Origin of the sequence: Xanthomonas axonopodis (assembly GCF_001304695.1) — a bacterium.
Classification (GTDB): domain Bacteria; phylum Pseudomonadota; class Gammaproteobacteria; order Xanthomonadales; family Xanthomonadaceae; genus Xanthomonas; species Xanthomonas axonopodis.
The window spans coordinates 1-42,880 of record NZ_JFAQ01000032.1 but is presented as its reverse complement, the minus strand read 5'-3'; the positions used below and the strand labels follow the sequence as shown (position 1 = coordinate 42,880).

Sequence of the window (42,880 nt, the reverse complement as noted above, 5' to 3'; positions counted from 1 at the left end):
CGCACGGCACTGGTCGTACACCTGCTCACCGCATCGAAAGCGCGAGCGTGCGCGGCCGTCGCACTGCGGGCAGCGAAATCCCTTCGGCCAGCGCCACCGATACAACGCCCGGTAACACTTAGAGCGACTAACAAAACTACTGCACAGCCGCCAGACGGGCGCGGCCGGTGCTCGGAATCCTCATGTACCCCTCGTACACTCCGGTTCCTGTGCGCCGTCCACGCCCACCTGACGACCGCTCGCTACGTTTCGTTAGCCACTCTTAGACAGCGCTCGTCACCCGGAGCACGCATTGCGCAAGCAATCGACACGGCCGCGCACGGCGGCGTGTCGGTCGTCCGTCACTGGCCGATATGCTGCTTCAGCCAGCTGTTGACGGTGTCATGCCACAAGATGCTGTTATCCGGCTTGAGCACCCAGTGGTTCTCGTCCGGGAAATACAGGAACTTGGAATCGATGCCCTTGCGCTGCAGCGCGGTGAACGCTGCCAGGCCTTGTTCGACCGGAATGCGGAAATCCTGCTGACCGTGGATGACCAGCATCGGCACCTTCCACTTGTCCACGTGCAGCACCGGGTTGAACTTCTCGTAGCCGGCCGGGTTCTGCCACGGCGTGCCGCCATTTTCCCACTCGCTGAACCAGAGTTCCTCGGTGGCATAGCCCATGGTGCGGTTGTCGAAGACGCCGTCGTGGTCGACCAGGCACTTCCACGGCTGGTTCCAGTTGCCGGCCATCCAATAGACCATGTAGCCGCCGTAGCTGGCGCCCAACGCGCAGGCCCTGTCGCCGTTGAGGAAGCCGTATTGCTTCTGCGCGGCGGCCCAGCCTTTTTGCAGATCTTCCAGCGGGCGGTCGCCCCAATGCTGGCTGATGGCGTCGGTGAACTCCTGGCCGTAGCCGGTGGAGCCATGGAAGTCGATCATCACCACCGCGTAGCCCTGCCCGGCGTAGGTCTGCGGATTCCAACGGTTGCTCCAGCCATTGCCAAAGCTGCCCTGCGGACCGCCGTGGATCAGGAACGCCACCGGATAGGTCTTGCCCTGCTGATAGTTGTACGGCTTGACCACGTAGCCATGCACGGTGTCGTTGTTCCAGCCCTTGAACTGGAACTGCTCGTAATCGCCGAACTGCACGTCGGGCAGCTGCTCGCCCGCGCTCTGGGTGATGGCACGCAGATTCTGGCCCTGCACGTCGCTGACGAAGATCTGATCATCGCTCTTGAGCGAGTTGCGGGTAAACGCCAGCGTGCTGCCAGCCAGCGTCGGTGCATGCACGCTGCCCTCGCCCACCAGCTTGGTCGCCTCGCCGCTGGCGATATCGATCTTGAACAGCGGATGCTCGCCGAGATCATCGGCACTGGTGTACAGGCTGCTGCCGTCGTCGCTCAGCACGATTTCGCCGGCCGAACGGTCCCACTTCGGCGCGATCTCGCGGGTCTTGCCACTGGCTACATCCATCGCCATCAGGCCGAAGCGGTCGGCCTCGAAGCCCGGGCGCTTCATGGCGCGGTAGTACAGCGTCTTGCCGTCGGTACTGAACACCGGGCCGGCATCCCAGGCCGGGTTGGCCGCGGTCAGGTTGACCGGCGCGGACTTGCCGGTCGCATCCAGGCGGTACAGATCGAAGTTGGTCTGCCACGGCTCGTCGTTGCCGACCGGCTTGCCACCGGCCTTGGCGTTCTTCCCTGTTTCCGGGCCATGCGACTGCGGAATGCGCACGCTGGCCACCACGGTGCTGCCATCCGGCGACCAGGTGTAATCGTCGTTGCCGCCGAACGGCTTGGACGGCACGTCGCCGGCCAGCGTGGCGCTGATCGCCGACGCCCCGACCACTGCCTTGGCACCGGCCGCGGGCAACTTGGCCACGAACAAGGTATTGCGGCGGCCATCGTTCCAGGTGTCCCAGTGGCGCACGAACAGCTGGTCGTACACCACGCCGCTGGCCTTGTTGTTCTTGAGCTCGCCCAGCTTCTTCTTGGTGCAGGCCAGGTCCGAACCGCAGTCCTGGAACACGCCCGCGCTGAAGGCGATGCGCTTGCCGTCCGGCGAGAGCTTGTAGCTGTCCACGTCTACCGCAAACGCGGTGAGTTGGTGCGGGGTACCGCCGGCCATCGGCTGCGCATAGAGCTGCTGGCTGCCGGATTTGCTGCTGAGGAAGTACACCGTCTTGCCGTCCGGCGACAACGCCGGGCTGTTGACGTTCCATCCTTCCGGGGTGAGCCGCTTGGGCGGCGCCAAATCGCCGGTGCGCAGATTACGCACCCACAGGCTGGTGGCGGGCTTGCCATTGCCGGTCTTGGCTTGCCGCTTGGTAAACAGCACCACGCTGCCATCCGGGCTGAGCGTGGGCGAGGACACCCGGTCCAGCGCCACCATGTCGCGCACATCGAAACCGCGCGCGGCAGCAAGGCTTAGCATGGCGGCCAGCAAACACAGGGGCAATACGGCGTGATGCAGCTTCATCGAGATCTCCGGCAACGGCAAAACCTCGATGGTAGGCGGTGCTGCGGCGCACGCGCAAAGGCAGGAGGTCATGCAACACGCCGTCACGCGCCTTTGCCCATGCCGCTTGCCTGCGGCATGAGCGGCTGAGCGCGTTAGAAGCGGTGCGACAGGCCGACGTAGACCTGCGTGTCGGGCGTGCGGTCGTTGAGGCCGAAATTGGCACCCACATCCAGCTGCAACAGCGGGTTGAGCAGATACGACGCCGCGATATCGGCCGAGTATTGCTCGACGGTCTGCGCAGGGGCACGGTTGATCGAGGACCACAGTTCCACCGCCATCGACAACTTCGGCGTGATCGGACGCGCCAGATTGATCACATTGACGATGGCGACATGCTTGCCGCTGCCATCGCTGTCGGCCAACCAATCCAGTTCCGGACCAAACGTCAGCGAGAAGCTGCTGGGCAGCACGAAGTTGACCGGCAGCGCCAGGCCGCCTTCCCAGGTGTCGTTGCCCAGGCCGGTACGCGCGGTGGGCGCCTTGACGAACGGCAGCAGCGCCACGCTGGCGGTGTCGCTCTCGTACACACGCGCCTTCATGCGCAGATAGAGATCGCCGCCGCCGCTCAGGCTGCTGCGCGCGCCGGTGGCGCGGTCGGTGGTTTTGACCTGCAGCTGCGGCGCCCAGTTGAGTTGCAGATCGATACGGTCGCTGACGCCATACTTGAGCGTGGGATTGGTGAAGTACGCCGTCTCTGTGCGTGTGCCGGGCTGGCTGTCGCGCGTGTCGTTGCCGATGTCGGTTTCCAGCTGCCAATCGCCGGCCGGCACGGTGCAGGTGGCATTGGCCTTGGTCGGCCGATCGGTGCAAAGCGCCGCGTCGGTGGCGTCTTGCGCCTGCGCCTGAACGGCGAGGCTGCTCAGCGCTGCCGTAACGATGAGGGCGAGCAGTGTCTTGCGGGAAGACGAGCGCGAGGTAATGGTGGGCATTGCGGTGATTCCAGGGCAAAGCGCGGCACGGATCGCATGACCGTGTAGCGTTGAAGAGTGGGATGAGTAAGGCGTTACGACGCGAGCAGGGCCGCACTGCGCTTGGTCGGCAGTGCCGCAACTACGTCTTTCCAGGGTGGCATCAGCGCGGTCGCGATGCGATGCGCACGCCCGCTGCAGAGAGTGCGCGTGCTTGCACTGCCAGGCACTTGCCTGGCAGCGCGGTGTCATGCACAGCGTGAGCGCGCCACGGTCTACAGCGTGGTGGGGATCAGATGAGTCCAGGCATGCACCACTCATGGCGCACCGTTGTGCGGGAGACGGCACGATAAGGAGCAGCGGCATAAAGTCGCTATGCACGGCAACTGCGCAGGGCGTAAAGCCGGCGCAAAGACAGCGAACGTCGATGGCGGGTAGCGGGTGGTATGCAGGCAGCGATGCCCCGCATGCGGCAATGCTGCACGGTTCGCATGGGGTGTGCCGGACGCAGTGGCAGCGATGCAATCGAAACGGCGAATCGACAGCCGTCGTGCGGAGGACCTGGCACCATTGCAGCACTGGTGTGTAAACCATCTGTCTTAGCCGGAGAGAGGCAGTTGGCCCAGCCAGCTGTTTCCCGATCCATCACATCAGCGCTGGATCAAGCTGCGCATACCACCAAGCGCGGCTTGCAGATGGCGCATGCCGAGCGCATGCGCCATCGGGTATCACACTCAGGCGGCCTGTTCGCCGCGCTTGCCGACGCGATACAGCAGCCAGCCGACCAGGGCCAGAATCGCCAGGCCGAACCACTGGTTGAACTGTAGCGCGGCCGGCAATGCCAGCACATCGGCGCGGCTGGACAGCACGATCGGCACCGCAATGGCGATGCCCATCAGTGCCTCGCCGGTGATCAGGCCAGCGGCAAACAGCACGCCCGGACGATGCACGCGGTCACGGCCGTCTTCGTCATCGGCGCGGATGTTGTGGAAACGTTCTACAAGATGCGCGATCAGCCCGCCGAGGAAGATCGGCACCATCAGTTCCAGCGGCAGATAGATACCGATGGCCGCGGCCAGCACCGGTACACGGAAACGCTTGCCGGTGGCCTTCAGCCATTCGTCCAGCGCGATGATGGCCGCGCCCACGCCGGCACCGATCGCGATCATGCTCCACGGCAGCTGGCCGCCGAACAGGCCCTTGGCCACCGAGGCCATCAGCGTCGCCTGCGGCGCACCCAGCGAGTTGGGATGCTGCGGCGTGGCCGGGCCGATGCCGTAGGCCTGGGCCAGCAAATTCAGCACCGGTGCCATGATCAATGCGCACGAGAACGCACCGATGCCCAGCATCAGCTGCTGTTTCCACGGTGTGGCACCGACCAGATAACCGGCCTTGAGATCCTGCAGGTTGTCCCCGCCCACCGCCGCCGCGCAGCACACTACCGCACCGATCATGATGGCCGCCACTGCGCCCAGCGGCGCGGCGCCGATGCCCACCAGCACCAGGCCGCTCTTGCCGAGCAGCAACACCAGCACCGCCGAGGCGAACAGGATGGTGGAGATGGTGATGCCCGAGACCGGGTTGTTGGACGAGCCGATCAAACCCGCCAGATAGCCGGAAACGGAGACGAACAGGAAGCCGGCCACGATCATGATGATGGTCATCGGGACCGACACATGCCACTGCTGCACGATGGCCTGGTACAGGCCCAGCAGCGGCAGCGTGCACAGCACCAGCGCCACCAGCATCCACTTCATCGGCAGATCGCGCTCGGTTTCTGCAACCACTCCGCCGCCACTCTTGCGCGCAGCCGCAAAGCCGCTCTTGATACCGGAAAACAGCGATTTCCGCAGCGAGAACAGGGTCCACACACCACCGATCAACATCGCGCCGACACCGAGGTAGCGGATCTTCGCGCCCCAGATGCCGAACGCCGCATCGGCCGCCGACGCACCGACCAGGCTCTGCGCCATTGCCGGGTCCGAGCCCATGAAGAACTGCTGATACAACGGGATGGCGATGTGCCAGGACAGGATCGAACCGGACAGCACCACGATGCCCACGTTCAAGCCGACCATGTAGCCCACACCCAGCAACGCCGGCGACAGGTTGGTGCCGATATAGCCGACCAGACGGCTGCTGCCCAGGTAGGTAGCCTGCGCCCAAGTGTCGGGGATCACCCGCAGGCCGCTGGCCGCACCGAGCTTGACCAGCGCACCGATAGCGCCGGAGATGGCCAGAATCTTCAGGCCCGGGCCGGGATTTTCGCCGGCCTTGAGCACTTCGGCCGCCGCCTTGCCTTCGGGGAACGGCAGCGGGTCTTCGACGATCATCGAGCGCCGCAGCGGCACCGAGAACAGCACGCCCAGCAGGCCGCCCATGCCGGCAATGCCCAGCACCCACCAGTACTTGAAGTCCGGCCAGTAGCCCATGATCACCAGCGCGGGGATGGTGAAGATCACCCCGGCCGCGATCGACGAGCCGGCCGACGCGCCGGTCTGGACGATGTTGTTTTCCAGGATGGTGCCGCCGCCGAGCAGGCGCAGCACACCCATCGACACGACGGCTGCCGGGATGGCGGTGGCGATGGTCAGGCCGGCGAACAGGCCCAAGTAGGCATTGGCGGCCGACAGCACGACCGCCAGCACGATGGCCAGCGCGACGGCACGGAAGGTGAGCTGGCGCGGCTGCGCGTCGTGGCTCATTGGGCATTCCCCTGTAGGCAAAAAATCCGCACCACGCTAGCCCCTGCGTCCACGCGAGTCCAGCTGCGGCGCGGCGTGACAGTGTGCGTGCTGTGGCGGGTGGGCTGCACAGGGGCAACCCGACGCACGCGCTGGTGCCTGGGTTGCAATCTGTTCAATCGCAGACGCATCCGGCGCGTTTGCTGTTGAGGACGCGGGCACGTTTCCAAACACGTTCACGCCAGCGTCGATACAAGTGCGCTGCGCCTGCCAGCTGGCGCCAGCTGCTGCGAAGCGGGGCGTTATCGCGCTGACGCCTGCCGGAATCTCTGCGCCCGGCGCGGCGACCACTGCATGGCAGCAGCCCGACACCGCGCGTGCGACGCAAGGCGTAACGGACTGCGCATGCGCGCCGCTGCGCCGGCAATGACGCCGCAGCGCGTCCTGCCCAGGGTTTAGTGCAGCAACTCGGCAAAGGCGCGATCGGCCTCGATGACCTCCGGCAGCGCGGCGAACAACGCGTCCAGATCCACGCCGTCCATCAGCGGGCTGCGTACTGCTTCCAATGCCACCGGCGTGGCGCCGCCATGCGCATGCAGCGCATCGCAGACCAGTACCGCCCGGGCCACCAGCAATGGCATGCGTGCACCGTCCGGGGCCGCGGCGGGCCGGACCTGATACGCAATGGCTTCCTGGATCACCACGGGCAGCTGCCAGCGACGTGCCAGCTCGGCACCCACTTCCGGGTAGCCGAAACCCAGTTGCAGGGTTTCTTCGGCCGCGTGACCGGCAGAGGAGGTTTCGTGATTGATGCGGCTGGCGTATTCCGGCGCACCGGACTGGATCAGAAGCTCGCCGATGTTGTGCATCATCCCGCAGGTGAAGGCCGTCTCCGGGTCCAGCCCATGCTGGCGCGCCAGCAGGCGGCAGATGCCGGCCACTTCGAAACTGTGCCGCCAGAAGGCCTTGAGGTCGAAGCCCTTGCCGGCCCGGAACGCGCCCGTCATCGCCGACGCCAGCACCAGCGTGCGCAAGGTGTTGAAACCCAGTCGCATGGCCGCGTCTTCCACGCTGGTGGAATCGCGCAAGCCATGGAAGCGCGCCGAATTGGCCAGCCGCAACACTTTGGCGGCAATCACCGGATCGCGCTCGATACTGTGCGCCAGCGTATCGATATCGGTCTGCGGATCGTCGAATTGACGGATCAGGTCTTGCGCCACCTTGGGCACGGTGGGCAAAGTGTGCAACTGGTCGAACAACGCCTCCAACTTCATGATCGCCTCGTGGGTGAAAGACAAGCCAGCGCGGCCGCGCGGACCTGCATGGTGTAACACGGACCGGTTCACTGCCAATGACCGACGGCAGGACGATTCACTCAAGCTTCTGGCTGGGTCTGTACAAGGCACTGCCTCACCGCGTGGCCCGGCTGACCGAAGAGGCAAGCGAACTCGACAGTTCGATAAGGCCGCCGTCGCGATGACCCTCAATCGGCCTTGGCGCCACCCAGCGATCTGGATAAAAACGCCAACAGCTGGGTGTAGGACGCGCGTCGATGGGGCTCGGTGTAAAAGCCGTGGCCTTCCGTGTCGAAGTACAGCGTTTCCACTGGCGTGCCGGCCTGGCGCAACGCCGCTTCCATTCGCTTGCTGTGCTGGATGGGCGCGCGCTCGTCTTCGCCCCCTGCAGCCAGAAACACCGGCACCTTGATCTGCTTGGCCAGATTGACCGGCGACCGTGCGGCCAGGATGGCCGGATCGCCCAACCATTGCTTGAGGTAGTTCTCGCCGGAACCGCGCTTCTGGATATCGCCGCTGGTGAACATCATCGGCAAGTCATAGACGCCCACATAACCGGCCGCGCACGCATACAGGCCCGATTCCCTGGCCGCTCCCATCAAGGCTGCGTACGCACCATAACTGGCGCCAAAGATGCAGATCTTGCGTGCGTTGGCATACCCCTGGGCAATCGCCCAGCGCGTTGCATCGGTGACATCGTCCTGCATGGTGCCGCCCCACTGACGCGCGCCGGCGTGCTGGAAATCGCGCCCATAGTTGCCCGAGCCACGGAAATTGATCTGCAGCACCGCATAACCAGCCTGCGCCAGCAGCTGCGCATCGTCGTCGAACTGCCAGCTGTCGAAGATCTCGAAGGGACCGCCATGGGGCATGACCACCATTGGCAGAGGTTTGTCGCCCCCGCTGCGCGGCAACGTGAGATACCCATGCAGTGGCACCCCGTCACGTGCCTGCAGTGCAATCGGCTGCACGGTGGCCGTGCGCTCGGGGTCGAACCAGTCGCGCCGACTGATCACATGCTGGGCTTTTTTCTCTTGCGTATCGAACACGTAGAAATCGCCAGGGTTGCTGCCCGAATAGGCTTCCAGCATCACGTAGCGGCCGTCTTTGGTGCTGGAGGTCACGCACACCGCATTGCCGGCAAAGGCCGCCTCCAGACTGTGATACATCCGCGCTTCGGCACCATGCTCGTCGAAAAAGCGGCTGGGTGGGCGGTCGGCCATGAAAATGGCGCCGACCGGAATGCTGGTGTCGTTGCGGTAGATGATCTCCAGTGGGTCGGCCACCACGCCACGCAGCACCTGCTCACGGCGATCGGCCTGGATGTCCCAGCCGACGAGCGCATCGGGGCCATTGGCACTTTGCACGCGCAAATACGCAATGCGCTCGTCTTGCGAAAAACCCAGCGGTGTTTCGACATGGCCACTGACCTGCTCGTCATTGATCAGCGTCCATTCGTCGCCGGTGCCCTTGCGGTAATACAGCTTGCTCACGTTGTCTGAGCCGGCCCCCTGCGCAAAGCGCACCTGCCCCTGATGGTCGGTGGTGAAGCTGGCGCGCTGAATCGGCGCACGCGCCAGCGGGAGGCGGCGGCCGGTGGTGACGTCAAGCTTTTCTGCGCGGGTATAGGGATCCTGCCCCGACATCGGCCAGATCGCCACGATCACGCTGCGGTCGTCGTCGAGCAAGGAATCGGTCAGGAATGCGGCCACCGCTTCGGTCTTCTTGACCTTGATGTTGGTGCCAAGGCCGGTGCCGCGTGCGCGGTAACTCACCAGCAACTCGACTCCGGTGCCATCGGCATTGATGGCATACAGCTCGCCGGTCGGCAGCGGCTTGTCGAGCAGGCCGTACTTCTGTGCAACGGAAATCAACACGCGGGTGTCGCTGACCCAGGCGAAATCGCTCACGTACGTGTTTTTTTCCAGCACGAAAGTGGCACCGATGCTGTTGTCCGAACGCCGCATGATCGGAAGGGCGGTCTTGTCTTCCATCGGCACGGTCGCAGCGAAATACGCACCGCTGAGCGATAGCTTGATGTCGGCGAACTTGTCTTTTTTGATGTAGGCGCCGACATCCACCTGCGCAGTGGCAGTGCCGGCCGCCATCAGCAGCACCAAGGCCGCAGGAAAGATCCATTTCCGCATGTACTGCTCCGTGTTGTAGGCAAACCGAGTGCGGAATCCAGCAGCAATCCATTCACCTAAAAAGCGTCAATGGAAATCGCGCGAGGGCAGCTGCATGTCGCCGAGCAGGTTGCTGAGGTCGTACAGGTCGCCGGCGATGAGATGCTCTACACCGTCCACGCGTTCCCAGCGACCGCGCACGGCGAGCAGGCGCGATTCCAGCAGCGCGCGGCGGCGACGCAGCGCAAGGTGCGGCCAGACGATGACATTGATCATGCCCTGTTCGTCTTCCAGGGTGACGAAGATGGTGCCCTTGGCGGTGGCCGGGCGCTGGGTGACCAGGCCGGCCACATGGACGCCGCTGCCATGGCGGCGGCCCTGCAATTCGCGCAGACCCAGGATGCGGCGCTGGCGCATCTGCGGGCGCAGCAGCGCCATTGGATGCTGGCGCAGACTCAGGCCGACCGAGCGGTAATCGGCCAGGATTTCTTCGCCCGCGCGCGGTGCTTCGAACTCCACCGGGCGTTCTTCCGGGCTGCCCGGCAGCAACGGGCGACGCGCCTCCACACCGGCCATCGCCCAGCGCGCGGCGTTGCGGTTGCCCACCAGGCCCCGCAGGGCGCCGGCTTCGGCCAGGGCCAGGCGCGCTTTTTCGTCGAGTGCCGCGCGCAGGCACAGGTCGCCGATGTCGGCGAAAACCTGCTGCGTGCGTGCAGCGACAATGCGATTTGCCACCACTTCCGATAACCCGGCAACTTGCCGCATGCCCAGCCGGATCGCCGGTTGTTCGCCGGGATCGGCAGCGCTGCGCCACGGCCGGCCGCCGACCAGGGTGTTGTCCCAGTCGCTGTGCAGCACGTCCACAGGCAGCACCTCCACGCGTTCGCGTTCGGGACTGCCGCGGCGCGCATCCTGCACGATCTGGCTGGCCGAATAAAAACCCATCGGCTGCGCGTTGAGCAGCCCGCAGGCGAAGGCGGCCGGTTCGTGGCGTTTGAGCCAGCAGCTGGCATAGACGAGTTTGGCGAATGAGGCGGCATGGCTCTGCGGAAAACCGTAGGAACCGAAACCCTTGATCTGTTCGAAGATCTGGTCGATGAAGCTGGAGGCGTAGCCCTTAGCCTCCATCAATGCGCGAATGCGCACGCGATGCGATTCCATATCGCCACCGCGGCGCCAGGCCGCCATCGAACGGCGTAGCTTGTCGGCCTCGTCAGGGTCGTAGCCGGCGTGGATCACCAATTCCATGACCTGCTCCTGGAACAGCGGAATCCCCAATGTCGGCCCGAGAATTTTCTCGACGCCTTCGGAGGGATAGTTGATCAGGCTCTTGTCTTTGCGACGTTGCAGGTACGGATGCACCATGTCGCCCTGGATCGGACCAGGTCGCACGATCGCCACTTCGATGACCAGGTCGTAGAACTCTGCCGGTTTGAGCCTTGGCAGCATCGCCATCTGCGCACGCGACTCGATCTGGAACACGCCGACCGTATCGGCGCGCTGGATCAGCTTGTAGGTCGCCGCATCTTCATCCGGCAAGGTCGCCAACGCATAGTCGCGATGACGGTGGCCACGCACCAGGTCCAGCGTCTTGCGAATGCAGGTCAGCATGCCCAGGGCCAGGCAATCGACCTTGAGCAACTTCATGGTTTCCAGATCGTCCTTGTCCCACTGGATGATGGTGCGGTCGGCCATCGCGGCGTTTTCCACCGGCACCAGCAACGATAACGGCTCGTCGGAGATGACGAATCCGCCCACGTGCTGCGACAGATGCCGTGGGTGATCGCGCAGGTGTTCTGTCACGAGCAGGATCTTGGTGATCAGCGGATTGGCCAGATCGAAGCCGGCTTCTTCGATGCGCTGCTCCATCGGTGTTTCGCCATTGCCCCAGCCGTAGCAATTGGCCAGCAAGGCAATCTGGTCCGGTGGCAGACCGAAGGCCTTGGCCACATCGCGCACCGCGCTCTTGCCGCGATAGCAGATCACCGTCGCCGCCAGCGCTGCGCGTTCGCGCCCGTATTTGGTATAGACGTATTGCAACACCTCCTCGCGGCGTTCGTGCTCGAAATCCACGTCGATATCCGGCGGCTCGTGACGGGCCTTGGACAAGAAGCGCGAGATCAGCAATCGCGTCTTGCTCGGATCGACCGAGGTGATGCCCAGTGCATAGCAGACTGCCGAATTTGCTGAAGATCCACGCCCCTGACACAGGATCTCTTTGGAACGCGCAAACCGCACCACATCCTGTACCGTCAGAAAGAACGCCTCGTATTCCAGTTCGGCGATCAATGCCAATTCGTTTTCGATGTCGTCGCGTATTTTTTTCGGCGCCCCATCCGGCCAGCGCTCCCGTATCCCGATTTCGCTGAGCTGACGCAGATAACTGGCAGGCGTATGGCCCTGCGGCACCAGTTCCCTGGGATAGGTATATTGGAGCTTGGAAATATCGAAGGTACAACGCTGCGCCAACTCCACGGTGGCCTGCAACAACGCATCCGGGTAGATATTGCCCAACGCGCGCCGGGTGCGCAGATGCCGCTCGCCATTGCGGAACAGGTGTGCGCCGCACTCGGCCAACGGCAGCGTGTGGCGAATGGCGGTCAAGGTGTCTTGCACGATGCGTTCGCGACGCTGCGCCATATGCGCATCGCCGCTGGCCAAGGCGGTCATGCCCAGTTGCTGCGCCAGCGCCTGCAGAACCTGCAGGCGCGCGGCATCGTCCTGTTCGCGATGCAATTCCACTGCCAGAAACGCCCGCTCGCCGAATACCTGCCGCAACCAGGCGCCCTGCTCCGCCTGCGGCTGCGCGCCGGGGAGCCACAGCGCAAACACGCCCGGCACCACGTCGCGAAACTGCGCCTGCACCTCGGCACGCCCCAAGCGATAGGCGCCCTTGCTTGCCGCACGCCGCGCGGTCGTGATCAACCCGCACAGCTGCGGGTAACCGTGGGCGTTCTCCACCAGCAGTACGAAACCGGTGCCATCGACCAGGGTGAATTCGCTGCCGACAATCAACCGCACGCCGGTGACACGCGACGCTTCCAGGCCACGCACGATGCCGGCCAGCGAGCACTCGTCGGTAATGGCCAAGGCGCTGTAGCCGCAATGCTGCGCGCGTGCGAACAACTGCTCGGCACTGGAGGCACCACGCAGAAACGAAAAGTCCGACAGGCAATGCAGCTCGGCATATGCAGGCAGCCCATCGGCCTGCTGCGCATGGACGATATCGTCATTGGCCGCGCGCAGGCGTGCAGCCACATTCCAGGCGCGCGGCATGCGCCCGCCGGGCGTGTCGCGGTCCACACCATCGACGGCGTCATCCCAGCTCATGGATGCTGGGTGCCTTCAACAGCACCATGCTGTATCGCACGAGCTTTGCAGTGGACGACGGATCGTGTCGTTGCAGCCCCTGCTGCATTTTGCCTGGAGACCCGGCGCCTGCAGCGTGCCCCCAAACCGCAACCAGCAGCCAGGCAGCGCGCGCTCGGATCCTGCAATGGCATCCCTGCGCTCACGCAAACCACCCATGCAGCATCCAGCCGTCCACCCGACCGGGCGCGGCGAATGCCCAGCCACGCCGGCCGCGTGCAGTCTCCACCACGTAGTAATCGCGACGCGCTTCATCGTCGTCCCACCAACCGCTTTCCAGCCGTTCCGGGCCGGACACGATGCGCAGGTGCGGGTCGTGCAGCGGCACCGGCTGCGGCAGCAACCAGGTGGGGCGCGGCGGACGCGACGGCGCAGCGGCTTCGCGCACCGCATCGCCGATGGCGCGACGCCAGGCGCGCTCCGGGCGCGGGTCGTCGGCCGGCAAGACGCGATATACCGCGCCATCGCCAAGCCGTGCGCGCAGGCGCTCGCGCAGTTGCGGCCACTCCACCGATTGCTGCGCACGTTGATCGGACAGGTCGCGCATGGCCGGCACGAACGGTGGCAACTGCCGTGCCAGCAAGCGCATCGCCACCACCGGCCGCGGAATCTCCACCCGCTCCAGCCGGTTGCGGGCCAGCTCGAACAGCAAGGCCGGCGCGCGTTCCGGCGTGAGCAGGCCGATCTCTACATCGGTCGCGCCTTCTTCGTGTTCCAGGCGTAATAAAAACCGCTGCACGCCGCCATCACGAATGGACAGATACGTGCACAGGTCGCCGATCAGCCGGCGCAATGGGAACAACAGCGCCGGATGCGTTTCCACCTCATAGCCCAGCTCCACGCGGTGGTCGAAGTGGTCTGGCGGCGCATAGCACTCCAGCGGGTCGTTGACCTGCCCGTAGAGGCGATCCAGATGATCGAGCAGGCCCGCACCAAAACGCCGGCGCAACCCGTCGCGCGGCAAACCACGCACCGCCGCGAGCGTGCGCACGCCCATGTGCTGCAGGCGCTCGCCGGCATTGTCGGGCAATGCAGCGCGGCGCACAGGCACCTTGTCGAGCGTGCTGTGCAGGGCCGGCAATTGCGTCACCACCATGCCGTCGCGCAGGCCGGCCAGCACGCGTGCGGCGCGCGGCGTGGGTGCCAGCGCAAGCCGGTGCTGGAAGCCCAAGGCCTGCAGCTCATCGCGCAGGCGACGTTCGAAGCGCGGCCAGGGGCCGAACAGGCGAAAGCTGGCACCGGCTTCCAGCACGATGGCGCGCGACCACTGCTGGCTGACCAGCGAGCTATGCCGATACGCCCAGGCCGCGAGAAACCGCTGCGTGCGTGCTTCGTTTTGCGCGTCGTAATCGATGGTGCGCACCTGGGTCATCAAGGCATGCGCCGCCGATAGCCGCATGCCGGCCTTCAGCCCAGCCGCGCCTGCGGCAGCATTGACCGAATGCAGGCTGCGCAGCTGCGCCGGGCCTTCCACCAGCACCAACGGTGCGTCCGGCTCTTCCAGGCGCCGAAGGACAGCGTCCAGCGCCAGCTGCGGCAATAAGATGCAGGCCCACAACATGCGCGCGCCTCAATGCGCCAGCCGCAACGGCTGCGACGGCACCTGCCCGCCGCGGCACTTGCGCACCTGCCAGGCATCGCGCTCGGGCAGGAATTCCAGCCGCAAGGCCGCCGGCGATGCATTCACCGCATGGCGGCGGTCGCGCAGCGCGAAGGCGCAGCAGTTGCCGCTATCGGCCGCCACCTGCAACCGGCGCAGCGCACGCACATCGCCGGTCTGCGGCCAGCCCAGTACCGCAGCGCATGCGCCGCTGCGCAAGCATTGTTCGAACGCCCATAGCGCTTCGCGCGGCTCGGCCTGCACGATTTCCAGATGCTCCAGCACCACCCCGCCAGCCTGCCAGGCCGGCGCGTAAGGAATGAACGGCGGCGCCACCAGCACCACCCGGCTGCTGCTGGCGGTCATGCGTGCCAGCGTGGGCAGCAACAAGGCGATCTCGCCGATGCCATGCGCAGGCAACAACAACTCGGTCAAGGCGCGCCGCGGCCAGCCACCATCGGGCAGCAACGCATCCAACGCCGCATGCCCAGTGGATTCACCGCCATTGGCGGTGGCCGTGCCCTGGCCCGCGCGCCAGACCGTGCGCGCGGCCAGCAGGGCGTCCAGCGGCAGTGCCACGGCCGCATTGCCGTCCTGTCTGATGCGCGCCGGCTCCTGGCTTATCTCAGCCCTGCCGGATCAGGCCGCAGTACAGCCCTTCGATCGCGAAGTCGGCATCGGCCGCCACCACGATCGGCGCATGCGCGCGATTGCGCGGCAGCAGGCGGATAGTTTCGGCGCCGCGTTCCAAGCGCTTGATGGTGATTTCGCCATCCACCCGCGCCACCACGATCTGCCCGTCGCGCGCCTCGTTGCTGCGGTGCACGCCCACCAGGTCGCCATCCAGGATGCCGTCGTCGATCATCGAATCGCCCTGCACTTTCAGCAGGTAATCCGGGCGCAGCGAGAACAGCGCGCGGTCCAGCCAGAGCTGACGCTCCAGGCCGATATCCGCCCCGATCGGTAGGCCTGCAGCCACTCGCCCCAACACCGGCAAGGCCAGCAATGCATCGCGACCGGCGCCACCCGGCATGCGGATGCCACGTTTCTGATTGGGCAGCAGCTCGATCAACCCGGCGTCAGCCAGCGCCTGCACGTGCTTTTGTGCGGCATTGCGCGAGGCAAACCCGAAGGCGTGCGCGATCTCGGCCAGACTGGGCGAGACGCCCGCCTGGGCCTGCTCCTGCAGAAACACCAGCACGGCGGCACATTGAGGGGAAAGCGATGGCATCGGGGCGCGGCAGCAGGACGGGACAAGGTGTACATTTGTACACCCATCGATCGCAGCAGGCGAGACTGGCTTGCTGAGCCGCTTCAGCACGCCACTTGCGACAGGCTAACGGCAAGGTTATAACTTTCGTATCAACGTGAGAATGCCGCCATGAAACTCAAGATCACCGCCATCGGCAATTCCGCCGGCGTCATCCTGCCCAAGGAACTGCTGGCCCGCCTGCGCCTGGGCAAGGGCGACGAACTCTATGCACTGGAAACGCCCGACGGCATCAAGCTGACCGCCTTCGACCCGACGTTGGCCGCGCAGATGGATGTGGCCGAGCAGGTGATGCGTGAGCGCCGCACCTTGCTCAACAAACTGGCGCAGTAACGCACACGCATGATCATCTGGATCGAGCGGCCACTTGTCTTGGCTATTCACGACCGCCAGCTGGCCGAACATGGTGGCGGGAGCGGTGTGCGCGACGATGCGTTACTCGACTCAGCCCTTGCCAGACCTAAACAACTATCGGCATATGGCGACCCACCTCCGGACTTGGCGGCGCTAGCAGCGAGCCTGGCGTATGGCCTGGCCCGTAATCATCCATTTGTCGACGGCAACAAGCGCACCGCAGCGGTGGCCTGCGAGACTTTCATCGTGCTCAATGGAGCCACCTTGCAGGCAGGTGACCTGGAACTCTATGGTTTTTATATCGGTCTGGCAGATGGTTCGCTCGATGAAGAAGCGTGTGCAGCATGGCTACGTCCACGGTTGCAATCCCGGCACCAGCAACGCGTACATGAGTCGGCACCGAACTACGGCTGAGGTGAAAGACATGTCGCATTAGACCCGCTACTCATGCCTGATGCGCGGACGCCTATTTGCTGGATTCTAGAAGCGGCTACAAAAACGGCTGCGCAGCGAACAGGCGGGCAAGGTCGGTACCCGAGACGGCGTGTACCACTCATCCTCCAACGACTCCGCTCCGTCCATGCGCACCTGAAAACTGCTCGCCACGTTAGGTCGCCGCGCTAAGCGTCCTTGGCTTCGGCACGCTTGCGCGTCGCCGCCGCTTTCTTCGCGGCGGCCTTGCGTACGGCCGGGCCCTTGGTCTTTGCCGCCTTCTTTGCTGCCGTCGAACGGTCGCTGGCAGTGCGTTTTTTTGCGGCACGCGTGGTCTGTTTGGACCATGCCTTTTTCCCCACCGTCTTCTTGGCGGCAATGCCCTTGCTGGCGGTCTTGAGGGCTTTCTTGGCACCGGCCGAGCGCGTGGGCGACACCGGCTTTTGGGACGTTGCAGCGGCCTTGTCCTGTGCAGCTTTTTTCTTGGTGGCCTTGGACGCGGAACCGGGCGGTGCAACGTCCACGCCATCGCGGCGCGCCTTGGACAAGCCGATCGCAATGGCCTGCTTGGTGCTTTTCACACCGTGCGCGCCTTCGCGTACCTGTTCGGATTTCTTCTTTAACATATTCGCCGGCCTGGGTACTGGCCGCCTTTCCTTCGTGCTTGTCCTTGGAGGCAGCGCGGCGCGTCTTGGCCTGTGGCATGGCACTTCTCGGCTGTGGATGTCGGCTCGATGTAACAAGCGCAGCGTCAATGCACAGTGGGCGCGATACTCACCTGGCGTTGAAGCGTGCCTGGCGCCCCGCCACCACATGCACTTGCACAGCGACTGACCGCATCAGCGTCTCCCGCACAGACCTGTGCAACCGCCCGTCGACCACACTACGCCTCACCTGCCGGTAGCGGTTCGCCTTGCGCATCGTAGGCAGGCGGGTGATAGAAGTTGACGGTCTTCAGCGGTGTGTTCCCGGTATTGCGGATCTCGTGCGTCTCACTGCGCTCGATGGCGATCAGGCTGCCGGCCCGCAGTGCATGCGCCTGCCCCTCGATCACTGCCTCGCCGGTGCCGTCCACCACGTACAGCCATTGATCGGCACCACGGTGGCGATTGTCGGGCCCGCCTTCGCCCTGGCCCGGTGCAATCACCATTTCAGCGGCTTGCACCTGGCGCAGCGAAAACAGCACCTTGAATGCGTCGGTCAATGTCAGTTGTGCAATTTGCATAAGGCACTCCTCAGGTTGAGGCGATGCTGAGGCGATGCACGTCAACGTGCTGGCAACAATGCTCGGCGGTTGCGGCAATACCAAGCCCAAATGTGTTCAGGCAGATGTGCCTGCACGGGTAAATCCAATGTGCGGTCACCATCGAGTACATCGCGCAGCGCCCGTTGCGCCGGCGTGGGGCCGGTCAGTCCATCCAGTTCATCCGCACTCAACTGCACCGCGGCCCAGTCGTAGAGCCGATCGATACGCTGGGCCATCGCCGCCTGCAGCCAATCGCGCAACACGAACACGCGATACCCTTGCTGCTGCAATCCGGCCACGGCATGTTCCAATGCATCGCCCACGCCCCGAAACCATTCGGTATGCCCACCGGCCACTGCGCGGATCGCCATCGGCGCCGGTGCATTGTGCGCAAGCAGCGGGCGCCGCAGTTGCAGCTCGAGATCGCGTGCATCGCGCTCGTGCTCGGTTTCCACCAGCAGCCCCTGCTCCAGATCGAAAAAATCGAACCAGCGCGGATGCAGGCTACCGATGCGCCCCAACGGATCGCGCGAGAAACCGATCTTGCAATGGTCTTCCCACTGGCACGGGAACACATAGGTGAAGCAACGTCCGTCGATGGCCACTGGCGTGCTGCTACGTGCGCGCACGCTCATCGGCGGGCTGCATGCGCTTGGATCGGCTGCACCGCGTGCGCATCCTCCGGCATTGGTTCCCAGCCGAACACGCTGCGCCCGCCATAGCGATGCGAATCGCGACGTTCCTGCGCGATGTAGTTTTCCACCGTCGGCCCTTGTGCGCTGGCTTCGAGCCGACGCGCCTGTGCGTCCAGCCGCGCGATCGCCTGCAAGCGTTCGTCGTTGCCCAGTTTGGCCTGCTGCATCGCTTGCTTGAGTACGCCGATGGTGTGATCGAGCACGCGTGTGGGCACCGGGAACGGTTGCCGGTCCTTGCCGCCATGCGCAAGCGAAAAGCGCGCCGGGTCGCTGAAACGGCATGGGGTGCCGTGCATCACCTCGGCCACCATCGCCAGCGAACGCAACGTGCGCGCACCCACGCCAGGCACTTGCAGCAGCGCGGTGAAATCGCGCGGCCTGGCTTCGGCGGCGGCGGCAAGGCTGGCGTGCAGTCGTCGCGTGATCACGTTTTCGCTGCGCACGTCATGATGGTCGGGCATGGACAGATGCGGTTGTTGCGCCGGGTCCCAGGCGTGCCCGGCGAACAGATCGCCGGTGAGCGGAGCTTGCGTCGCAGGCGCCTCTACACCGGCAATTTGTTGCCATTGGCGTGCCAGCCGGTCCGGCGCTGTGCTGCGCAGCAGCTCCACCTGTGCATCGCGCGAGGCAGCGGCGCGGTGGTCGGCAAGATTGACGATGTTGCCTTGATGCGCGCCATCGATGGCAGCATGCGGCGCATCCACAAAACTGCTCAGGCCTTCGGAGAGCCAGTGATACCTGCGCGCCTGCTTGCGCTGCCCGTGCATGCCTTGCTGCACCACCACCCAGCGGCCGTCGTCGCTGACGATGAACCCATGCAGGTAGAGATCGAAGCCGTCCTGCACGGCAGTGCTGTCCACCTTGGCGACCAGGCGGCTGGCCTGTGCCAGTGCGGCGCCGTCCAGCCCGACCGCATCGCCCACTGCCAGCAATTCGGAAGGCGTGGCGCGCGAATGCCGGTCGCGCCCGCCACAGACATGAACGCCCAGTTCGCCGGCCAGCGGCGTCAACCCGCGCTTGAGCGCGCCGATCACGCTGGTGGTAATGCCGGACGAATGCCAGTCCATGCCCATGACCGCACCGAACGACTGAAACCAGAACGGATGTGCAAGCCGCCGCAACAATTCATCGCGCCCATAGCTGTGCACGATCGCCTCGCACATCACTGCGCCAAGCCGCGTCATCCGCTCAGCCAACCAATGCGGAACGCGACCGCCATGCAAGGGAAGATCCGCACTGCCACCACGCCGGCTCATTGCTGCCACCTTTTGTCCATGCGGGCAGGATAACGTCGGCACGTCGCAACAGCTGGGACACAAACGCGCTAACGCGTGCGGAAAGCTGACGAATTCAGCCTTGGCGCCAGTCGCAGCCGTGGTCACTTTGCGTTGACCACAGCGCCGTCAAGGTGGTGGTCCTTCTCCTCAGCCATCGCCACGGGGTTCGCGTGACTGCCACACCCGCCACTGCCCATGACACGACGCCGGCCACTGCCACCATCAGTGCGCCGACCTACCCGGTCAACCTGCGCATCAACGGTCAGCCTTATCACTTGCAACTCGAAGCCTGGGTGAGCCTGCTCGACCTGCTACGCGACCGCCTCGACCTCACCGGCACCAAGAAGGGTTGCGACCATGGCCAATGCGGCGCTTGCACGGTGCTGGTCGATGGCCGCCGCATCAACAGCTGCCTGACTCTGGCCGTCATGCAGGACGGTGCCGACATCACCACCGTCGAAGGGCTGGCCGACGGCGACGCACTGCATCCGCTGCAACGCGCCTTCATCGCCAACGACGCATTTCAGTGCGGCTATTGCACCCCGGGGCAGTTGTGCTCGGCGGTGGGCTTGATCAATGAAGGCAAGGCGCACGACCGCGACCAGGTGCGTGAACTGATGAGCGGCAATATCTGCCGTTGCGGTGCTTATCCGCAGATTACCGATGCCGTGATGGAAGTGCTGGGCAAGCCCAGCGACAGCAGCGACAGCGCGGCCACTCCGTGGACACCCGGGACGGTGCCGGCATGATTCCGCTCACCTACACACGCCCGGACACCGTCGATGCCGCACTCGGCGCTATTGCAGTGCGCAGCGGCGACGCGCAGCCGGTGCCCTCCGAGGCACCGGTACGCTTCATCGCCGGCGGCACCAATCTGACCGACCTGATGAAACTGCAGCTGATGCGACCCAGCAGCCTGGTCGACATCAATCGGCTACCGCTGGACAGCATCAGCACCCAACCCGACGGCGGCCTGCGCTTAGGTGCGCTGGCGCGCAATGCCGACACCGCGTATCACCCGGAGGTGGAGACGCGTTACCCCTTGTTGAGCGCGGCGATTCTGGCCGGCGCTTCGCCGCAGATCCGCAACATGGCCAGCAATGGCGGCAACATGCTGCAGCGCACGCGCTGCATGTATTTCTACGACCATGCCACCCCCTGCAACAAACGCGACCCGGGCGCCGGCTGTTCGGCCATTGGCGGGCTGACCAAATACAACGCCATTCTCGGCACCAGCGCGCATTGCATCGCCACGCACCCATCGGATATGTGCGTAGCATTGGCCGCGCTGGATGCAGTGGTGCATGTGCAGGGCGCCAAGGGCACACGCGACATTGCGTTCGCGCAGTTCCACCGCCTGCCTGGCGATCACCCGGAACTGGATAGCACCTTGGCGCCGGACGAACTGATCGTGCATATCGATCTTCCCGATGCGCAGCGCTTCGTTGCGCACAGCGCCTATCTCAAGATCCGCGAGCGCCTCTCCTACGCGTTCGCGCTGGTGTCGGTGGCGGCCGCGTTGGATCTGGCCGAAGACGGCAGCATCCGAGAGGTGCGCGTTGCCCTGGGCAGCGTGGCGCACAAACCCTGGCGCAATGCCGAGGCAGAGGCACAGCTGGTCGGCCAGCCGGCCAATGCCGACACCTTCGGCCGCCTGGCCGATGCGCTGCTGCAGGGCGCGCAACCGCAGGGCGAAAACGCCTTCAAGCTGCCGCTGGCACGCCGCGCCATCGTGCGCGCATTGAGCGTTGCGCGCGAGGGCACCATCGACAACCGCGGGCGCACCAGTGCGCTGGAGGAATCGCCATGAACGCACGCAGCCCCGACCTGTCCGACAGCGAGCTGACCCCATCTGTTGCCGACAGCGGCACCGGCTATCGCCCTACCGGCACCGGCGTCACGCGCATCGACGGACGCGCAAAAGTCACCGGCCAGGCCCGTTATGCCGCCGAATGGCCGGTGCCGGATCTGGCCTATGGCGTGGTGGTCAACAGCAGCATTGCCAAGGGTGAGATCGTTGCCTTCCATCTGGATGCAGCGCGTGCAGTCCCCGGCGTGCTGGAGATCGTCACCCACGAAAACCGCCCGCACATGCGCGGCATGGACCTGTTCTACAAGGACATGACGGCACCGGCCGGCTCGCCCTTCCGTCCCTTGTACGACAATAAGATCCTGTACAGCGGCCAGCCCATCGCGCTGGTGGTTGCCGAGACCTTCGAAGCGGCGCGCCACACCGCGCATCTGGTGGAAGTGGAGTTGTTGCAGGACCCGCACGACACCAATCTGATGACCAACCTGGACCGTGCACATACGCCCAAGCCGCTGAAGGCCGGATTTTCGCCGCCGCCCAAGGACAAGGGCGATCCGCAGAACGCGTTCGACAATGCTGCCTGCCAGGTACAGGCCGACTACTGCAGCGGCGTGGAGCATCACAACCCGATGGAGTTGTTTGCGTCCACCGTCATCCGCGATACCGACGGCCACTTCACCATTTACGACAAAACCCAGGGCTCGCAGAACAGCCGTTGGTATGTCTCGCATGTGTTTGGGCTGAGCAAGCGCAAGGTGACGGTGCGCAACCCGTACGTGGGCGGCGCGTTCGGCTCCGGGCTGCGCCCGCAGTATCAACTGCCGCTGGCGGTGATGGCGTCGATCCTGCTGGATCGCTCGGTGCGTGTGGTGCTGACGCGGCAACAGATGTTCACCTTCGGCCACCGCCCGGAAACGCTGCAGCGGCTCAAGCTCGGCGCAGACCGCGATGGCACCTTGCGCTCCATCTGGCATGAAGCGATCGCCGAAACCTCGCGCATCGAAGACTATGTGGAGGTAGTGGTCAACTGGAGCGGCCAGTTGTACGCCTGCGACAACGTGCACCTGGGCTACAAGCTGGTGAGTCTGGACCAATACAGTCCGATCGACATGCGAGCGCCCGGCGCCGCGCATGGGGTGCACGCGCTGGAAGTGGCGATGGACGAGCTGTCCTATGAGGTCGGCATCGATCCGTTGGCGCTACGCCTGAAGAACTACGCCGAGGTCAATCCGGCCGACCACAAGCCCTACTCCACCAAGGCGCTGCGCCAGTGTTACGAGCAAGGCGCCGAGCGCTTCGGTTGGGCGCAACGTCCCTTGCAACCGCGCGCGCGCAAGGAAGGCAGCGAATGGCTGGGCTGGGGCATGGCCACCGGGCAATGGGATGCGATGCAGATGTTCGCGCGCGCACATGCGGTACTGCATGCCGACGGCCGTTTGGTGGTCAGCAGCGCGGCCAGCGATATCGGCACCGGCACCTATACGGTGATGGCGATGATCGCTGCCGAGGCCTTGGGTCTGCCGCTGGAACAGGTGAGGTTTCAACTTGGCGACTCCACCTTGCCGGTTGCGCCGATCGAAGGCGGCTCCTCGCATGTCACCACGGTGGGCTCGGCAGTGGATGGCGTGTGCGGCAAGCTGCGTGGCCGGTTGCTACGGCTGGCACAGGCCCTGCCGGAGTCGCGTTTCGCCAAGGCCAAACCAGACGATGTGGTCTTTGCCGACGGCAAGCTCGCATTGCGGGCCGATGCCGGCAGCGCCATCGCCTTGACCGACTTGCTGCGCACCGCAGGGCTGGAGCAGATCGAAGACAAATTCCTGCTGCTGCCGAACGTACTCAAGCAACGCAAGTACACCCGTGCCACGCATGGCGCCGTGTTTGTGGAAGTCCGGGTGGATGAGGAGCTTGGCACAGTGCGGGTCACCCGCGTGGTCAGCGCAATTGCCGCCGGGCGCATCCTCAATCCGATCACCGCACGCAGCCAGATCGTTGGCGGCGTGGTCTGGGGCATTGGCCAGGCGCTGCACGAGCACACCCAATCGGACCATCGCTTCGGCCGTTTCATGAATCACGACCTGGCGCTGTATCACGTCTCCGCCAACGCCGACATCCACGACATCGATGTGATCTTCGCGGACGAAGACGACCTCGTCGTGAGCAGCCTGGGGGCGAAAGGTGTCGGCGAAATTGGCCTGGTCGGTGTTTCGGCGGCCATCTGCAACGCCATTTTCCACGCCACCGGCAAGCGCATCCGCAGCACGCCGATGACGCCGGACAAGGTGATGGCGGACTGACCTGCGTGGCACGTTGCGCCTGTATGGATGCATGGCGCAGCGATAAGATAGCTTACGAAAACGTGCCGCTTCTCTCATTGGTCACGACGATGGGCCCAATGCATTCGGTGCACTGGGCCCATCGTGTTATCGCAGCGGTGCAGCGTCGAGTGTGAGCGGTGCTGTAAATGCCAGTCGCCGCATCAGCGTCGCGCGGACTTCTTCTTGCCTGATGCCTCGCCAGCACCTATGCGCACCGTGGCCACGGCCATGGTGATCTGGCCGGCAACAGCCGCCTCAAGACCGACTCGTTGTTGGCCGACGCTTTCAGGCTGGTTGGTCGCAAGCGGCAGGATTTGGTCGAGATCTTCGGCCGACATTACGCTGCCTCTGCACACATGCGGGCGCAACAGCTGCACCAGCGTGTCTTCCAGCTGCTGGTAAAGCGCATCCAATGCTTCGGGCGCATGCACGCCGCAATTGCTGACCAGTGCCGTTTTCCGAATCGACCACCGCCGCTACGGCTTCAACCACCCATATATCGAACAGATGTCGTAGTTCGGTCTGCAGGTCCTATGTGTCGCGCACGCGGTTTCGGCCACTTATCAGTTCCGCTGTCGCGCGACCAGTGGCGAAGAACGCCGCCGAATGACAAACCCCAGCCTGCCGCAGGTCGTGGAGCGCTGCGCCTTCGATCACCCGCTATCCAAGCGCTGCAGACCACAGGTAGCAGCCGCGCGCAGTGCCGACGTGGCGCTGCTGGCGCCCGGTGAGCCGCTGAGCTATTCCGGCCACAACGCCGACCTTGGAGCGAGGCCTGTTCGATGGGTGGGTGGCACAGTCGACCGACGCTACCGGTTGTGTCGGCCAGTTTTGAACAGCTGACCTGATGCACGCTGCGATGACCAGCGTGCTGCGCGGGCCGTCGGCACGGTCCGTCTATGTGGTCGCTACGTCGCGATCACCCTCGGCTACACGCGCCTGATTGACACTCCAACCCGCGGCGCCCCGCCGCTGGTCTCGCGCCCTCCTGTCATGCAGCACACCCGCGCATCGCATGTACGCCTGCGCGGTCAGGACGGCATTCAGGCGTGCCCGGCGCACCAGGCTCATTGCTTATCGGCCAAGGTGATGTCATCGCCAGCATCGGCCGCTGGCGCGGCATCGTCGCCGGAGCGTGCGCTCAACATTGCCAGCATGGCAGCCCGCGCCTCCTCACCGAGGTCGTGCGCACGTGTCATGGTTTGCCGTGCTGCACGTGTCTGTGCATCGATGTCGCCTAACGCATCGGCTTCTTCAGCCAGCCTGGCGCGCACGCCGTGCGCTAACGACACCAGCGCACCGATGCGATCGCGTGTCTCTGCCGATTGCTGCTGGATCCTGTTCAGCTTCGTTTGCGCCTCTTCGATTGCCCGTACCGCCTCATCCTCGCTGGCGGTGTCGTTCGCCGACGCATCGGTGCTCGTGGCCTGCATTTGCAATACACTCAGCGCTTGGCGTCGGATGTCGGCATCGCGCTCGGCATCTTCGACAGACTGACGCCCTAGCTCAGACACGCGCTGCAGATCCTCCAGACGCTGCAACAGGTCGTCCAACCTGTCGTCCAGGTCCTGCAGTTGCGCCTCTTGCGCGTCATACGCCTCCGCGGTGTGACGCAGAAGGTAGTCGATCGCTGCAATCAAGGACGACTCGCTTTGTGCAGCCTGCCGCAGTAATTCGAACCCATGCTGAGCTACCGCAATCTCCTCCATTGCGCTGCGCCCGGCCATCAGCTGACTTAGGCGACCGTGCGCTTGGTCAAGCGCGTGCTCGGCCTGTGTCACCACCTCCCTGCAGGCGTGCAACGACCCAAGCGCTTGGCGCAAGCTCCACGGCGCGATCGCCGCTTCGGTGATGTCCTCGCCTGTTGGCGCAAGTCTGGCCAGCAAGCGGTCGATGCGTTCGCCTGCCTTGGCCTGTGCGAGCTCCACTGCCTCCATCAACGCAGCGCAGTTGCGGCGCTGCGCATCAACTCCAAGCGTTTGTTCTTCCAGGCGTGCCAATTCGCGCGTCAGCGCGCGTAGATGTGGGCCCTCCGGCAGCGTGCCCGTCTGCAGATACCGTTCAAATGCAAGCTCGCGCGCCTCCTGTAACCCTGGGCGCTCGCCCCGCGGAGAGACCGTGCCCGGTTGCGGCACTTGCGCCCGCTCAGGTTGCCCAAGCGCCTGCACGCCGGCCTGCTGCAGGCGGTCCAGCGGGCGGCGCAGCGCACGCGCACCGGCTTCGAGGACTTCCGCCCCTTCGATGCGGTCGTACAACCCGTAACGGAACTGAATCTCCGCCTCGAACAACTGGTGCGAGGCGACCGCAGTCGACGCCACATTGAGCAGCGGCAGACCGATACGGCTGGTGACCGGATTTTCGTCGGTATTATGAACGGCGATGGCCGCAAGCCGGTACAGATCCGGCGATTGCTGCGCAGCAACGAGAACGTCCTGCCAGGACATCCCGTCGCTGGACGCCGGCAATCCCAGTGCCACTGCGGCCTGCGCATGCTGCCTGGCGGCCAGCGCGTCGTTGATCGCCACCATCGCCTGCGGCCGCATCTCAAACACGAAACGAACCTGATTGACATACGGGATGTCCTTGAATCTGCGCAACACCTCATCCAGCCCGGGAATCTTGCGTCGTATCTCGGCAACGTCGCGCATCTTCTCGCCCAGCGCGCGGTGGCCGATGGCATGACTGATTACCGCGTCGAGCGATTCGCGTCCGAACATGTTGATCTCTACGCGGGCGCCGGGAATCACGCGCGCCCGCTGCTGGATGGCTGCAGCATCCTCCTGCCGCAGCTGATGCAGCATGTCGACCACTGCCGCGCGCTCGGCCGCCGTACCGCCTTTCCATAGCGATACCGCCGCTGCACCAGTCGCTTGCGCGGCGAGCGTCCGCTGTCGCGCCAGGGCTGCTCCGCCGAGTGCTGCGCCAGCTTCGATGGCCAGCGCGCCGGGACCCTGGATACGTTCGAGCGCCTTGCGCAGCAGCACACTGCGCTCTTCCGGCGTGGACGGATACTCCATCGCGCCCAGTTCGGCGCTGCTTTCTGGAAAAACGGCCTTGAGACGTGCGCGCAACGTGTCCCATCGATGCCGCGTCACTGGCTGCGCGGCATGCGTATCCAGGGTGCGCTTGTAGCTGGCAGTGCCCAATAACGGACCGGTGCGCGTATCGTCCAGTATTGCGTCGGTTGGCAACTGCACGTCGCTAGACGCCATCCGCATACCGGCCAGCTGCAGCGTGCCGGCACCGGTGACGGCATTGACCAGCCGTTTGAAATTGCGTCCCAGTACCGAAGTGAATGCGCCACCTAAATTGATGCCGGCATTGACCTCGGCATTGATGCCGATGCGACCCTGAAATTCCAGGCCGATGATGTCTTGCCAGGCGTGGTCCAGATGCAATTCCATCTGGCTCCATTGCACACCGATCTGCGCCGTCATGCCGAACGGCACCGATACCGCAATCGCGCTGCGCGGACTGCCGGTGGCTGCGCCCTGTGCGGTGGGCTGCTTCGCACCGAAGGGATGCCTGACCGCCAGTGGATGCACAGCCACGTTGACGTTGAAGTTGAGCGACGCGTTGATGTTGGTTTCGAACAGATCCAGGCCGATCGCCCCATCATTCACGCCTGCGCGCAACAGGCGGGTGGTATCGCCGGCGTACCGGTCGAACAACAGTCTGGCAAATTCGGGGATGGTGTCCGGCGACAGGATGACTGCCGCGCCAACGCCATGTTGATAGGTTCCCCCCACGCCGAGATTGGCCGCGCCGCCCCAGGTTGCAGACACTGTTGGCCCCGGGGCGTCCACATACACATGTCCGCCGGTCACCGGGCCCGGTTCAAGATCGATGCTCAGGCCTGCGGTTGCGGACGCGGTAGCTTTTGCGTGGCGCACGAAGAAGGCCACCAAGCCCGCGTCGCCGTCCTTCGAATCGCCGATGCGCTCGACGCCCAGCGCGTGGATGGCCTCCCCCCCCATACCGACATTGATCGGATTTACATGCATCCATTGCACCGACCCCAGCGAGCCGCGCAGCTCGGCCGAGCGCACCCGAGTTGAGAAGAAGGTGCTGCGATTGAACAGATCCTGCAGCACATCGATCATGCGCGACGCCATTTCATCCGGGGCGCTCCCCGGCGGCAGGCCAAGACTCTTGAGCAACTGCAGCTGGCGGGCGCTGCCGGGCGTAGTGACCTCCGCCCGAAAGGTCGACACCACATCATCGAATGCCTCTAGTTCGTGCCAGGACGACAACCCCAACTTGGCCAGCGCATGCAGCCCTGACTGCTGCCGCCTGGCGTCGGCTGCCTCCAGCGCCTGCGCGTCGGCGACGCGCAGCAGCGCATCGTACTCAACCAAGCCTGCGAGCAGGCAGGCGCTGCGCAGCGCATTCGGCACATCTGCTGCGTTGCCGGCTTGATCCTGTTGGGCCGGCAAGGCGACCTGGGCGGTCTTGAGCCGATGGACGACCTCACGCAACTCGGCAAGCAGCGCATGCTCGATGTCGCTCAATGCCTGCGGATGTAACGATGCGCCACCAGCTAGCGCAGCGATGCAACGGTCAACTGCGGGCAGCAAATCGTGGGCTTGCCGGGGCCTCACGCGCCTAGCCGCGGAATGCACCCGCCGCCAAAGTTCGGCGACGCGATAGCTGGGATTCGAACTTGTCCGCTGGATGGAGGCACCGTCCGCCATGGAAAAATCGGCGGCCAGCGCGCCATCGCGGAATCCGATCTTGCGCAGATCGCGCAACAGCCCGGCCAAGGCCGTTTCGCGCAAGGCCAGCAGGCGCGCATTCTGTTCAGGCGAAAGCCCATCAACCGGTTGGCGCGGAGACGCCGCAGCGGCAATACGCACCTCGGCCAGGACAGGCAAGCTGTCGAACAGTTCCAGCGCAAGCGACTGGGCCTGCATCGCCTCCTGGCGGAAGCCGGCAAGCCGCTGTTGCTGCGGAGTGGATGGCTGTCTCACGCCGGTCCATCCGGCCAGCGTGCGCACAGCACCTCCGACCATGTCTGTCATCACTTGCGCGAGCGCGGTGGCCTGAGCGCGACCACTCTCGACCAGGACCTGCGCATTCGAGCTCAAACTTAACGGATCAGTGGACGTCGTGCCCAGCAAGGTCGTGCTGATCGCCGCGTCGTGGTCGGGCGTACTGATCCGACTTGCCTGCTGCTGGTTTATGTGGGCATTGGTACCGGACTGGGTACTGGCAGCGGCGACTTCCTCGGGTGACGGAGACGCGGCAACGCGTGCCGCCAGGAGGGTGCCATCTGCAGCCGTCATTGCTGGCAACACGGCGTGCCAACGCGCGCCCAGCTGCACCTGAAGTCGCCCGGTACGCGTACTGCGCAGCCCACGCGGTGGCGGTAGCGTCTGTGGCAAGGTGATCTGCACCGCATCCCACTGCCCGTGTTCTGCAAGCCGGTATAGCTGCACAGGCCCTTTATGAGGGTGGTCTAACGCATACAGCACATCGTCCAACCCGACCGCGATTGCCAGCGGGCATTGCAGCGGGGGGATGCTGCCGCGGTTGCCTTCCGCATCCACCTTGAGCAACGTTCCCGAAGCCGTCATCACTACCGCGCTGCGATCTGCATGCACTGCCGCCTGGACGATCTCTTCGTCAAAACGGGCGATTGGCTTGCAGCGCACCTCCACCACATCCGGCACCACGATGAGCGGCCCACCGGAAGGCGTGGTGGGCACCGCATCGGCCGCCAGCCAGGTGGTCCGCCCGGGAAGCGTGATGTCGACCAGTTGCGGCGGCGCAGCCAGCAACGCAAACACCGGCCGACGGTCGACGAAGCCACGCGCTCCGGTATGCAACGAGACAACGCCGGTGAGTGGAGCGCCATCGGCAAGCTTTAGCCGCTCCCATGGCTGGTCTGGCGCAGGCGAGTAGTGCAGCACCCCGTCCAGATGCCCCAGCCGGGCATGTCCATCCAGCACCACCGGCGACTGTATCGCCTCATCGGCGAGCAGCTGCAGCCCTTCGCTGCGCATCAGCAGAAGCGGGCGGTCGAGCATGAACGCCGGCTGGAATCTCGCTTGTCCTGCCGGCCGTTGCAACGCGATGCGGTGCCCGGTGCTGTCTTCCAGCACAAGATGCACACCGTTGTCGGTGGCAAGCCCGATGGACGTGACCGCCCATCCCTGTGAGCGCTCCAGCCGATCCGGCAGGGTCAGGCGCCGTGCAGCGATCGGCCCGGTTCCGCGCAGATCCGCCTCATACACGCGCCCCTTGTCATCGAGCATCAGCGCGATGCCGGCGTCAGGATGCGGCAGCGGCAACACATCGACCGGCACCGCAGGCGTCGGCTCGAAGGCTGGGTCGCCAGGCACCGGACGCAACAACTCCACCACCCGGTCGGGCATATCCTCATCGCAACGCCGGAACAGGCCATCATGCAGCAGGCATGGCCTGCCATCGGCATCGAAACGAAGCACGGCGCCGTCCGGTAGATCTCCGACGCTGACGGATATCTGATCACTGCCGGCGCGCCAGCAGTGAGCACCCGCCTGCAGATACACAGCGCCATCGGCCTGCAGGCCGAGCATGCGGATATCGGCAGCTGCACCGCACGCGGCAGGCAGCGGAACCGGTACCCAGCGCCCACGCGCATCGGCGCGATGCAGCTGGTTGGCACGACAGGTGAAACACTGACCATCGGTCGCCTGCCAGATACCGGTCAGCAGGCCAATCGGCGGCTCGGCAAGCTGGCTGGCGATCTGGTCGGCGGTCGGCGCTGTGCCGGTGCGGCGTTCGACGTCCGGATGCACGGTCAGCCCCGCGATCAGTAAACCTGGCGTTGTGGTGAAGAACGCCTCGTTGCGTGGCATCCGCGGGTCCTTGGGATCGGCCACATAGCGCAGCAGACGTCCACCGCCGCCTAGCGGCGATTCGCTCTGGACCGCCGGCCGCCGCGCAAGACAAGCGTCAATCATGCGAGCGACCTCGCTATCCGACGCGGAGGCGCCGTCGAGCTGCACGCCGGCACGTCGGCCGTGCTGCGACGGGGAACTGCGCAGGCGGACCGCGGTGGTTGAGGTGCTGGATGCGCCTCGCCTTACCGACAAGGCGCCGAGCGCATGCGCCGGAGGCTCAGGGAAAGGCGGCCGCGGTGAGACTGTGGTCGGCACTGACGCGTCGGCCGAATCTGGTGCCGGCAGCGACCGAGACGCACTTGAGGAAGCGATGGAGTGTGATGTGGTCATCGAAATATCCAAAAAAGATGGGATGCTCGGCGCGACGTCTGTAGGGCGACGTCTCACTCAGTGTGAAGTCACACAGATGTGCGTTCCGATCAGGCACGCACATGGATGCCTGAGAGTGCGCGAAGCATGCGTAGGCAATCCATTCGGCTTGATCGGCAAAACTCAATGGCGCGGGCAACGCCCAGGCCCTCAATTGGCGCACTGACGCATGGCTAGTTCAGGCCAGACGGCGAGCCCGCCAGAGACGCGAACTCACGCGGGCGCTGGCAACCTCAGGGTGTACACGCAATTGAAGACGCTCACGCCCCGAGCGTGACGCTGTTGCCTTGCTGTGATTAAGCGCATGTCGTCCTCCCTCCCAGAAGAAATGACATCCGTCAGGATGTATCGTTGCGGACACGTCGGCCATCCAACGTCCCGCTGCTCTCCTCTTAAGGTAGTGCGCTGAGCATCGCTCGGAATGTCGAATGCGAAGCGCCGCGCGCAATGGCGAAACGTGGCGCACTCGAATTCCGACCGTATCGATCAGTTGCGACCTGCGTCGCCTAAACGATCAACGGCGCAAGAAATGCAGCTGTTCGGCTCTTGACGTGTTGAGCCACCGCCGCCGGCGTGCCTGCGACAACCACGTTGCCGCCAGCGTCACACGCGCCCGGCCCCATATCCAGCACCCAGTCGCTGCTGGCGGCCACGCGCATATCGTGTTCGACCACGATCACCGTGTTGCCTGCATCGACCAGCCCTTGCAACTGGGCCATCAAGGTGTCCACGTCGGACGGATGCAGGCCGGTGGTCGGTTCGTCGAGCACGTAAACGGTGTCGCGTCGCTGCGCGCGTTGCAGTTCGGTCGCCAGCTTGATGCGCTGCGCTTCGCCACCGGACAGTTCGGTGGCCGGCTGGCCAAGACGCAGGTAGCCCAGCCCCACTTCGCGCAACACCTGCAACGGGCGCAGCACGCTGGCATCGTCGGCGAAGAAACTGGCTGCCTGATCCACCGTCATTTCCAGCACCTGCGCGATGTTGCGACCGCGCAGTTCGATCTCCAGCGTCTTGGCGTTATAGCGGGCGCCGTGACAGGTGGGGCACGGTGCGTAGACGCTGGGCATGAACAGCAATTCCACATACACCGAGCCTTCGCCCTCGCAGGTGGCACAGCGGCCCTTGGCGACGTTGAAGGAGAACTGCCCCGGGTCGTAGCGACGCCGACGTGCGGCCGGCGTGGCCGCAAACAGCTTGCGCACCGGATCGAACAGCCCGGTATAGGTGGCCAGGTTGGAGCGCGGCGTGCGGCCGATGGGTTTTTGATCCACGCGCACGAGCCGGCGTACCTGATCCAACCCGGCGACAATCGCGCCGCCCAACGGTACCTGCGTGCCGCGCTCCAGCGGATCCAAGGCTTCTTCATCCTCTGCCTGTGCTTGGCCCAGATGGGCGGCCAGCAGCTCTACCAACGCCTGGCTCACCAACGACGATTTGCCCGAGCCGGACACGCCGGTCACGGTGGTGAAGACACCCAATGGCAGATCCACATCCAGCGCGCGGACGTTGTTGCGGGTGATGCCGCGCAGCTGCAGCCGACCGCTTGCCGCGCGCGCATGGCCGTGCACCTGTGGCGGTGTACCGAACAGATAGCGCCGTGTGGACGAGGCCCGCACCTGCTCCAGTCCTGCGGGCGGGCCGCTGTAAAGCACCTGCCCGCCCTGCACGCCGGCTGCCGGGCCGACATCCACGATCCAGTCTGCATGGCGGATCACGTCCACTTCGTGTTCGACCACGAAGACCGAATTGCCCGCCGCCTTGAGTTGATCCAACGCACCCAGCAGCGCCTGCGCATCGGCGGGATGCAAGCCGGCCGATGGTTCGTCCATCACGTACACCACGCCGAACAACTGCGAGCGGATCTGCGTGGCCAGCCGCAGCCGTTGCAACTCGCCCGGCGACAAGGTGGGCGTGCTGCGCTCCAGGCTGAGGTAGCCCAGACCCAGCGCCTGTACGACAGCGATACGCGCGCGCAAATCCGCAGCGATGCGTTGCGCAGCGATCACTTGTTCCGGATGTTGGCGCACACCCTTGCACGTATTTTTGGATGGCGCGGCTTCGGCGGCGGGGCGCAACAGCTCGACCACGTCGTCCAGCGGGCGGCGCGACAGCTCACCGATATCCAGCCCGGCGAAGGTGACAGACAAGGCCTCGCGGCGCAGGCGCTTGCCGTCGCACTGCGGGCATTGCGTGCTGAGCAAATACTGCGCCACGCGCTTTTTCATCTGCGCGCTCTGCGTGGTGGCAAAGGTGTGCAGCACATAACGCCGCGCACTGGTAAAGGTGCCCATGTAGCTGGGCTCCTCCTTGCGCTTGAGGGCGCGTTTTACTTCGTCCAGGTTGTAACCAGCGTAGACCGGCACCACCGGCTGTGCGTCGGTAAACAGGATCCAGTCGCGGATCTTCTTCGGCAACGTATGCCATGGCACATCCACGTCATGGCCCAGCGTGGTGAGGATGTCGCGCTGGTTCTGCCCATGCCATGCGCCCGGCCAGGCGGCGACCGCGCGGTCGCGAATGCTCAGGCTGCGATCCAGTACCATGGTCGCTTCGGTGGCGTCATAGATGCGCCCCAGCCCGTGGCAGGTCGGGCATGCCCCCGCAGGCGTGTTCGGCGAAAAACCGTCGGCGTAGATGATCTCCTGCCCCGGCGGGTACTGGCCCGCACGCGAATAGAGCATGCGCAATGCGTTGGAGATGGTGGTGACGCTGCCCACCGACGAGCGTGCGCTGGGCGCGCCGCGCGCCTGCTGCAAGGCCACCGCCGGTGGGAGCCCATCGATGGAATCCACCTCCGGCACGCCGACCTGGTCGATCAGGCGCCACGCATACGGCGAGATCGAATCCAGATAGCGCCGCTGCGCCTCGGCAAAGATGGTGCCGAACGCCAACGACGATTTGCCCGAGCCGGAAACGCCGGTGAACACCACCAACGCATCGCGCGGGATATCCACGTCCACGTTCTTGAGATTGTGCTCGCGTGCGCCGCGCACGCACACCAGGCCAGTGGAAGACGTCGCGTTTGACATGACTACCGAAATCAGAGATCGACAAGGCGCCAGCCTAGCGCGCGCAACATGCAGCCGGTGTCAGCGATGGTGATCGAGCGCAGGCAACACCTGGTGGACCCGGCGCTACAGGTCGCCTTGCGTGACGAGCCGCACGCGACACGCGTGCGTCAGATGGATGTGACAGCACGCAGCCACCTCTTTGCGTGGTACCTGCCGCTGCCGCGCGTAGGCCGCCCCGCCCTCCCGGGTGTGCAGCCGTTTCTCAGCGCTGCTCAGCCCAGCGCATGCGCCGGCGCCACGTGCTCGCCGGTGTCGGCCAGGGCATGCATGCGCATCACCACGCCACTGAACAGCCGCGCGGTGGCGGCATTGCGCGTACGGAAGACCTCTTCCAGCGCGGCGTAATACCACAGGGTGCCTTCGCGCCCGGCAGTGAACACATTGAAGATGTCCTGACCGACGGCAGGGTTTTCCAGGTCCTGCACGATGCTGCGCGCGTTATAGAGCTTGTCGCAACCGGACACCAGCAGCGCGCGCTCGGGCGTTTTGCGCAGGTGCGCAAGATAGGTCTGCTTGCGCTCGCGCCAATCGCGCTTGCGTGCGCGCTGGCTGTTGTCCACCTCGGCCTTGTTTTCGGCAGTGGCATCGGTGCAAGCCATGACGATATCGGCCACCGCATCGCCGAACTGCGCACGGATCGAGGCCTCGTGCCCGCCACCGCAGTCTTCCACCACATCGTGCAGCAGGCCGGCGATGGCTTGCTCCTCATCGCCGCCACATTCCAGCACCAGCGTCGAGACGCCCAGCACATGACTCAGGTAGGGGACCTGCGTGCCCTTGCGCACCTGGCCGGCGTGCGCGATGCGCGCGTAGTCCACGGCCAGGGCGTAGCGTTCGGTGAGAGCGGTCATGGGGCATCCGATGCGAGCGATGGGGCTAGTATCGCCGAGCCCGACTGCCGACAGGTGAGGACACCGCCATGAGTGATTCAGGCGTAAATGCTGCGCGATCGCGGCCGATAGGTCTAGGCTGCACCTACGCCATTCGATGACCCAACGCCATGACCACGCTTCCTGTCTGCAACGCCTGCCGCGATGGCCAGGACTTCCCCACCGCGATCACCATGGCCTTCCAGCCGATCGTGGACGTGTCCACTCGCAGCATCTACGCAGGCGAGGCACTGGTGCGCGGCATCAACGGCGAGTCGGCCGGCAGCATCCTGGCCGCAGTGGATGAGCGCAATCGCTACGCATTCGACCAGGCCTGCCGCATCAAGGCCATCGAATGCGCTGCGCAGATCGCCTTGCCGGCGCTGCTGTCGATCAACTTCATGCCCAACGCGGTCTATAACCCCGAGCATTGCCTGCGCGCCACGCTGTCGGCCACCGCGCAATACGGCTGGCCGCTCAACGCCATCATCTTCGAGGTCAGCGAGCAGGAACATCTCACCGACCCGACGCATCTGCTCGGCATCCTGCGCACCTACCAGGCGCGCGGCATGAAAACCGCCATCGACGACTTCGGCGCCGGCTATGCCGGGCTCGGCCTGCTGGCCGAGTTCCAGCCGGATCTGCTCAAGCTGGACATCGCCCTGGTCCGCGGTATCGACACCGACCGCAGCCGCCAGGCCATCGTCCGCCATGTCACCCGCATGTGCGAAGAACTGGGCATCGCCGTCATTGCCGAAGGCATCGAACAAGCCGACGAATACCGCACCCTGCGCGACCTGGGCATCCACCTGCAGCAAGGCTATCTGTTCGCCAGACCGCAGATCGGCGTGCTACCGCAGGTGCACTGGCCGCAGTGAATAGCGCGCAAGCGTATAACCTGGGTGCGCACGCAACTTACTCAGCGGGCACAACGCGCAGTCGCAAACGCACAATGTCCCAACGTAGAAGAAATCGAACGCGCGGAAACCGCTCCTAACGATTCCCCAACTCCGATTCCCGATTCCCGGCGCCGCCTCGCAAGCCAGCAGTGACCGCCGAACACCACGCGGCGCCGCTCACACATACCGCGGAATCGGCCCCAACTGCGGCGTCTGATCCGGCAGCTCCACTTCCACGTCGTCCACATAGCACCAGCCCCAGCCTTCGGGCGGGTCGTAGCCTTCGATGATGGGGTGGCCGGTGGCGTGGTGATGCGCGGTGGCGTGGCGGTTGGGCGAGTCGTCGCAACACCCGACATGGCCGCAACTGCGGCACAGGCGCAGATGCACCCATGCGCTATCGATGGCCAGGCATTCTTCGCAGCCGCGCGCACTTGGCGTGACCTCCTTGATTTGATCGGTATGGCGGCAGTGCTGGCTCATGCGCTGGTCGACTCCTGGGTGGCGCTGGCAAGTTCGGAGACCGGCACCGGGTTGGCCTGATGTGCGAGGTACTGATGGATCTGCGCGACCACGGCGGCGCCCTCGCCCACTGCAGCGGCCACGCGCTTGACCGAGTGCGCACGCACGTCACCGATGGCGAACACGCCAGGGCGATTGGTTTCCAGCGGCAGGCACGCCGGCACGCCGTCGCCACGCGCGGTGCCGGTCATGACAAAGCCGCGCTTGTCGGTGTCCACGCAGTCCTGCAGCCAACCGGTGTTGGGGTCTGCGCCGACGAACAGGAACAGGAACAGGTGCCGCAGCTCCACGCGCGCAGTTGCACCGTCCTTGCGCGTGCGCAACACCGCAGCCTGCAGGCCGCGCTCGGGGTCGCCTTCCAGCGCGGCCACTTCGGTGCCGGTGTGCAGGTGCACGTTCGGCAACGCGGCGATGCGTTCGATGAGGTATTGCGACATCGAGGCTTCCAGCCCATCGCCACGAATGATCAGGTGCAGTTCCTTGACCCGCGGCGCCAGGAACGCCACCGCCTGCCCTGCGGAGTTGCCGCCGCCCACCAGCGTCACCACGCCGCCTTCGCACAGGCGTGCCTCCACCGGCGAGGCCCAGTACGAGACACCGTGGCCTTCGAAGCGATCCAGCCCCTCGATCTGCGGGCGCCGGTAACGGGCACCGGAGGCGATCACCACCGTGCTGGCCAGCAACTGTTTGCCATCGGCAAGGTCCAGCTTCAGCGCGCCATCGTCGCGGCCGCATTCCAGCGTGGCCGCTTCGATCGGAATCGCCAGTTCCGCGCCGAATTTCAGCGCCTGGTTGTACGCGCGCCCGGCCAGCGCCTGCCCGGAAATGCCGGTGGGAAAGCCGAGATAATTTTCGATCCGCGCCGAAGCACCGGCCTGCCCGCCGATGGCGCGCTGGTCCAGCACCAGTACCGACAAGCCTTCGGATGCGGCATACACCGCCGTCGCCAGGCCGGCAGGGCCTGCGCCCACAATCGCCACGTCGTAGCGTTTGTCCGGGTCGATGTCCGGCGTCATGCCCAGGCAATGCGCGGCTTCGGCATCGCTGGGCTGACGCAGCACGCGCCCGCTCGGGCACACCATCACCGGTAGATCGTGCTCCTGGATGCCCAGGCGCTCCACCAACGCGCGGCCTTCCTCGTCGGAGACATCCATCACCGTGTTGGGATAGCCGTTGCGGGTCAAAAAACCCTGCAAACGGGTCAGATGCGGGTCGTCCGGCGCGCCGATCAGCACCGAACCGGACGCATCGCCCTCGATCAGCCCGACGCGGCGCAGGATCAACGCGCGCATCATCACGTCGCCCACTTCGGCCGAACTGATCATCAGCGCCCGCAGATGCGCGGTATCGAAGGGCAGCGCCAGGCAGCCGTCAGGCCCGGCACGTCCGGCCGCCAGCGACGCGCGCCCGGCCAGCTGACTCACCTCGCCGGTGAACTGGCCGGGCGTGTGCCGGGTGATCGGCTTTTCGTTGCCCAATCCGTCGCGACGCACCACCTCGATGGCGCCCTCCAGCACTACCCACACCGGCGCGTGGGCGTCGCCGACCTCGAACACGGGGTCGCCCGCGCCGAACCGTTGCGCCGGCCCGCTCGCGAAGCGCCGGGTGATCGACAGCTGGCCCGCGTCCAGCTCGGGAAACATCTGATGGTGGCGGGTCTGGTCCAAAGACATGGAGGGGCGACGCAGCTAGGGGATCACATGCAAGCATGGGCAGTGGTGATGGCAATGGCAATCACCCGAAATGGTCACGCATCGCCGCGACAGCGTGCAGACGCCAGGCAAGCGTACGCGAGCGAGTGCTGTGGCCTTTCAGTCGCATGCGGCTGATTGAAGACTGCACGCGTTCGGCGTGAGGACATCCAGCGCGCGAATAACTTAGCGAGCAATCGTCAGGCCGGGGGCGAACCGCGTATGGCAAACGAAGCTAGGCGTGGTGCATTCCGCATGGAGGAACGACCGTGGGTGTCTGGCGGCTTCACAAGCGTTTTGTGAGCTGCCCGATCAATCGAGCCCAAGCCTGTGCCCTACGACTGCACAGGCTCCCAATGTGAGCCATGCTGCCCGGCCGCCATGCGCTGGGCCGGGCGCACGCGAAACACCACGCTGATGCGCTCGCCCACCGCGCGCGTGTTCTTGGCAATGCCGTGCGCGTGCGTGTGTTGCGAGGCGTGGCTCATCGCCAGCAGGCTCCCAGGTGCCAGCTCGAGCGCAACCGCCCGCGTGCTGCCGTCCTTGGCGCGCAGTTGCATCCGGCGCGGTGCCCCCAGCGACAGCAGCGCGATCGGCTGCGGCGCCACCAGCGTGTGCAGCGCGTCGTGATGCATTGCCACGCTGTCGCGCCCATCGCGGTACAGATTCAAGCCCACCGCGTTGTACGGCGCCGGGAGCACCGCCTGCACCGCATCGAGCAAGCGCTGCAGCGGCAATCCCGCAGGCCAATGCGTCATCCAACCGATACGAGGCCGGCAGGCGCGGCACGTCCACCACCCGGTCGTACATTTCGCGGCGCTGGCTGCGCCAACAAGCCAGTGGCTGGACCAACTACTCCACCTTTTCGCTGTGGGACACCTACCACGCCTTGCATCCGCTACTCACCTTGGTGCAGCCAGCGCAACGCAGCAGCGATGTCGTCAGTTCCCTGCTCGCCTCGCGTCGCGAAAGCGCCTACGGCATCCTGCCGATATGGGCCTTCCACGGCCTGGAAACCTGGTGCATGATCGGCTACCACGCGCTACCGGTAATTGCCGACGCGTACATGAAAGGCATCGGCGGCTTCGATGCAGACGAAGCCCTGCAGGCCATGGTCGCCAGCGCCAACTACGGCCCATACGATGGCATTGCGCAATACCGCGAGCTGGGCTACGTGCCTATCGACGAAGAAGGGGAAGCTGCCTCCAAGACGCTGGAATATGCCTTCGACGACTGGACCATCGCGCGCATGGCCGACAAGCTCGGCAAGCTCGCCATCGCCGCAGAATTCAACAAGCGCGCCGTCAACTGGAAGCATGCCTTCGACCCGGCCACCGGCTACATGCGCGCGCGCACCCGCGCCGGCAACTTTCGCGAACCGTTCGATCCCTCCGCCAGCGGCTACGGCAGCGACTACACCGAAGGCAATGCGTGGCAATACTCCTGGTACGTGCCGCAGGACGTGGCCGGGCTGGCTGCCGCGCATGGCGGCGACGACAAATTGCTTGCCCGTCTGGATGCGGTGTTCGATGCCAAGGTGGACCCGAAGATCTTCGAGCACATGGAAGACATCACCGGCCTGATCGGCTGGTACGCACACGGCAACGAACCCAGCCACCACGTCGCCTATCTCTACGCATACGCAGGCCAACCGTGGCGCACGCAGGCGCGCCTGACCCAGATCATGCGCAGCCAGTATCATGCCGGCCCGCAACGCCTGGCCGGTAACGACGACCTCGGCCAGATGTCGGCCTGGTACGTGTTCACCACGCTGGGCTTCTACCCGGTGGCGCCCGGCAGCAACCAGTACATCATCGGCCGCCCGTTCCTGCCGCACGCCACGCTCAACCTGCCCAATGGCAAACGTTTCTCGATCATCGCCGAAGGCTTGAGCGATGCACGCAGCTACGTCGGCAGCGCCACGCTCAACGGCAAACCGCTGACCCGCGCTTACGTGACACACGAGGAAGTCCAGGCCGGCGGCGGGCTGCGTTTCCGCATGCAGGCGACACCGAATCCGCAATGGGCCACCGACCCGACACAGCGGCCGTATTCGATGTCGACGCAGGTGCAATGATCCGAAGCCATTGCGAGGTGTAGCCCCTGGGTGATCCTGTAGGGCTGCAAGCCCGCCGGAAATGAGGGCGACGCGCACCTTTAACCCAAATGCCCGCTACGTTTCGTTAACAGCCCCTGGCAGTGGCTTCGCGTCCTGCCCCAGTCGCAGATCCACATGCGCAAGCCGCATGCATCGCGTTCCACCACCGCTGGCAGGCTGCCAGCGGTGCGGGCGCCGTCGATTCCTGCACAACGCATGCGCTTGTCCCCGTCAGGTTCTGTTGTGACGTCCTCGATGCCGAGTGGCTTGCCTTGCATGCACCGCCGTCACGCATTCACACGATGCACAACTTTCGTTCACCGTTACGCATCGCCCCGCTTTCGACACTGGCCGCCATCGGTACGCACGGTTAGTGCGTGCCTGCCCTTGCCCCAATGCAGGAGAGCGTGCATGTCCAGCACCAAGAACCAGTACGAAATGCAGAACCCGCTGACCCAGTTTCCGCAGCCGCAATTCCCGGAACAAACCCAGCAAGCGCCAGGCACCATCCATGAGCTGCAGCCCAAGGCGGACCACGGCGAGCAGAGCTACAAGGGGTTCGGTCGTCTGCAGGGCCGCAAGGCGCTGATCACCGGCGCGGATTCCGGCATCGGGCGCGCCACCGCCATCGCATTTGCACGCGAAGGTGCGGATATCGTGCTCAATTACCTGCCGGAAGAAGAACAGGACGCAGCCGAAGTCGTGCAACTGATCCAGGCAGAAGGCCGTAAAGCCATCAGCATTCCGGGCGACCTCAAGAACGAAGCGTTTTGCACCCAACTCGTGGATCGGGCGGTGAAAGAGCTCGGCGGCCTGGATGTACTGGTCAATATTGCCGGCAAACAGACTGCCGTGAAAGATATCGCAGACATCACGACCGAGCAGTTCGACGCCACCTACAAGACCAACGTCTATGCGATGTTCTGGCTGTGCAAGGCCGCTATTGCGCATTTGCCGCCGGGTGCCTCCATCATCAACACCGGTTCGATCCAGTCGTATCAACCCTCGCCTACCCTGCTCGACTACGCCTCCACCAAGGCGGCCATCGTCAACTTCACCAAGGGCCTGGCGCAGCAGATCGCAGAGAAGGGGATTCGCGTCAATGCGGTCGCGCCTGGCCCGGTGTGGACGCCGCTGCAGCCCAGCGGTGGCCAGCCGCCGGAAAAGATTCCCGATTTCGGCTCTGAGACCCCGCTCAAGCGCGCTGGCCAGCCAGTGGAGATGGCGCCGCTGTATGTGATTCTGGCGTCGCAAGAATCGAGCTACGTCACTGGCGAAGTCTTCGGTGCCACCGGCGGCCTGCTGCTGTCTTGAGCCACCCCGGCGCCGAGTTTCAACGCGATGCCACCGGCGCCTTGCCGATCGCCGCCTATGCGGCGATTGGCGATGGGCGCTCGGTGGCGTTATGCGCTGCAGACGGCAGCATCGATTGGTGGTGCGTGCCGAAGATGGACTCGCCGCCATTGTTCGACCGCCTGCTCGATGCAGGCGATGGCGGCTATTTCGCCCTCACACCGCAACAGCTGCAGCACGTGCAACGCCGCTATCGCGACGGCAGCAACATTCTCGAAACGACCTTCAGCACCGCAACCGGCAGCGCACGTGTGACCGAGTCGCTCAACAGTGGCGAAGCCGGACGGCTGCCATGGTCGGAACTTGCGCGCCGCATCGAAGGCATCGAAGGCCGCGTTGTCTTCGACCTGATCTACCGGCCCGGCACACGTGCCGGAGAAGCCACACCCTGGCAAAGCGAAACACCCAACGGCCGTGTGCATCACGTCGGCCCGCTCATGACCATGCTGCGGCACGACATGGATGCAGCGCAGCTGTTGCGGTGCGACGACCGCGGCGTGCATGCCACGCTGGCGATCCATGCAGGCGACACCCAGGTTGTCGCATTGCTGGCCGCCGAAGAAGATGCGCTACCGGTGCCCGCGCTGGAAGACATCGGCGGGCGCATCGGGCGCAGCGACCAGGAGTGGCGCGAATGGAGCGGCAACCTGGCCTACGGAAACAGCTACCACGATGCGATGGTGCGCTCTGCGCTGGCGCTCAAGTTCCTGTGGTTCTCACCTACGGGCGCCATCGCTGCTGCGGTCACCACCTCATTGCCCGAGCAGATCGGCGCACACGGCAATTGGGACTATCGCTACGCATGGGTTCGCGATGCCGCCTACACCACCAAGGCGTTCCTGCGCGTGGGCGCCTTGGCCGACGCCAAGGCCGCGTTTAGCTGGTTGATGCGCACCATCCGCCAGCATCGGCCCGGCGTGCGCCCCTGTTACACCCTGGATGGCGCGTTGGTGCCCGACGAGCGCGTGATCGACATTCCCGGCTACCGCGACACGCGCCCGGTGCGCGTGGGCAACACCGCCAACAACCAGCTGCAGCTGTGCCTGTACGGCGATATCTTCGAAATGGCCGCGCGCTTCCTCGATGCCGGACACATCCTGGACCAGCAAACCGCACGCCAGTTGTTCGAGCTCAGCAACGAATGCGCAGACACATGGATGCGCAAGGACGCCGGCTTCTGGGAACTGGAAACCGCCGAGCACTACACCATGTCCAAAGTGGAATGCTGGCTGGCGC

28 protein-coding genes, 1 other RNA gene and 3 pseudogenes are annotated in these 42,880 nt (G+C 65.0%); 11 read left to right on the top strand and 21 right to left on the bottom strand.

Going from position 1 to position 42,880, the window contains the following annotated elements:
* Positions 1 to 147 (bottom strand): transposase (locus tag XAXN_RS20430; protein ID WP_209018935.1); only part of this gene is annotated, 147 nt, incomplete at its 3' end.
* A 35-nt stretch (positions 148 to 182) separates the two neighbouring features.
* Here XAXN_RS20430 and XAXN_RS20425 point away from each other — a divergent pair.
* Positions 183 to 258, top strand: a non-coding RNA gene (locus XAXN_RS20425) — sX9 sRNA.
* Positions 259 to 341: 83 nt separating this feature from the next.
* Here the strand turns inward: XAXN_RS20425 and XAXN_RS03255 are convergent.
* From XAXN_RS03255 to XAXN_RS03235, 5 genes are all read right to left on the bottom strand, one after another.
* Positions 342 to 2,462, bottom strand: a complete 2,121-nt coding sequence (locus XAXN_RS03255) for an alpha/beta hydrolase family protein (protein WP_054318478.1) — start codon at positions 2,460 to 2,462, stop codon at positions 342 to 344.
* Between the two features lie 134 nt (positions 2,463 to 2,596).
* Positions 2,597 to 3,433 (bottom strand): transporter, encoded by an 837-nt coding sequence (locus XAXN_RS03250; protein ID WP_054318476.1) that lies wholly within the window; start codon positions 3,431 to 3,433, stop codon positions 2,597 to 2,599.
* 713 nt (positions 3,434 to 4,146) lie between these two features.
* A complete protein-coding gene (locus tag XAXN_RS03245; protein ID WP_054318475.1) occupies positions 4,147 to 6,117 on the bottom strand; it encodes an OPT family oligopeptide transporter in 1,971 nt (656 codons plus the stop codon).
* Between the two features lie 434 nt (positions 6,118 to 6,551).
* Entirely contained in the window at positions 6,552 to 7,370 is an 819-nt protein-coding gene (locus tag XAXN_RS03240; RefSeq protein WP_054318474.1) for an HDOD domain-containing protein, read from the bottom strand.
* Between the two features lie 209 nt (positions 7,371 to 7,579).
* Complete coding sequence (locus tag XAXN_RS03235; RefSeq protein ID WP_054318477.1) at positions 7,580 to 9,172, bottom strand: alpha/beta hydrolase family protein; 1,593 nt, start codon at positions 9,170 to 9,172, stop codon at positions 7,580 to 7,582.
* A gap of 100 nt (positions 9,173 to 9,272) precedes the next feature.
* Between XAXN_RS03235 and XAXN_RS20420 the strand changes: the two genes are divergently transcribed.
* Entirely contained in the window at positions 9,273 to 9,458 is a 186-nt protein-coding gene (locus XAXN_RS20420) for a hypothetical protein (RefSeq protein WP_134980356.1), read from the top strand.
* A gap of 146 nt (positions 9,459 to 9,604) precedes the next feature.
* Here XAXN_RS20420 and XAXN_RS03230 read toward each other — a convergent pair whose 3' ends face one another.
* The 4 genes from XAXN_RS03230 to lexA all read right to left on the bottom strand — a co-directional run bounded on the left by XAXN_RS03230 (position 9,605) and on the right by lexA (position 15,717).
* Positions 9,605 to 12,847 carry an error-prone DNA polymerase gene (locus XAXN_RS03230; RefSeq protein WP_054318473.1) on the bottom strand — a complete coding sequence of 1,081 codons (3,243 nt, stop codon included), beginning with the start codon at positions 12,845 to 12,847 and terminating at the stop codon, positions 9,605 to 9,607.
* A gap of 181 nt (positions 12,848 to 13,028) precedes the next feature.
* Positions 13,029 to 14,447, bottom strand: coding sequence for a Y-family DNA polymerase (locus XAXN_RS03225; protein ID WP_054318472.1), 1,419 nt, complete (start codon positions 14,445 to 14,447; stop codon positions 13,029 to 13,031).
* A 9-nt stretch (positions 14,448 to 14,456) separates the two neighbouring features.
* A complete protein-coding gene (gene imuA, locus XAXN_RS03220; protein WP_054318471.1) occupies positions 14,457 to 15,110 on the bottom strand; it encodes a translesion DNA synthesis-associated protein ImuA in 654 nt (217 codons plus the stop codon).
* Position 15,111: 1 nt separating this feature from the next.
* Positions 15,112 to 15,717 carry a transcriptional repressor LexA gene (gene lexA / locus XAXN_RS03215; RefSeq protein ID WP_054318470.1) on the bottom strand — a complete coding sequence of 202 codons (606 nt, stop codon included), beginning with the start codon at positions 15,715 to 15,717 and terminating at the stop codon, positions 15,112 to 15,114.
* A 150-nt stretch (positions 15,718 to 15,867) separates the two neighbouring features.
* Between lexA and XAXN_RS03210 the strand changes: the two genes are divergently transcribed.
* Positions 15,868 to 16,089, top strand: coding sequence for an AbrB/MazE/SpoVT family DNA-binding domain-containing protein (locus tag XAXN_RS03210; protein ID WP_014502325.1), 222 nt, complete (start codon positions 15,868 to 15,870; stop codon positions 16,087 to 16,089).
* A gap of 9 nt (positions 16,090 to 16,098) precedes the next feature.
* A complete protein-coding gene (locus XAXN_RS03205) occupies positions 16,099 to 16,524 on the top strand; it encodes a type II toxin-antitoxin system death-on-curing family toxin (RefSeq protein WP_054318469.1) in 426 nt (141 codons plus the stop codon).
* Positions 16,525 to 16,730: 206 nt separating this feature from the next.
* Here XAXN_RS03205 and XAXN_RS03200 read toward each other — a convergent pair.
* The 4 genes and pseudogenes from XAXN_RS03200 to XAXN_RS03185 all read right to left on the bottom strand — a co-directional run bounded on the left by XAXN_RS03200 (position 16,731) and on the right by XAXN_RS03185 (position 19,739).
* Positions 16,731 to 17,247, bottom strand: a pseudogene (locus XAXN_RS03200) (DUF6496 domain-containing protein).
* Between the two features lie 178 nt (positions 17,248 to 17,425).
* Complete coding sequence (locus XAXN_RS03195; protein ID WP_054318468.1) at positions 17,426 to 17,767, bottom strand: cupin domain-containing protein; 342 nt, start codon at positions 17,765 to 17,767, stop codon at positions 17,426 to 17,428.
* Positions 17,768 to 17,808: 41 nt separating this feature from the next.
* Complete coding sequence (locus XAXN_RS03190) at positions 17,809 to 18,423, bottom strand: GIY-YIG nuclease family protein (protein ID WP_054318467.1); 615 nt, start codon at positions 18,421 to 18,423, stop codon at positions 17,809 to 17,811.
* Positions 18,420 to 19,739 (bottom strand): DUF763 domain-containing protein, encoded by a 1,320-nt coding sequence (locus XAXN_RS03185; RefSeq protein WP_054318466.1) that lies wholly within the window; start codon positions 19,737 to 19,739, stop codon positions 18,420 to 18,422. Before XAXN_RS03185 ends, XAXN_RS03190 begins: the two co-directional genes overlap by 4 nt.
* 191 nt (positions 19,740 to 19,930) lie before the next feature.
* Between XAXN_RS03185 and XAXN_RS03180 the strand changes: the two genes are divergently transcribed.
* From XAXN_RS03180 to XAXN_RS03170, 3 genes are read left to right on the top strand one after another with little or no spacing between them, the layout of a single operon-like run.
* Positions 19,931 to 20,509 (top strand): (2Fe-2S)-binding protein, encoded by a 579-nt coding sequence (locus XAXN_RS03180; protein WP_054318465.1) that lies wholly within the window; start codon positions 19,931 to 19,933, stop codon positions 20,507 to 20,509.
* Positions 20,482 to 21,570: an FAD binding domain-containing protein gene (locus tag XAXN_RS03175; protein WP_054318464.1), complete on the top strand. Its 1,089-nt coding sequence runs from the start codon at positions 20,482 to 20,484 to the stop codon at positions 21,568 to 21,570. The genes XAXN_RS03180 and XAXN_RS03175 overlap by 28 nt, the downstream gene beginning before the upstream one ends.
* Positions 21,567 to 23,864: a xanthine dehydrogenase family protein molybdopterin-binding subunit gene (locus tag XAXN_RS03170; protein WP_054318463.1), complete on the top strand. Its 2,298-nt coding sequence runs from the start codon at positions 21,567 to 21,569 to the stop codon at positions 23,862 to 23,864. The genes XAXN_RS03175 and XAXN_RS03170 overlap by 4 nt, the downstream gene beginning before the upstream one ends.
* Positions 23,865 to 24,046: 182 nt before the next feature.
* Here the strand turns inward: XAXN_RS03170 and XAXN_RS22360 are convergent, their stop codons facing one another.
* From XAXN_RS22360 to XAXN_RS03145, 4 genes are all read right to left on the bottom strand, one after another.
* Positions 24,047 to 24,223 carry a hypothetical protein gene (locus XAXN_RS22360; RefSeq protein WP_167694748.1) on the bottom strand — a complete coding sequence of 59 codons (177 nt, stop codon included), beginning with the start codon at positions 24,221 to 24,223 and terminating at the stop codon, positions 24,047 to 24,049.
* Between the two features lie 729 nt (positions 24,224 to 24,952).
* Complete coding sequence (locus XAXN_RS03160) at positions 24,953 to 30,964, bottom strand: coiled-coil domain-containing protein (RefSeq protein WP_134980600.1); 6,012 nt, start codon at positions 30,962 to 30,964, stop codon at positions 24,953 to 24,955.
* A 683-nt stretch (positions 30,965 to 31,647) separates the two neighbouring features.
* A complete protein-coding gene (locus tag XAXN_RS03155) occupies positions 31,648 to 34,170 on the bottom strand; it encodes an excinuclease ABC subunit UvrA (RefSeq protein WP_054318460.1) in 2,523 nt (840 codons plus the stop codon).
* Positions 34,171 to 34,424: 254 nt separating this feature from the next.
* Entirely contained in the window at positions 34,425 to 35,063 is a 639-nt protein-coding gene (locus XAXN_RS03145) for an HD domain-containing protein (protein ID WP_054318459.1), read from the bottom strand.
* A gap of 149 nt (positions 35,064 to 35,212) precedes the next feature.
* Between XAXN_RS03145 and XAXN_RS03140 the strand changes: the two genes are divergently transcribed.
* Positions 35,213 to 35,959 carry an EAL domain-containing protein gene (locus XAXN_RS03140; protein WP_054318458.1) on the top strand — a complete coding sequence of 249 codons (747 nt, stop codon included), beginning with the start codon at positions 35,213 to 35,215 and terminating at the stop codon, positions 35,957 to 35,959.
* A gap of 198 nt (positions 35,960 to 36,157) precedes the next feature.
* Here XAXN_RS03140 and XAXN_RS03135 read toward each other — a convergent pair whose 3' ends face one another.
* The 3 genes and pseudogenes from XAXN_RS03135 to XAXN_RS03125 all read right to left on the bottom strand — a co-directional run.
* A complete protein-coding gene (locus tag XAXN_RS03135; protein WP_054318457.1) occupies positions 36,158 to 36,463 on the bottom strand; it encodes a UBP-type zinc finger domain-containing protein in 306 nt (101 codons plus the stop codon).
* Complete coding sequence (locus XAXN_RS03130) at positions 36,460 to 38,175, bottom strand: FAD-dependent oxidoreductase (protein WP_054318456.1); 1,716 nt, start codon at positions 38,173 to 38,175, stop codon at positions 36,460 to 36,462. Before XAXN_RS03130 ends, XAXN_RS03135 begins: the two co-directional genes overlap by 4 nt.
* Positions 38,176 to 38,528: 353 nt before the next feature.
* Positions 38,529 to 39,030 (bottom strand): annotated as a pseudogene (locus XAXN_RS03125) (alpha-ketoglutarate-dependent dioxygenase AlkB); the annotation flags it as partial.
* On the opposite strand from XAXN_RS03125, the pseudogene XAXN_RS03120 reads away from it, so the two are divergent.
* The 3 genes and pseudogenes from XAXN_RS03120 to XAXN_RS03110 all read left to right on the top strand — a co-directional run.
* Positions 39,026 to 40,270: pseudogene (locus XAXN_RS03120) on the top strand (GH92 family glycosyl hydrolase); the annotation flags it as partial. The pseudogenes XAXN_RS03125 and XAXN_RS03120 overlap by 5 nt on opposite strands.
* A gap of 432 nt (positions 40,271 to 40,702) precedes the next feature.
* Positions 40,703 to 41,605, top strand: a complete 903-nt coding sequence (locus tag XAXN_RS03115) for an SDR family oxidoreductase (protein WP_054318455.1) — start codon at positions 40,703 to 40,705, stop codon at positions 41,603 to 41,605.
* The coding region (locus XAXN_RS03110) for a glycoside hydrolase family 15 protein (protein ID WP_054318454.1) at positions 41,602 to 42,880 on the top strand (1,279 nt) is incomplete at its 3' end. The genes XAXN_RS03115 and XAXN_RS03110, both read left to right, overlap by 4 nt.

Coding starts and splice junctions, on each gene's coding strand:
- XAXN_RS03255 (WP_054318478.1), bottom strand. CDS start 2,462: ATGAAGCTGCATCACGCCGTATTGCCCCTGTGTTTGCTGGCCGCCATG.
- XAXN_RS03250 (WP_054318476.1), bottom strand. CDS start 3,433: ATGCCCACCATTACCTCGCGCTCGTCTTCCCGCAAGACACTGCTCGCC.
- XAXN_RS03245 (WP_054318475.1), bottom strand. CDS start 6,117: ATGAGCCACGACGCGCAGCCGCGCCAGCTCACCTTCCGTGCCGTCGCG.
- XAXN_RS03240 (WP_054318474.1), bottom strand. CDS start 7,370: ATGAAGTTGGAGGCGTTGTTCGACCAGTTGCACACTTTGCCCACCGTG.
- XAXN_RS03230 (WP_054318473.1), bottom strand. CDS start 12,847: ATGAGCTGGGATGACGCCGTCGATGGTGTGGACCGCGACACGCCCGGC.
- XAXN_RS03225 (WP_054318472.1), bottom strand. CDS start 14,447: ATGTTGTGGGCCTGCATCTTATTGCCGCAGCTGGCGCTGGACGCTGTC.
- lexA (WP_054318470.1), bottom strand. CDS start 15,717: ATGCCATCGCTTTCCCCTCAATGTGCCGCCGTGCTGGTGTTTCTGCAG.
- XAXN_RS03210 (WP_014502325.1), top strand. CDS start 15,868: ATGAAACTCAAGATCACCGCCATCGGCAATTCCGCCGGCGTCATCCTG.
- XAXN_RS03205 (WP_054318469.1), top strand. CDS start 16,099: ATGATCATCTGGATCGAGCGGCCACTTGTCTTGGCTATTCACGACCGC.
- XAXN_RS03195 (WP_054318468.1), bottom strand. CDS start 17,767: ATGCAAATTGCACAACTGACATTGACCGACGCATTCAAGGTGCTGTTT.
- XAXN_RS03190 (WP_054318467.1), bottom strand. CDS start 18,423: ATGAGCGTGCGCGCACGTAGCAGCACGCCAGTGGCCATCGACGGACGT.
- XAXN_RS03185 (WP_054318466.1), bottom strand. CDS start 19,739: ATGAGCCGGCGTGGTGGCAGTGCGGATCTTCCCTTGCATGGCGGTCGC.
- XAXN_RS03170 (WP_054318463.1), top strand. CDS start 21,567: ATGAACGCACGCAGCCCCGACCTGTCCGACAGCGAGCTGACCCCATCT.
- XAXN_RS22360 (WP_167694748.1), bottom strand. CDS start 24,223: ATGTCGGCCGAAGATCTCGACCAAATCCTGCCGCTTGCGACCAACCAG.
- XAXN_RS03155 (WP_054318460.1), bottom strand. CDS start 34,170: ATGTCAAACGCGACGTCTTCCACTGGCCTGGTGTGCGTGCGCGGCGCA.
- XAXN_RS03145 (WP_054318459.1), bottom strand. CDS start 35,063: ATGACCGCTCTCACCGAACGCTACGCCCTGGCCGTGGACTACGCGCGC.
- XAXN_RS03140 (WP_054318458.1), top strand. CDS start 35,213: ATGACCACGCTTCCTGTCTGCAACGCCTGCCGCGATGGCCAGGACTTC.
- XAXN_RS03135 (WP_054318457.1), bottom strand. CDS start 36,463: ATGAGCCAGCACTGCCGCCATACCGATCAAATCAAGGAGGTCACGCCA.
- XAXN_RS03130 (WP_054318456.1), bottom strand. CDS start 38,175: ATGTCTTTGGACCAGACCCGCCACCATCAGATGTTTCCCGAGCTGGAC.
- XAXN_RS03115 (WP_054318455.1), top strand. CDS start 40,703: ATGTCCAGCACCAAGAACCAGTACGAAATGCAGAACCCGCTGACCCAG.